This is a genomic window from Sphingomonas vulcanisoli (assembly GCF_011761305.1).
GTDB lineage: Bacteria > Pseudomonadota > Alphaproteobacteria > Sphingomonadales > Sphingomonadaceae > Sphingomonas_I > Sphingomonas_I vulcanisoli.
Genome location: NZ_JAAOZC010000011.1, coordinates 1 through 57,671, shown reverse-complemented (window position 1 = coordinate 57,671; position 57,671 = coordinate 1). Strand labels below are relative to the sequence as shown.

The 57,671-nt window shown below is 60.0% G+C and carries 39 protein-coding genes, 1 tRNA gene and 3 pseudogenes; 19 read left to right on the top strand and 24 right to left on the bottom strand.

All coding sequences use genetic code 11. The features are described from left to right. Positions 1-170: 170 nt before the first annotated feature. The 11 genes from FHS31_RS15235 to FHS31_RS15185 all read left to right on the top strand — a co-directional run bounded on the left by FHS31_RS15235 (position 171) and on the right by FHS31_RS15185 (position 14,122). Positions 171-968, top strand: coding sequence for an aldolase (locus FHS31_RS15235; protein WP_167075090.1), 798 nt, complete (start codon positions 171-173; stop codon positions 966-968). Positions 969-999: 31 nt separating this feature from the next. Then, complete coding sequence (locus tag FHS31_RS15230) at positions 1,000-1,977, top strand: NAD-dependent epimerase/dehydratase family protein (protein ID WP_167075088.1); 978 nt, start codon at positions 1,000-1,002, stop codon at positions 1,975-1,977. Between the two features lie 21 nt (positions 1,978-1,998). Beyond that, complete coding sequence (rfbF, locus tag FHS31_RS15225; RefSeq protein WP_167075086.1) at positions 1,999-2,763, top strand: glucose-1-phosphate cytidylyltransferase; 765 nt, start codon at positions 1,999-2,001, stop codon at positions 2,761-2,763. Next, positions 2,738-3,841, top strand: coding sequence for a CDP-glucose 4,6-dehydratase (rfbG, locus tag FHS31_RS15220; protein WP_208408763.1), 1,104 nt, complete (start codon positions 2,738-2,740; stop codon positions 3,839-3,841). Before rfbF ends, rfbG begins: the two co-directional genes overlap by 26 nt. Continuing rightward, positions 3,841-5,193, top strand: coding sequence for a lipopolysaccharide biosynthesis protein RfbH (gene rfbH, locus FHS31_RS15215; RefSeq protein WP_243843496.1), 1,353 nt, complete (start codon positions 3,841-3,843; stop codon positions 5,191-5,193). Before rfbG ends, rfbH begins: the two co-directional genes overlap by 1 nt. A 3-nt stretch (positions 5,194-5,196) precedes the next feature. Then, complete coding sequence (locus tag FHS31_RS15210) at positions 5,197-6,990, top strand: thiamine pyrophosphate-binding protein (protein ID WP_208408762.1); 1,794 nt, start codon at positions 5,197-5,199, stop codon at positions 6,988-6,990. Between the two features lie 97 nt (positions 6,991-7,087). Beyond that, entirely contained in the window at positions 7,088-7,558 is a 471-nt protein-coding gene (locus FHS31_RS15205) for an NUDIX hydrolase (RefSeq protein WP_167075084.1), read from the top strand. Positions 7,559-7,571: 13 nt separating this feature from the next. Further along, a complete protein-coding gene (locus tag FHS31_RS15200) occupies positions 7,572-10,115 on the top strand; it encodes a glycosyltransferase family 2 protein (protein ID WP_167075082.1) in 2,544 nt (847 codons plus the stop codon). Positions 10,116-10,189: 74 nt separating this feature from the next. After that, positions 10,190-12,304 carry a glycosyltransferase family 2 protein gene (locus tag FHS31_RS15195; protein ID WP_167075080.1) on the top strand — a complete coding sequence of 705 codons (2,115 nt, stop codon included), beginning with the start codon at positions 10,190-10,192 and terminating at the stop codon, positions 12,302-12,304. Further along, positions 12,301-13,029, top strand: coding sequence for an SDR family oxidoreductase (locus tag FHS31_RS15190; protein WP_208408761.1), 729 nt, complete (start codon positions 12,301-12,303; stop codon positions 13,027-13,029). The genes FHS31_RS15195 and FHS31_RS15190 overlap by 4 nt, the downstream gene beginning before the upstream one ends. Then, a complete protein-coding gene (locus tag FHS31_RS15185) occupies positions 13,013-14,122 on the top strand; it encodes a 3-dehydroquinate synthase (protein ID WP_167075078.1) in 1,110 nt (369 codons plus the stop codon). The genes FHS31_RS15190 and FHS31_RS15185 overlap by 17 nt, the downstream gene beginning before the upstream one ends. A 66-nt stretch (positions 14,123-14,188) precedes the next feature. On the opposite strand, the gene FHS31_RS15180 is transcribed toward FHS31_RS15185, so the two are convergent. The 9 genes from FHS31_RS15180 to FHS31_RS15140 all read right to left on the bottom strand — a co-directional run bounded on the left by FHS31_RS15180 (position 14,189) and on the right by FHS31_RS15140 (position 31,386). Next, positions 14,189-16,549, bottom strand: coding sequence for a glycosyltransferase (locus tag FHS31_RS15180; protein WP_167075076.1), 2,361 nt, complete (start codon positions 16,547-16,549; stop codon positions 14,189-14,191). Next, positions 16,546-17,067: a hypothetical protein gene (locus FHS31_RS15175; protein WP_167075074.1), complete on the bottom strand. Its 522-nt coding sequence runs from the start codon at positions 17,065-17,067 to the stop codon at positions 16,546-16,548. Before FHS31_RS15175 ends, FHS31_RS15180 begins: the two co-directional genes overlap by 4 nt. Positions 17,068-17,281: 214 nt before the next feature. Next, positions 17,282-18,178 (bottom strand): phytanoyl-CoA dioxygenase family protein, encoded by an 897-nt coding sequence (locus FHS31_RS15170; RefSeq protein ID WP_167075072.1) that lies wholly within the window; start codon positions 18,176-18,178, stop codon positions 17,282-17,284. Positions 18,179-18,257: 79 nt separating this feature from the next. Continuing rightward, positions 18,258-19,379: a glycosyltransferase family 61 protein gene (locus FHS31_RS15165; protein ID WP_167075070.1), complete on the bottom strand. Its 1,122-nt coding sequence runs from the start codon at positions 19,377-19,379 to the stop codon at positions 18,258-18,260. A gap of 66 nt (positions 19,380-19,445) precedes the next feature. Continuing rightward, positions 19,446-20,618: a KpsE/RkpR family capsule polysaccharide export protein gene (locus FHS31_RS15160; protein WP_167075068.1), complete on the bottom strand. Its 1,173-nt coding sequence runs from the start codon at positions 20,616-20,618 to the stop codon at positions 19,446-19,448. Positions 20,619-20,664: 46 nt separating this feature from the next. Then, the gene (locus FHS31_RS15155; RefSeq protein WP_167075066.1) at positions 20,665-21,480 is read right to left on the bottom strand and encodes an ABC transporter permease; all 816 of its coding nucleotides are present in this window, start codon (positions 21,478-21,480) and stop codon (positions 20,665-20,667) included. Further along, the gene (locus FHS31_RS15150) at positions 21,477-22,691 is read right to left on the bottom strand and encodes a glycosyltransferase family 4 protein (protein ID WP_167075064.1); all 1,215 of its coding nucleotides are present in this window, start codon (positions 22,689-22,691) and stop codon (positions 21,477-21,479) included. Before FHS31_RS15150 ends, FHS31_RS15155 begins: the two co-directional genes overlap by 4 nt. Before the next feature lie 37 nt (positions 22,692-22,728). Continuing rightward, complete coding sequence (locus FHS31_RS15145) at positions 22,729-24,078, bottom strand: aminotransferase class I/II-fold pyridoxal phosphate-dependent enzyme (RefSeq protein WP_167075062.1); 1,350 nt, start codon at positions 24,076-24,078, stop codon at positions 22,729-22,731. 33 nt (positions 24,079-24,111) lie between these two features. Beyond that, positions 24,112-31,386 (bottom strand): SDR family NAD(P)-dependent oxidoreductase, encoded by a 7,275-nt coding sequence (locus FHS31_RS15140; protein WP_167075060.1) that lies wholly within the window; start codon positions 31,384-31,386, stop codon positions 24,112-24,114. A gap of 231 nt (positions 31,387-31,617) precedes the next feature. On the opposite strand from FHS31_RS15140, the pseudogene FHS31_RS16815 reads away from it, so the two are divergent. Then, positions 31,618-32,429, top strand: a pseudogene (locus FHS31_RS16815) (IS5 family transposase). 26 nt (positions 32,430-32,455) lie between these two features. Here FHS31_RS16815 and FHS31_RS16530 read toward each other — a convergent pair. Continuing rightward, a pseudogene (locus FHS31_RS16530) lies at positions 32,456-33,209 on the bottom strand (IS5 family transposase). 77 nt (positions 33,210-33,286) lie between these two features. Beyond that, the gene (locus tag FHS31_RS15125; RefSeq protein WP_167075058.1) at positions 33,287-34,258 is read right to left on the bottom strand and encodes a methyltransferase domain-containing protein; all 972 of its coding nucleotides are present in this window, start codon (positions 34,256-34,258) and stop codon (positions 33,287-33,289) included. Between the two features lie 372 nt (positions 34,259-34,630). On the opposite strand from FHS31_RS15125, the pseudogene FHS31_RS15120 reads away from it, so the two are divergent. Both FHS31_RS15120 and FHS31_RS15115 read left to right on the top strand, forming a co-directional pair. Next, a pseudogene (locus FHS31_RS15120) lies at positions 34,631-35,395 on the top strand (IS3 family transposase). Between the two features lie 540 nt (positions 35,396-35,935). After that, complete coding sequence (locus FHS31_RS15115; protein WP_167075056.1) at positions 35,936-37,459, top strand: sulfotransferase family protein; 1,524 nt, start codon at positions 35,936-35,938, stop codon at positions 37,457-37,459. 100 nt (positions 37,460-37,559) lie between these two features. Here the strand turns inward: FHS31_RS15115 and FHS31_RS16285 are convergent, their stop codons facing one another. The 5 genes from FHS31_RS16285 to FHS31_RS15085 all read right to left on the bottom strand — a co-directional run bounded on the left by FHS31_RS16285 (position 37,560) and on the right by FHS31_RS15085 (position 41,793). Continuing rightward, entirely contained in the window at positions 37,560-38,807 is a 1,248-nt protein-coding gene (locus FHS31_RS16285) for an ERF family protein (protein WP_208408759.1), read from the bottom strand. Further along, on the bottom strand, positions 38,804-39,124 hold the full coding sequence (locus FHS31_RS15100) for a DUF3489 domain-containing protein (RefSeq protein ID WP_167075054.1): 321 nt from the start codon (positions 39,122-39,124) through the stop codon (positions 38,804-38,806). The genes FHS31_RS16285 and FHS31_RS15100 overlap by 4 nt, the downstream gene beginning before the upstream one ends. Before the next feature lie 14 nt (positions 39,125-39,138). Continuing rightward, positions 39,139-39,288: a hypothetical protein gene (locus FHS31_RS15095; protein WP_167075052.1), complete on the bottom strand. Its 150-nt coding sequence runs from the start codon at positions 39,286-39,288 to the stop codon at positions 39,139-39,141. 397 nt (positions 39,289-39,685) lie between these two features. Beyond that, a complete protein-coding gene (locus FHS31_RS15090) occupies positions 39,686-40,762 on the bottom strand; it encodes a capsular polysaccharide export protein, LipB/KpsS family (protein WP_167075050.1) in 1,077 nt (358 codons plus the stop codon). After that, a complete protein-coding gene (locus FHS31_RS15085) occupies positions 40,759-41,793 on the bottom strand; it encodes a phytanoyl-CoA dioxygenase family protein (protein WP_167075048.1) in 1,035 nt (344 codons plus the stop codon). The genes FHS31_RS15090 and FHS31_RS15085 overlap by 4 nt, the downstream gene beginning before the upstream one ends. Positions 41,794-41,993: 200 nt before the next feature. On the opposite strand from FHS31_RS15085, the gene FHS31_RS15080 reads away from it, so the two are divergent. Genes FHS31_RS15080 through FHS31_RS15070 form a run of 3 tightly spaced genes read left to right on the top strand, consistent with a single transcriptional unit; the run spans position 41,994 to position 47,874 of the window. After that, positions 41,994-43,136, top strand: a complete 1,143-nt coding sequence (locus FHS31_RS15080) for an efflux RND transporter periplasmic adaptor subunit (RefSeq protein ID WP_167075151.1) — start codon at positions 41,994-41,996, stop codon at positions 43,134-43,136. Positions 43,137-43,147: 11 nt separating this feature from the next. After that, the gene (locus FHS31_RS15075; RefSeq protein WP_167075046.1) at positions 43,148-46,372 is read left to right on the top strand and encodes an efflux RND transporter permease subunit; all 3,225 of its coding nucleotides are present in this window, start codon (positions 43,148-43,150) and stop codon (positions 46,370-46,372) included. Then, a complete protein-coding gene (locus FHS31_RS15070; protein WP_167075044.1) occupies positions 46,369-47,874 on the top strand; it encodes an efflux transporter outer membrane subunit in 1,506 nt (501 codons plus the stop codon). Before FHS31_RS15075 ends, FHS31_RS15070 begins: the two co-directional genes overlap by 4 nt. A gap of 35 nt (positions 47,875-47,909) precedes the next feature. Here FHS31_RS15070 and FHS31_RS15065 read toward each other — a convergent pair. From FHS31_RS15065 to FHS31_RS15030, 8 genes are all read right to left on the bottom strand, one after another. Continuing rightward, positions 47,910-47,985, bottom strand: a tRNA-Ala gene (locus FHS31_RS15065). A 106-nt stretch (positions 47,986-48,091) separates the two neighbouring features. After that, positions 48,092-50,599 carry a translation initiation factor IF-2 gene (infB, locus tag FHS31_RS15060; RefSeq protein ID WP_167075042.1) on the bottom strand — a complete coding sequence of 836 codons (2,508 nt, stop codon included), beginning with the start codon at positions 50,597-50,599 and terminating at the stop codon, positions 48,092-48,094. A gap of 64 nt (positions 50,600-50,663) precedes the next feature. Then, entirely contained in the window at positions 50,664-51,428 is a 765-nt protein-coding gene (locus FHS31_RS15055; protein ID WP_167075040.1) for a DUF448 domain-containing protein, read from the bottom strand. Continuing rightward, positions 51,415-51,645, bottom strand: coding sequence for a tautomerase family protein (locus FHS31_RS15050; protein WP_167075038.1), 231 nt, complete (start codon positions 51,643-51,645; stop codon positions 51,415-51,417). Before FHS31_RS15050 ends, FHS31_RS15055 begins: the two co-directional genes overlap by 14 nt. After that, positions 51,645-53,270: a transcription termination factor NusA gene (gene nusA, locus FHS31_RS15045; protein WP_167075036.1), complete on the bottom strand. Its 1,626-nt coding sequence runs from the start codon at positions 53,268-53,270 to the stop codon at positions 51,645-51,647. Before nusA ends, FHS31_RS15050 begins: the two co-directional genes overlap by 1 nt. After that, positions 53,267-53,782, bottom strand: coding sequence for a ribosome maturation protein RimP (rimP, locus tag FHS31_RS15040; protein WP_167075149.1), 516 nt, complete (start codon positions 53,780-53,782; stop codon positions 53,267-53,269). The genes nusA and rimP overlap by 4 nt, the downstream gene beginning before the upstream one ends. A gap of 131 nt (positions 53,783-53,913) precedes the next feature. Beyond that, positions 53,914-54,294 (bottom strand): type II toxin-antitoxin system VapC family toxin, encoded by a 381-nt coding sequence (locus FHS31_RS15035; protein WP_167075034.1) that lies wholly within the window; start codon positions 54,292-54,294, stop codon positions 53,914-53,916. Further along, positions 54,291-54,530, bottom strand: a complete 240-nt coding sequence (locus tag FHS31_RS15030) for a type II toxin-antitoxin system Phd/YefM family antitoxin (protein WP_167075032.1) — start codon at positions 54,528-54,530, stop codon at positions 54,291-54,293. Before FHS31_RS15030 ends, FHS31_RS15035 begins: the two co-directional genes overlap by 4 nt. Positions 54,531-54,663: 133 nt before the next feature. On the opposite strand from FHS31_RS15030, the gene FHS31_RS15025 reads away from it, so the two are divergent. Together FHS31_RS15025 and FHS31_RS15020 are read left to right on the top strand one after the other, a co-directional pair. Continuing rightward, positions 54,664-56,301, top strand: a complete 1,638-nt coding sequence (locus FHS31_RS15025; protein WP_167075030.1) for a helicase HerA-like domain-containing protein — start codon at positions 54,664-54,666, stop codon at positions 56,299-56,301. Between the two features lie 40 nt (positions 56,302-56,341). Continuing rightward, positions 56,342-57,553, top strand: coding sequence for a PQQ-dependent sugar dehydrogenase (locus FHS31_RS15020; RefSeq protein ID WP_208408757.1), 1,212 nt, complete (start codon positions 56,342-56,344; stop codon positions 57,551-57,553). The last annotated feature ends 118 nt before the right edge of the window (positions 57,554-57,671 follow it).

Sequence of the window (57,671 nt, the reverse complement as noted above, 5' to 3'; positions counted from 1 at the left end):
CGGGGGGGGTATGATGCAATAACTTTGGTAGCCTATGCGCCTGGATGAATGGTCAAGCATCATGCCAGGCATTCATGGTTCTACCTTTGTACTCGCCGACCCGACCTCGTGCTTCGCCAAGCAGTTATGCCAAGAGGCGCTAAATTTTTTGCTCGTTTAAGGAGTTTTTGATGAATAGCCGTGAACGCCAGATGCTCGAAATTCTAAAGCGCGGTCGTGACGAATTTGGCTATGTGGCGGTTAAAGCCGAATTCGAGGCCGAGGGTACGCGTGTCGATGAATTGCTTCGCCTCCTGGAAATCTGTCGTCGCGCGGATTTGAAGTTTGGCCTGAAGATTGGCGGCTGTGAAGCGATGCGCGATCTGATCGAGGCAAAGCAGATCGGCGTTGATTATATCATCGCGCCGATGGTGGAGACTCCTTACGCGCTATCCAAGTTCATTGAAGCGAAGAACAAGGTTTACAGCTGGGAAGAGCAGCCGGATACCGACTTCCTGTTCAATCTCGAGACGATCACCGCGTTCGAGCATCGCGAGGCTATGGCTGAAATCGCCAAGCAGCCCCGCGGGGCTCAGGGTTTCGTGTTCGGCCGGGTCGACTTTTCGTTGTCAGCTTCGCTGGGCCGTGACGGCATTAACGGTAAGGACGTGACGGATTACGTTCTGAAGACGGCTGAGCTGTGCGAGGAGCAGAATCTCGATCTGGTAGTTGGTGGCGGCGTGTCTTCGGATGCCATCGACTGCCTCAAACAGATCCATGAGATTAAGTTGACGCGCTTCGAGACGCGCAAGGTGATCTTCGATGGCGCCGCCGCAGACAAGGATCATCTGGCGGACGGCCTGCTGAACGCGGTTCATTTTGAACTGCTGTGGCTTCTCAACAAGCGTGATTATTATGGCGTGATCCAGGCCGAAGATGCAAAGCGTATCGAGATGCTGGAATCGCGTTGGCACGTTCTGTCGAACTGAGTTTGACGTTAACGCCGGTCGCGTGCCGAGCATGATAAAACTTTCGGCAAACCATGGGCTGGCGATCGAGCGTAAGCTTGCCGACGAATTGGCTGAAGGCGGCCGGACTGTCGTCATAACCGGCGCATCCGGCTGGCTGGGTTCGGCAACGCTGGCCATGCTCGATGCGAGCATGCCGGCGTCCTTCGTGATGGAAAAGCTGGCTGTTTTTGGATCGAGCCGGCGCGAGATTGTGCTGCCTTCCGGACGGATAATCCAGTGCAGGCCGATGATCGAAATGGTTGAAACGGCTCTGGAGCACCCTTTACTGTTTCATTACGCCTACCTCACGAAAGACAAGGTGGCAGAGATGAGCGACGAGGCGTTTATAGCCTTGAACAGCTTAATTTCTCAAACCGTCCGCACGGCGGTCGAAGTTTGGCGTGCTGATGTCTTTCTCCCATCGTCGGGAGGAGTTTATCGGCGGGACGGAGCGCTCGTCTCCAGCTACGAGGCGAGTCCTTATGGCTATCTTAAACTGGCCGACGAAGCATCCTTTCGCCAGGTCGCAGCACAAGCCGGTTCGAATTTGTATATAGGCCGCATCTTCAGTCTGGCCGGAGAATTTATTAACAAGACGTCGGTTTACGCGCTCGGTTCGATCATTGCAGCGATAGGTGATCGTGAACCGATCCGTATTCGAGCATCGCAGGGTGTGTGGCGTTCCTATTTTTACATTGGCGATGTGGTCAATCTCGCGCTTGGCTTGCTGCTGTCGGGCAAGAAAATGGGAGAGCCGTTCGATATCGCTGGCGATGAGGCGATCGAGATCGGTGATCTCGCCCGCCTGTGCAGTGAGGCGTGTGGGGACCGAGGTCATCCAATCGAGCGACCCGAGGGTGACTTTTCCGAAGGAGATCGCATGTTGGGCGATCCGGCAGCATCTTTACGTTTGATGGCAAGTTTGGGGCTGAAACCCGTGGCGTTGCGCGATCAGGTAATCGCGACGGCGCGGTACCTAATGAATTAGTCGAAGAGTGAAAGGGCTAAGATGCGCGTTGTAATCCTTGCTGGCGGTCTTGGAACCCGTCTCGGTGAAGAAACATCGGTGCGCCCAAAACCGATGGTAGAGATCGGCGGTAAGCCTATTCTGTGGCATATCATGAAGTATTATTCAACGTTTGGCCTTACTGAATTTGTCATTTGTCTCGGTTACAAGGGATATATGATCAAGGAATACTTCCTTAATTATTATGTGCATAATTCTGACATCACGATAGATGTAGCAAACAACTCCCACACCGTCCATAATAACATGGCTGAGCCGTGGAAGATCACGCTTGTCGATACAGGTGAGGACTCGCAGACGGGCGGAAGACTACGGCGCGTAAAGCCCTATTTGACCGAAGACTTCTGCATGACTTACGGCGACGGCCTGTCGACGATCGATATCGGCGCGCTGATCAATTTCCACAAATCGCACGGGAAGCTGGCGACGGTTTCGGCGGTGATCCCGCAGGCTCGTTTTGGCGCGCTCGTAGTGGAAGGGGACCAGGTGACGCGCTTCGAGGAAAAGCCTCAAGGCGGTGGCGACCATATCAATGGCGGCTTCTTCGTACTTTCACCGCAGGTGCTCGATTTGATCGACAACGACAAGACCATCTGGGAACGGGAGCCGATGGAAACGCTGGCCGCTCGCGGCGAATTGATGGCCTTTCAACACGATGGCTTCTGGCAGCCGATGGACATGCTGCGCGACAAGCTGATGTTGGAAGAATTGTGGAAGAACAATGCTGCGCCGTGGAAGCGTTTCTAAAATGACCTGCGCAATAGATCCCAACTTCTGGCGAGGTAAGAAGGTTCTCCTAACCGGCCACACCGGTTTTAAGGGGGCATGGCTGTCCTTCTGGTTGCACCAACTCGGAGCCGAAGTCACCGGCTTCTCGATTGATGTTCCGACAAGTCCGAGCTTGTTCGACAAGCTTGGTATCGCAGGCATGGTTCGGGATATCCGAGGTGATGTCCGCGACTTGGCTGCCGTCGAGGGGGCTGTGAAAGCGTCGGGCGCCGAAATCGTGCTTCATTTGGCGGCGCAATCGCTTGTGCGCCTTTCTTACGTTAAGCCGGTCGAAACCTTTGCGACAAATGTCATGGGCACGGTGCATGTGCTTGAGGCGGCCCGCCAAGCCGGCGTCGCGGAGGTCCTGATTGTCACCAGCGACAAATGCTATGAGAATCGCGAGTGGCTCTGGAGCTACCGCGAGACCGATGCGATGGGCGGCTATGATCCTTATTCGAGCAGTAAGGGCTGCGCCGAACTCGTCGCCTCGGCCTACGCGCGGGCTTATCCGGCATTTGCTGGCGCCCCCCTCATCGTATCCGCACGCGCTGGCAATGTCATCGGTGGTGGTGACTGGGCACTGGATCGTCTGATCCCCGATCTGGTCCGCGGCTTTGCGAGCGGAGCGTCAGTCGAAATCCGCAGCCCCGGGGCGGTTCGGCCTTGGCAACATGTTCTTGAACCCATCGGCGGATATCTGATGCTCGTCCAAAAGTGCGCCGAGGATCCGAGCTTTGCCGCGCAAGGTTGGAATTTCGGACCGAATTCGGAAAGCGAGCGCACCGTAAGGGATATCGCGATGCGGATGTGCGCGATTTGGAGCAAGCCCGAGGGCTGGAAGGACGTGTCTGCGTCGGGCGCGGTGCATGAGGCGCACCTGCTTAAGCTCGACAGCACCAAGGCGCGTAGCTTGCTCGGTTGGGCTCCGCGTTGGAGCCTAGAGGAGGCGCTCGACGTGACGAGCGATTATTATAAGATCGAACTTGCCGGCGGCGACTGCGCGGATTGCGCGACCCGCCAGATCGCCGACTATTGCGCTTCCGTTAGGAGTTAATGATGACCGATGTCACAAAGGCGGCTTCCGCCTGGGCCGATGCTGCTCCCCAAGAGCTGCATGACCATATTCTGGAGTTGGTCGAGGTCTATGCGGAGAAAGCGCATCGGCCCAAGCCTTTCGAGGCGGGCGTGTCCAGCGTCCCGGTCGCTGGTCGCGTTTACGGCGCTAAAGAATTGCGCCTGCTTGCCGAATCCTCGCTGGAATTCTGGCTGACGACCGGACGTTTCAACGATGCGTTTGAGAAAGGCCTGCGCGAGTACATCGGCGTCCGCCACTTGCTGACCTGCAATTCGGGCTCGTCGGCGAACCTGCTTGCTGTATCGTCATTGACGTCGCACCTTTTGAAGAAGCGTCGCCCGCTTAAGCCTGGTGACGAGGTAGTTACGTGCGCGACCGGTTTCCCAACGACGGTCAACCCACTGCTGCAGCAGGGTTTGGTTCCGGTATTCGTCGACGTCGATATCCCGACGTACAATATTAAGTCCGACCGAATCGAAGCGGCGATCACCGATAAAACGCGCGCGATCGTGATCGCCCATACCCTGGGCAATCCTTACGATCTCGGTACGGTGATGGAGATTGCCAAGAAGCACGACCTCTTCGTTATGGAAGATTGCTGTGATGCGCTCGGCGCGACGTATAATGGTCAAAAGGTCGGCACGTTCGGTGACGTCGGCACGGTGAGCTTCTATCCCGCGCATCATATCACCATGGGCGAGGGAGGTGCCGTTTTCGCCAACAACCTTCTTATCAAGCGTGCCTTCGAATCGATCCGCGATTGGGGACGTGATTGTTATTGCGCGCCAGGCATGGATAATACGTGCGGCAATCGCTTCCGTTGGAAATTGGGCGAATTGCCCGAAGGCTATGATCACAAATATACCTACTCCCATCTCGGTTATAATCTGAAGATCACCGATATGCAGGCGGCGGTGGGTCTCGCGCAGCTTGACCGCATTGATGATTTTGTCGCGGCGCGCCGCGACAACTTCAAGGCGCTCTGGTCGGCGCTCGAGCCCTATCAAAACGAGCTCATCCTGCCGGAGGCAACGCCCAATTCCGATCCGTCGTGGTTCGGCTTCCCAATCACGGTACGCAATCCAAATAAGGTGAAGCGCAATGAACTTGTGCAGTTCCTGAACGAAAAGAAGATCGGAACCAGACTTCTGTTCGGCGGTAATTTAATTAAGCAACCGTATATGCTCGAACGCAATTTCCGCGTGCATGGCGATCTTACGCAGAGCGATCGAGTGATGAACGACTGCTTCTGGATCGGCGTTTATCCGGGTATCAACGAAGAGATGGTCGACTATATGGTTTCGGCGATCGGCGAATTCCTGGGCCGGTAAGCGATGGGGATCAAATATAGCGACGTCATTTGTGATTGGCTGAAAGAGGCGGGCTATCGCAAATGCTTTTTCGTTGCCGGCGGCAACATCATGCACTCGCTGGAATCGGCCCGCCATCGGTTCGATTGCCACCCGGTTGCCCATGAAGTTGCCGCGGTCATTGCAACCGAATATTATAATGCCGTTGCTCCGTACGGCCAGAAGGCGTTCGCGTTGGTAACAGCCGGCCCCGGGCTGACCAATACGGTGACCGGCCTTGCCGGCGCATTTCTGGAAAGCCGCGAGGTGTTGTTGCTGGGCGGTCAGGTGAAGTCGGCGGATCTGGCGCGTGGAGAATTGCGCCAGCGCGGCATTCAGGAGATTGACGGCGTCACGCTCGTTTCTTCGATAACCAAGCGTTCCGTGCTGATCGATAATCCAGTCAGCCGCGCCGAATTCATGGCGCCGATCCTGGAGGGTGGCTCGGGTCGGCCGGGGCCGGTGTTTTTGGAACTCTGCCTCGATGCCCAGGGTGCACCGATCAGCGATGAGATGCGCCAGAAGCTGGAGGCCGATCCCATACCGGTCCGAGAGCCGCTACGCGGCCCTTCAGCGACTGAAATCGGTGCGCTGGAAGCGCTGGTCGCCGCCGCTGAACGACCGATCCTGCTGATCGGGGGAGGCCTTGGCTTTGATGCCCTGCGGAGCCGGATGCCGGCGCTGGAGCGCGCGGGTATTCCCATTGCCACGACGTGGAATGGCGCGGATCGTATCGATGCGTCCCATCCGCTTTACTTTGGCCGCGTCAACACTTGGGGGCAGCGCTACGCCAACATCCTGGTACAACAATCCGATCTGGTAATCGCGCTCGGGACACGCCTTGGGCTGCAGCAGACCGGCTTCAACTGGCAGCAGTTCGCGCCAGTGGGCAAGGTTGTTCAGGTCGATATCGATCCCGCTGAACTTTCCAAGGGGCATCCCCGTGTCGACTTGCCGATTGAGGCTGATGCGGCTGCTGTGTTGGACGTAGTGCTTGCTGCCGAGCCGCGCGATCACAGCGATTGGCTCGATTTCTGTCGGATGGTGAAAGCGCAACTGCCCCTTGTCGAGGCATGCAACAATACGCGCAAGGGCTTCGTCTCGCCTTTCGCGTTCGTAAGCGCGTTGAGCGAAATGACCAACGATGAAGACGTGATCGTCCCGTGCAGCAGCGGCGGAGCTTTTACTGTCGTTGAACAGGTGTTCGCCCAAAAGGGACGCCAGCACATGCCAACGAACAAAGGCTTGGCGTCCATGGGTTATGGCTTGTCTGCGGCTATCGGGGCAGCGCTTGCCTATCCCGAGCGTCGCACGATCCTGTTTGAGGGCGATGGAGGGTTTTTGCAGAACGTGCAGGAAGTCGGCACCGCTGCGGTTAACAAGTTGAATCTGAAGATTTTCATTTTCGACGATAATGGCTATGCCAGTATCCGCATGACCCAGAAAAACTACTTCGGGGGCGGTGCGTATGTCGGTTGCGATACGTCGACCGGGCTTGGCATGCCGGATTGGGAGAAATTATTCCCAGCCTATGGAGTACCGGTAATGCGCCTGCAGGCGGATTACGCGACAAGCGCGGATTTCAAGGCGCTGTTCGACGCGCCTGGCGTCGCCGCATTCTTGATCCCGATCGATTCCGAGCAGACCTATTTCCCGAAGATCATGAGCCGAGTTACAGACACGGGTGCGATGGAATCCAATCCGATCCACGCGATGAGCCCGCCGCCTGCGGAGGATGTGATCGCTCGGGTATATCGCTACATCCCCAGCCCGTATTGAGATGCGCGCCGAACTGGCATCTACCTTGGCAGACATACCAGATCCCGGACGGGGGTTGCCAGACGATGTTTTCGAATTCGCTTGTGCGATAACGCCCATGATCAATGTCGATCTGCTGATCCAACAGGATGGCAAGACGCTGATGATCTGGCGCGAGGATCCTTGGGGTGAAGGGTGGCATGTGCCGGGCGGGATCATCCGTTATGGCGAGGCTGCCGAACGACGCTTGGCCAAGGTGTCTGAGGCAGAACTGGGCGTTCCCGTGAACCCCGCCGCCGCGCCTTGCGCGTTGCTGCAACTTCACAATTCAGGCCGCGGTCATTTCATCTCGTTGGTCTATCGTTGCGAACTGAACGTCGATTCAGCGCATTTTGCAGCGATCTCTTCATCGGCACGAGGAATGAGCGGTCAGGCCCGATGGCTTAAGGGCATGCCTGAGTTCATCTACCCGGCGCATGATATCTACCGGCCTCTGATCGAGCCTGCGAACGAAGAGACATCCAGTTTCGGTCTAAACTCGGTTCTGGTTTTCTCAGACAAGATAGTTGGATACGAGAATGCCGCCTAGAAAGTCCAAAGCTTTGCCCGCAGCCGCCACATCGAACGCTGCTCTTTTGCCGAAGCTGACCATCCTTATCCCGACCTATCACCGGGCTGAATTCGCGGCCCATCTGGTTCGCCGATTGTTGGCTGAGGGCCGCGGTTATGAAGGTGAATATGAGATTCTTGTATCCGATAACTGCTCGCCAGATCTGACACGACAGGCGATCGAAACCATCGTGAACGAAGGTGGTCCGGTTCGTTATCATCGGCACGAAGAGCATATGGCGAGCGGCGAGGAAAACCTCCTCGAGGCTATTCCGTACGCCAGAGGTGATTTCATCTGGACGATGTCCGATGATGACGAACCTGTCGAAGGTGCGCTAGCAAACGTGCTGGAACTTGTTTCGACGGATAAATTCGACTTTCTTGTTCTGAATCTCGTGATGATGAAAACGGACGGATCCGTACTCAACGAACGTCTCGTCCATCCCACTGGCTTTCCGGAAGTCATGACATATACCGATATGGTACGCAATTTCGGTTATGTGACGATGTGTGCTTGTTTTTCTGCTGCCGTGTTTCGTCGATCCATGATCCCTGATCATTCATGGCGGCGATTCACATCGATCGCGCCAATCTATAGCCATACTGCCTTTTATCTGTCTTGCTTTGGTGATGCCCGCGCACATTTTGTCGAGACGCCCCTGGTTCGCTATAGATTCGAGGGAACGCCCATTTCGGCTTGGGGGACGGTCGCTAAGAGCAAGCGACAACAATTCTATTTCCCGTGGGGCAACGGTCTAGCACGTCTTTTCAAAATCTTGCGTGCCGAGAGTTGCATAGATGCCAGCTTCCTGCCGACTATCGTTGAATTGGGGGGGCATAATCAATTCAATCTTTCGATGTCGTTGCTGCAGACTTTTTGCGACCAACTGACCCGCTGGATCGAAAAGACTGATGACATCGAACAAATATCTGTCGAGGAGTTCGATGAATTTGCGGATGAGTTCGTGTCTTGTCCGCAGTATATGATAAGCTGGCTTACAGAGATGCGGTCTGTCGTTATTTTTCTTAATGCCATCTTCGAGTCGGTCGCCGGCAACCGGCTTCGCAATCACGGCGCCAAGGTCACGGTCGCCTCGATGTTGGATGCGTTTCCACGCGATATACGTTTGAAGCTTCGTCAACACTGGCTCGGCGCGATCAAAAGCAAAATCGAATCGATGAAGTTTCGATTGTCGATTGGGACCGATCGCATCGAATCCGTCGGCGGATATGAAATCTTCCGGGTGGCCGATAGTTATTATGCAGTGCCGCCGACTTCGACGCTTCGAAATGCCCGAGTTTCGCAATTCTTCGAAGCCTTGGCTCGAACGGATCCGCAAGCTGCCCGGTCTGATAGCATTGTCGGCCTAAAGGCCATTTTACGTGAGCGGGAGTTGCTGGCCCAGAGGTCAATAAGATTCTTGAATGGTATGCCCATCTCAGCCACGGTGACGACGCGGAAGATTGGAAACCGCGTGCCGAACGAAGCCTCGCGATCACTTCTCGACGATGTTCGGAGCAAAATGGTGGTCAGGAAAATCGTTGACCATCACACCGGAATATCCATCGGCGGCCATGGCGGTGAAAATCTGCTACGGTGGTCCGACGATCTTCTCAATGCAGCTTGGCAGCCGCACGGACTTATCGCGAGCGCACTCGGCGATGGGCGCGCAGCGATAGCTTTTGCTCTGTTCGAGACGGGATCGGGCGATCATATCCTAGATCAGGCCTTCCGCCACTCCGGGGACACTGTCGTGGTGAGTGTTAAAGTGAAGGCGGGGGTTCGGCATCTGATCTGGGTGCGGTTGGTCGAGATTAACGCGGACATCGGTGTGGTCTTCGATCTCGCGTCCAGGTCAGTGGTGCGAACCGTAGCGAACAACAGCCACTCGTTGTGGACGAAGGTGGAAGAGTTGGACTTGGGCTGGATCCAGGTGTCGTTCGCTGCTCGCTTTGAGACAGTGGCAGGCGATCTCACCCTTCAATTGATCCCTCTCGATTATGCAACGCGAACGAACTTTGTCGCCGAAAGCAGCCCAGCGCTGTTTGTCAAAGATCCGCAGGTATCGCGCGGTGAATTGCCGACCACTTACCGTAAGTCCAACGACGCACCAGCCGAAACCACCACCGAAACAATAAGATGGCAATTGCCCGAAGAAACATCACATAAGCGCCTGTTTCAACTTGTGATGAGCATCCCGACGATCGACAGCGGTCCGCACGAGATCGCGGTGTTCGAAACCAAGGGTGAACGTGCCGTCGTGCGCTTGCTGGCAGACGGTCCGCGCTTACTGCTGACGGGCTCATCACGAGCCGGGGCGGCAGTGTCGTCCGGCGCGAAAGGTGCAGATGTTGTTGAGCTTTTTATCCAGATCGACGATGAAAGCGCGACGCTCGCCTCTCGTGATGGATTGCTTTTCGCTTCCATTCCACGCGACGTCATAGGCCCGCTGTTGAGCTTCCGCTTAGGGGGCGCAAAGGTGGCGATGAAGACAGCGGTCGGCTTGTATTCGCTTTTTGAGATGGTGGATGCGTAAGTGCTGATCCCTTCACCGAATAAATGCGGCGCGCGTTCAATGGTAGTCAGCGGCGATACGACCAAGGAATAGAAATGCCCAGTTCGCAGCCTTTTCTTTCTATTCTGATCCCGAGCTACAATCGGGCGCGATTTGTCAAATCGCTTGTCACCAGTCTTGCACATCAAATTGAGCGCGATGATTTGGAAGGCGTAGAGATTGTTATTGCCGACAACGCATCGAATGATGATACCGCTGAAACTGTTACTAATTTGGCGGCTCGTTGGCCGTTCGTGCGTCTTTATACGCAGCCAACTCACTTCGGCTCCGCTGAAAAGAATATATTTACGGCGGTCGGCGTATGTCGCGGCAAGTATGCTTGGACTATATCCGACGATGATCACGTATCAGACAGCGGCATCAAGTTTATTATAAACTTATTGAAAACCAGAGCACCGGCTTTCGCATTGCTCAACGTATCTCTGTTTGATACGCTTGGAAACATGCGCCATTATTATTATATTCCGCAAGAAACCGGTCGACAGCTGAGTGATAATGACGATCTAACTCTGCGAGATCTCATCGAAACTATAGGCTTTCTTGGGCTGCTTACAAGTATTTCATCTGCGATATTTGAGATAGAGCCAGTCCGTGCTATTGATTTGTTATCGATAATTGAAAAGTCTGAGATATACTCACACTCAGCTGTTTATATGCAGGCGTTTGGAAGCAAAAAGACAATCTTTGTTCCACAGCCAATTGTAAACGTCTATGACGACGAGGGTCTTGCGCTAGATAAGATATCGTTTGTTAGTGCTTCCTCTGGAAAGCAGAGAATGTACTCGTGGACTATCGGACTTGCGCGCTTGATTGAGGCTTGCGACTTGGACGTCGGTAAAATCTGGGAGGTGACACCAACAAATCGGATTCTTTTGGGCGATCTTATTACATCCTATATGTGCGATCAGATAACTCTATGGCTGGACAGTCGTTTAAATGATCAAGTCTTTACTGATCGCGAAGTCGACATAGTACTTAACGCGCTAGCAGCAACAAGCTCGACAAGACTAGTTTTAACGTGGAATCGACTGCGACAAATCGGTTTATTGCTCCGCCCATTGGCGCTGCCCGCAGACAAGAGCAACGAAACCTTCTTTTCCACTATGGCAGCTCTTCCGACCGAAACGTATACCGAGTTCATTGAAACCTTGAATAACTATGCGCGCGAGACGATCGTTCAATTACGAGGTGCATTGTCGCCGGATCTCATTGGCACGATCGAAGAGGGTGAGCTCGACGGATATCGGATATCGCGGCGAGGCACGCAGTGGATAGCTGAACACGCTGCCACCGCAACCTCAGTGTCCGAACCGCTGCAGACAGGTGAACATTATCCAGATCGGCTGGTCGCAGGATCGCGGCAGGTTCTTGAGGCGCGTATCCTGGGGCTGGTAGGAAATTCCGACGCAAAGAAGCGGACGGCGAAACGCCTGCAAAAATTCGACAAGTCGGTCATGCCCCCTGCTATAGTGGCTGCTGCGGATTGGATCATCGCGCCGGAATATCTAATGCGCGCAAGCCCGGAAGCGCGTGCCGCGCGCACGGCTAATGGCGCCGAGGGGCTTATTGATTTCTGGATCGGGAACGTTCGCAACAATATCGTTCCTTCACCGCTGATTAGCCTTCCCTGGTTCAGGCATAACAACGGTCAACTCGAAAGCCGGCCCGGGCCGCCGACACTCGAAAAGGTTGTCACCATCGCGATTCCCAGCGGCCTGCCCTTCTGCCCAGTTTTCGACGAGCATTGGTATCTAGCGACCTATACCGACGCGACACATGCGCTTTCAAGCGGGGAGGTAGAAACCGGTTTCGAACATTACATGCGGTTCGGAGGTCAACGTGGTTATGACCCTTGCGCCGAATTCGATGAGGAATTCTATCTCGCCAGCCATCCCGACGCGAGGCGGGCTTGTGGCAATGGCCTGTATCGCAGTGGCGCCGAACATTATATGGCCGAAGGAGCGATGCTGGGTTATAATCCGAGCCGACAATTCAGTGAGGCGGAATACCTCGTGGTCAACGCCGATGTCGGGAACGCCGTACGCGTGGGCGTTTGGGCGAACGGCTTTCTCCACTGGCTGGCAATGGGCAAGAAGGAAGGGCGCGCGATAGCGCACGACGGGCGTACGTTTGCTCGCTCCCTCGGGTGACGGCCGACGCCATGTGCAATGTATCGAGGAATGTTTATGATTCAGTTTCGCTCGTGTTTGGGGCGAGCGGCCAGATCGGCGCTGCCTGCGCGGCGGTTCTTGAAAATGCCGCCGAGCCCGTGCTGCGTATCTCGCGATCGGGTGGAGAAGGCTGCACCAGCTATGACCCCTTTGGTCCGAATTCCCGCCCGCTGAACGCTATTGTGTCCGCCCCACTCAAAACCGTCGTCTGGGCGCAGGGCGCGAATGCTAACGACAGCTTGGAGGATTTTGACGCAGATCGTTCGCTCGAGCTGTACAAGGCGAATTGCCATTATATCGCGGTAACGCTCCACGAGCTTCTGGCCGCGGATCTGATCGCCGATGGCGCGCGGCTGTGCATCGTTAGTTCGGTGTGGCAGACCGTCGGCCGCCGTAACAAGCTATCTTACATGATGAGTAAGGCGGCGGTGCAGGGGCTAGTGCTGTCCGCCTCGCTGGATCTGGCCGAGCGGGACATAATGGTCAACGCCGTTTTGCCTGGGGCGCTCGATACGCCGATGACGCACAAGAATCTTAGCTCGGCGCAAATCGCTCAGGTTAAGGGATCAACGCCCTTTAACCGTTTGCCGCGTGTCGAGGATGTAGCGGCGACGGTGGCTTTTCTTTGTTCGCCCGCCAATACGAGCATCACAGGGCAATTCGTTGCCGTCGATCTGGGGTTTAGACATGCGCGACTTGTTTGACATCATTTCGTCCACGGGCTCGCATCCTGTCCAGATCGCAGATGGCGGGCTGCGTGAGATCATCAGCCACGTGAAGCCATCGATCATTTTGGCGGATGCGTTCTTCGCTGAAAGGTTGCGAGACGCTCCTTGTCCGACCTTATTTTTGCAAGCGCTGGAAACGACAAAAGAATTCGCGCAGCTCGGTCCGGTGATCGAGAAATGCCGCCAAGCCGGTTTGACGCGTTCAGGCATGATCCTGGCGATCGGTGGAGGGATCATCCAGGATATTTCCTGCTTCATCGCGTCTGTCTATATGCGGGGCGCACGATGGACTTATGCTCCCACCACATTGTTGGGGATGGTCGACAGCTGCATTGGCGGCAAAAGCTCGATCAACGTCGGCGATTTCAAAAACCTTATTGGCACTTTCTATCCGCCCCAGGCTGTGATCATTCCGACGGACGTGCTGGGCACGTTGCCGACTGAGCATATCGCCGCCGGTCGTTCCGAAGCCGCGAAGATCTGTTTCGCAAAAGGCAATCGTGAATTCGATCAATATCTTGCCCTGGATGGAGGTCCTATGCTGGGAGATGCTACGGCAATAACCGAGCTGAGCCTGGGATCGAAGAAATGGTTTGTTGAAACGGATGAGTTCGATCGCGGCGAGCGTCTGTTGCTGAACTTCGGTCACAGTTTCGGGCACGCGCTGGAAAGCTGCAGCGATTATGGGCTGCCCCATGGCGTGGCGGTCGGTATCGGTTGCCTCGCGGCTATCGAAATGAGCCTGCGGTTGCATGATATGAGTGCCGCCCAGGTTCGTGTCGATGCGATGACGCGTCAGCTACTCGCAATTCTTGGCAGTCTGGACGGGCTCGATGCCGAGATCGCGACGGTCAAACAGGACCGATTCTTTGCCTATTTTGATTCCGACAAAAAGCATAGTCCAACCCATTATCAGATGATCTTGGTTGGTCCCAACGGCCAGCTTCGACGGGAAAAACTTAACCGGACGAACGAGACGCGGGAAAAAATCTGGGCTGCCTTTCAAGAGGCAGGCGCACAGTTCACCGCGTCGCGTGGCTCGGAAGGAAGTCCTGCGTTTATCGCTTGATCACCGGACTACACCATCTTTCGGGGTTCCGCGGCCGATATCGATTGGCTGGGCCTCGCGATGCCTTCAGCTGATGAGCCCCTCATAATAAGATTGCGCTGATATCCAGCGCCGTTGTGGCTCCTCCTTGGGGCTTGCTCTTGTGTCTAGGTCAATGTTCATGATGAAGTCATTGATGGCTGAGGGGTTGAACATGGCATCAAGCGGCAGAACCGCGCCAAAACCCACATCCCTCACTCGCGTGGCTTGGGCGCCCATATCGAAAACGATCGGGAAAATCCTGTGGTCGAATGCGTAGTCCAGCGCATAACAGAAAGTTTCGGGCCAAAGCGACGGTAACAGCGCAAGATCCACCGGCGTTTTTTCGATGAGGTAGGGCAACTCCCGTTCCCGATATCGACCGGTTACCGTCAAATTTCGGTACAGTTGGGCGTTAAAATCGACATAGCCAAACACAGTGTATCGGATTGGTAGCCCGCGCTGGATCGCGTCCGTGCAAAGGTGTTGGACGATCGCCGAACCTTTGTGGGGGCCTATGGCGCCGATAATGCCGACCGATCGATCAAGCGATCCGGTCCTTTTTATGACCACCGGCTGCGCGTCTTTCGGTGATGCGTGCTGCTTTACGCGGAAAGGATATGGCAGATCGAACCGATCGCGGAGTCTGTTCGCCACGTCCTGATGCGGAACCATCAAGAGTTGGGCGCTCTCCATCAGTAAACGGTATGTTTCCAGCCAGTCGTCGATATCCACCACGCCGAATAGCGAGGAAGTTCTGTCCAAACATACTCTGCAATAGTCAATATCGCTATTGTTACAGAACGATCCTGACCAATCGATCAGGTTCAATCTTGGACAAACCGGGGCGTAATCATGGATCGTAAAGACACAGGCGATGTTGGCAGACTGCAGAACTCGGAGCATTTGGCGAATTTCCGGCAAGGCGCTGCCGACGAGCGAATGGATGTGCACTATGCCGATGCCGAGTGCCTCGAGAAGTTCTACCGACCGCGCTTCATCGAACCATGATATGGAAGGGAGGTTCGGGTAATCATCGCTCGTCCCGTGACAGATAGGATGCGTATTGCTGGTCTTGTCCATTGTGGACACCAGAGCGGGAACGCCGTCCGACGCGATCAAATTAGCAAGATCTTGGACATGCCGATCGACGCCGCCACCCCAGCTGTGTTGGACCATCAAAACGCCTCGGCGACCGACAGCAGTGCGAGCGAAGCGGGCAATGTCGATCGCTTCCCGTCCTGGTCTGAGCGGATCACGTCGTAAGCATTCACCCACCAGCGTTTCGTATCGGGGGTGTGCGGCAGTAAGGCGTTCGTAAGCCTTTTTCTTTCCAGCGCCGGCATCCCCACCGAAGGAGACTTCTCCCGTGTGCCTTACGAAGATGTCGAGAGCTGCCAGATTAATCCAGCCTGCATCTGCCGCACGCATGCAATAGTCGTTCTCCTCACCATATCCTTTTTTAAAAAGATCCTGGTTAAATACACCGATATCGTCGACGGCGGCCCTTCTCATATAGAAGCAAAAGCCGACACCAGTCGGTACGACTGTGCTTAGGCCATGATTGACGGTACAGGCTAATGTATCGACCGTCTCAAAGTCTATCTCAAGTTTCTGATTGTTTGATTCGCAGAAATATGGATAGCTGCAGATCGTTGCATTGTTCGACAGCGGTGTAACCGTCGCGACGGGCCCTTTTGCGTAAGCGTGGCGGCGCAGGCGATCGATCCAGTTGCCATACACGACAGTATCGGAATTCAGCAGGATGACGTCACGGTTTCCGCTCAATGCGATTCCCAAATTCGCGGTGCCGACGAACCCGAGATTGGTCGCGTTGCGAATGAGCATGATGATACCCGAGGTCGCGAGCTTTTCGAGTGCGTCTGAAAGAGCAGGATCAGGCCCGCAGTCGTCGATCACGATCAGGCGATATGGCGTGACGTTGGTACTTTGGCATACGGACTCTATGCAGGCGAGCGTATCATCAAAGCCGCGGTAGGCGGGGATAACAACGTCCACGGAGCGATCGTCATCTTGCGCGGCCAGAGGTGAACTAAGGCCTCGGACGAACCGCCCTTTCGTGGCTTCCCACTGCGACGCGGCGGGGGCAGTCGGTCGTACCGCGCGAGGGGAGCGTGACAGAATCGCACGTCGCCCCTCCCCCAGTCCATGTAGCAGAAAGTGCTGAAACGGGTTCAAGCCGGCAGCGACTATGTCGGGGTTAGCTCCCTTGTAATATCCGCTGTCGAAATGTGGCGATGGCTCGATGTCGATCTGCTGGCCCACGTCCAAATAGTGACGAGCAGCTTCCGCCCGCGTCGAGAAAACGCGCCCAACGGCCTCCTGGTAAAATTCTTGTTCGAACAGTTCGCTAGAAAGTAAAGCCTCAAAAAGGCGTTCGGCGTTCATTCCCGCGAACCGCGCTTCAGCAGCCGATACCGGAAGAAACCTGCCTTTTCTCGCAAGCGGCGGAATGAATTTTCGCACGTTTCAAGTGTTTGGCCTTGCCGCAAAATTTCCGTTTCGAGTGCTGCGACGCGCGTCTCCATCAAATGATGAATGCGCGCGATCTCAGCTTCCGTGGCTACCGAGCGCTCGCGAAACTCACGGGTTGCTTCGCCTACGGCGGTCGCCAACCGCTCACCTTGAGCGACGGACTGCTCGATCTGAATCTGGCATTGCGCCAAAGCGCGTTCTGTACCGATCATGGCATTTTTAAGCGTATCTTGGTCGAGCGCCACTTGATCGAAAAAGGCGGCAACTTTGCCTTTCAAAGCTTCCATATGCAAAACTGTGCGCGAGCGATCTTCCGAACGCCCCATTAGGGCCTGACGGATGACCGCCACATCCTCACGAAGCGCATTGATTTCGCGCTGAACCTTTGGATCACCTTCAGGCCTATCGGACGCCGAGGATTCTTCCACCATTTGGGTTCTGTCCCGGTTCAACTCAGGTCTCCACCATGGGGTGTTCACGCCGTTTCGGCATAAGGCCGATCACTTGCAGGTGGAAAGCCTGATATTGAGGTGCAGGTCGGCGCGCCGTCGAATTATCTCGACGAGTTGACATGAAAGAGGGCGATAGCCCTGGTGCGGTCGGTCCGAAACATGAAATCGCCGTCCGACGTCCCTTCAAGAATCGTCAGAAGTCGTAGTACATTGATGAAATATATCCGTCATGTACCGCCACCTTCTTCCTTCGCTCAGCCGGAATGTGGTTAAAATAGTGCGGTGTCGCTACAGAAGGCGTATAATGAACTACGAGACTCCGGCGCGTCGCGGACATATCCAGGATTTCGCTGCCGCCATGCGCGAGATCTGCGTGCCAGATTAGCACATCACCCTTTTTGGGAAGAAACGAAGCTAATGCGACGTCTTTAGCCTTAGCTGTTTCGTGCAACCATCGCAGATGGTCATTGTGGACATCCTCGCCATCCGTCGCAGGATTCCAATGCTTTTTGTTTCCAGGATAAAGGAACTCCCCGAGACGATGGCTTCCCGGATAGTAAATCAATTCTCCCGTTCCTGGCTTAATATCTTCCAGCGCAATCCACGCTGCGGCAATTCTTCGGGGCCTATCGACGACCACATATGCGGTATCCTGATGAATCGCTTGCGTCGATCCTACTTCGAAATGCAGGCTTTGAAAGGCAAGCGGGGTGCCCTCGAAAAGGATGCGTAGCACCTCAACGATGTCAGGGGCCAATGCCAGATCTAGGGCCGAGGGAATCTTAACATGTGTGTCGAGCACCTTGAGCAATGGTTTGCGTAGATCCTGCCCTGCAATCGGGAACACATCCCGACCGTAGGATACCATTATGCTATGCTCGGATTGCGCGGCGCGATCGAAGTCACCTAAATAGGCTTCGATCGCAGCCTCGCTGACAGCGTTCTCAAGAACGAGGAAGCCGTCTCGATAAAAATCGGTCAAATGCCGTGCGAGCTTTTCGCATCCCGGAAGCTTGCCGAGCTCTTCGATACGCGCCTCAGCCGCTGGGAGGTCGATCCAAAGGGTATCGTCCAGTAAACTTGTCATCATTCACCCGTCGAAAACACACCTCGAAACGGTGGTTCACCACAGCCGCAAATGCCGGGCAAACTTTTTGACGCCATTGCGGCTATCCGCGGGAGTCGCTGCGAAGTAGCGACATGCAATGAAGGGCGCCACCCAATGCACCGTCCGAAATCTCAAAGGATTGGTCGATCGCACCGATATCGGTCGGGCCGAGAACATAGCCTATAGATTGATCGCAGATATCAGCGATAGAGGATTGGATAAATCCGGGGTGGATCGAGCTTCCCCGCATGGCGCAGATCGAGGTTCCGGGCCCCGCAAACAACGCATTGTGCAGACCGGACCCATATTCGCCCACGACAGAGTCGGCGCCCTGAAACAGCTGTATTTGTTCGACGATCGACAGGCTTTCGGGGGCAACGATCTTATATCCAGCGTGCTGAGCCAATTCTTCGATGCGTGACCGATTGATCAGCGTACGTGAAGGATCGGCGTTTTGGCGGGAGATGAATACCCGTGGACAGTCCTCGACCGGACTTGCCTGATTCAATGCACTCTCCGCGCTTTCGAGGAAAAACTGGCGGACCTGCCGCATGAGCGGGTCCAGTCGGCTGCCACGCCGCAGATTGGTAGGCAGAATGAGCTCCGCCACCTCCAGTATTTCGCGCTTATCATCATAAGGGATGAGCTGAGCCTCATTGATCCCAAACAACTCCAAAAGTCGGACAGCAAAATCAGGCCGATCGAAAGGTACGATGAAATTCATTTGCTTCAGGTCGAAACCCGCAGCCCTTAAAACCCAAAGTCGAGGTAGGATATCGATCAACCAGTGACCGTAAACCGTATAGCCTGGTCCAGAGAGCATGACCGCGCGGGTTTCGATGCGCCGCACTGGCAGGCTCAGCGCTCCGCCAAGATGGCGATGAACAACATCGCGGACATGGTAATCTGGATGGTTGAACTGCCAGCTGAAAAGCACGGTTTCGCCGTGAATGATGATGCCATCAGCCGTCATCCGGCCGTCCTTAAGCGTATACAGGCGGATCGGCCCGGTATGCGTTTCTGCGTAAAGGGAATAGCTGATCTCGAGCGGTAAGGTGCCAATGACAAAGGCCGGCGGACGCTGGATTGTCTCGCGCTCAGGTCCCAGATCCAAGCTCGATGCTGTTCCCGACAGCAACTGCGGCAGGTAGTCGTCAAAACTGGCCAGCGATAACGAAGTCATTCAGTTTTCCGGTGAACGGTGTTGCGGCGGAGAGGAGCGTTCCCTTCCAAGGGCAAGCGGGATGAATCAGGCAGCGTGTTCCCGCACACCGGCAATCAGCAGCCAGATGATAGCATAGAGCAGCAAAAGCGCCACCAACGCCGTACCCAACCAACGCAGGCGCTTTGGATATGTGGATTTCACCGGTTCATTGGCCGCGACCACGCGCACCAGATAAAGCTGCTGTCGGCGGGCTTGCTCGCGGGCGTCCTGAAGGCTGGCGGCCGCCGACTCGTAGCGCTTTGCGGCGAACTGCTGACGCAATTTGAGATCCTCATAGCCGCTAACATCGCTTGCGATGGTCTGGCCACTGCCGGCCAGCTTGTTGTTTTGAAGAGCAACCTGAGTGGAAAGGGCCGCGACATGAGCTGCCGTGGCCCGGTATTGCGGGCTTGCGGGGTTGATGAGCCCGCCCATGGCCGTCAATTGCGCGCGTGCAGCAGCAAGTTGCTGTGACAGACTTGCGACCATCGTGATCTGAGCCTGACCAGAGGCAGTTGGATCGATGTCAGCCTTAGCGGCGCGAAAGTTGCTAATGCGTTCCTGAGAAACCGCTAAAGCGACTTCCGCCTCAGCGAGCTGCCGCTGCGCTGTCAGAACCGAGTCATTATAACTGCGCTGGTTAAGCATATTGACGTGCTGCTCCCCAAGCGTCAGCAGTTTTTGAATGAGTTCGTACGAGTCCTGGGGTGAAAAGCTTCGGACCTTGAGCTCTGTAATACCAGTATCGGTATCGAACTGCACCGACACATATTTACGATAAAAGCTAAGAAGCTTTTCCGGCGTAGGATTGTCTGACGACAATCTATCGAACAGGTCGATATCCGAGCGGCGGAAACGCTCGACGAGTTGATCTTCCGAGCGCAGTGTTTTTACCACGTCGTGCGACGTGAGAAAATCAGCGACGCTCATGGTCTCCGATTGCGCGGATGAAGAGCCGGTGGCCATACTGAGAATTTGGCCTAACCCGCCGCTCGCAGGAGCGGATTTCGTCTCAACCGTGCGTACCAAGAAATGCGCTTCAGACTCATACTGGTCGGAAGCAATAGCGTAGAGATAGAATGCGGCGACCAACAGCGGCGCCACGACTACGATAAGAAACAAGCGGTAGCGGACCAGCCGGTCTTTGATCTTCGCCCAACGCGACTCGTCTGGTTTCGTCGAATCGCCTATCGTCGTGAAAGCGCCGTGCATGTTCATCGCGTCGTTGCTCCGAAGGATAGCTGGGGTTGTTCAGGAGTCCCGATCACGACAAATGTATCCTATTTCGAAGAAGCTTCACGGCCGTAAGTCCAACCCATGTGCCGACAAGACAGACCGCGGTTAGATAGCCGATATTCACATACTTGAGGTTGGCAGAGTGAAACTGGCCATATCGAGCCATTTCCAGAATATGAGTGAGCGGGAACCATCCAAGCCAACTTCGATATGGTTCGGATATCCACGACATCTGAAAAAAAGCTCCCGAGAGCGGAATCATAAAATACGTATAAGGGTGAACTAGGCGTCCAACTGTTCGATTCTCGTGAGAGATGGCAGCAATGATCAGGGAGTGGATCAGCGAAACCCAAAACATGAACAAGAGGGCGAGCATGTAATATATCGGGCGAGCCGGGAAATTGGCCAATCCTATGCCGATCAAGAACGTCATTAATAGAAGATAAGCGATCAGACATCCCGCTGCTTCGATCAAGGCGCGAGACATCACGATATCGAAGATCGAAACCATTCGATGGTACAGCAGCGGCGCATTTGCTTCGACCGCGCCTTCGCTGCGGTTCACGATGCCGCGAAACTGAATAAAGGTCGTGTAGCCGACGATGGTGAACGGCAATGGGTGAATGTCGCTGCCATATTCGGTGTGCCCGGTCATATGGAGTGATCCGATAACGCTGGCCAACAGCATCGGCTCGGCGACCAGCCAGAGGTATCCGATATTCTCGCGACCGTATCGGGTATGCAATTCGCGCAAGATCAGCGCGCCAATCACACGACACTGGACGACGAAGCCCGTCCATAGATTGTTTCTGGAGGGCACCTGGGTCGGAGTGAACGCCGTCATGGATGGAGCCTATGGATCAAATTAAGAAGAATGGCGATATGTTCGTCCCATGCTGGGGGCGACCACGATAGCCGCGCCTGCGCCTGGATAGCCGCGAGACTGGACCTTTCCGAGCACAGATCGTCGATTGCTTGTAACCACGCCGCCCCATCGAGCGGATCCAGATATTGCGGAATGCTGCTGCCCGCCTCGTGCAAGGCGGGCAGGTCGCTGCACACGACCGGCACGTTCAACGCCATCGCCTCGCTGACGGGCATGCCGTAGCCTTCCGCAAAAGAAGGCATAAGCAAAGCCCTTGCGCCCGCCAGTAACGATTGGAGCTCTTGGTCGCCCGCTCGACCATATTCTTCGACACACCCCTTCAGGATCACGCAACGTTCCAGCATATCGACCACTTGTTCATTTTCCCAACCACGCCTTCCGACAATGATCAGCTTGGGAATATTTTCAGGCCCCCGCATTTCCGACATCTTGCGCCACAGGTGGAGAAGCAAGAGGTGATTCTTGCGAGGTTCGATGGTGCCGATGCAGATGAAATAGGGCCTGCCATTCCGATCTGCAGCAGCCGAAAGACTTGGAACATGCGTGCCTAAATTGGCGACGACCGCAGTTGGGCTGCGATTAAGCCGGTCGAACCATGGCTGCAGAGCGCCAAGGGTCGCGTGAGAGTTGCAAACCAGGCCTTCAGCATGCCGCACGATCGTACGTACGCGAATTTCATGATCTTCCGCTCCGCCTTCCCGGGCATACTCGGGAAATTGCAATGGTATAAGATCATGTACGAGACAAACGAAACGCGCATCCTCTTGGCGGAGTATGCGTGCGACGAGGTTTGGGCGGGTAAGGTTATTTGGCGACGCCTGAACGTAAATCGGTCTAGATCGTGAGTTGTCGCGCGCGATTTTACGAGGGAACAATGCCACCAGATTCTTCGCCGCAAATTTCCGCGCTTCTGTTTTCGATCTGACGTCTCGATTGTGCCACCGTTCCTCCGTCGCATCAAGAAAGCGCCGAACAGCATTTCCTTCCAAGCGGCCGTAGAGACCGGTCGGGTGGACAGCAGCGAAACTCAGCCGTTCGGCGCTCTGGTTCAACAGCCCACGCGCATAGGCCATTTCGCAACGGTCTACGCCAGTGGGTGTCGCATGGAGAACGCGTGAAAGCAGCCGCGAGAGATCCAAGACGATTTCAGACTCGTTGGTGCTGGCCATAATTCGAGGCGAGCTTCCGAAAAAGCGCGGACCTTTCCTAGTTTGCCGCCAGCCGGCTCGCCAGCGAAGCAAGATCTATAGCCGTCTCTCTGCTAAATGCGATGCAGGAAGCGACTACCGCTGCAACGCGATCTGTCTGCTGTCTGTCGTGGAGATTCGAGAGGAAAAACCTTAGCCGCGCTCCATTTTCCGGCACTGCCGGGTAGATGATGGGCTGTACGTTCACGCCTTCGCCAAACAAGACATCGGCTACTCGTGCGGCCACGATCGAACTGCCTGTCATCACTGGCACGATCGCGCTACCAATCGAGGCGCCTGTATCAAGGCCATGGCCCTTTAGTGCAGCGAGAAATGCCTGGCTGTTGACCTGAAGCTTCGCCACCCGCTCCGGCTCCGCTAGCAGGATGGAGAGGCTTTCCAGTGCGGCGGCTGCAATCGGCGGCGGCAGACCGACCGAATAGACGAAACCCGGCGCTGAACACTTTAGATAGTCGATCAGTGCCGCCGGGCCGGCGATATAGCCGCCACATCCAGAGAGCGTCTTGCTCAGTGTTCCCATCCAAACATCGACCTCGCGCGGGTCGACCCTCCAATGTTCGGCGATGCCGAGACCACGCGGGCCGAGAACGCCCAGAGAGTGCGCTTCGTCGACCATCAGATGCGCGCGATGGCGATTAGCAATTTCGATCAGGCGCGGCAGATCCGGAACATCGCCGTCCATGCTGTAATGCCCTTCGACGACGATCAGCGCCCGCTCCGCTGTGGAGCGTATTTGTGCGAGCATGCGATCGAGTTCTGCCAGATCATTGTGTGGAAAAACGACGCGGCGGGCGCCGCTCATCAAGGCACCTTGGACGATGCTATTATGGCTCAAAGCATCGTGAACCACGAGATCGTTGCGGTCGACGAGGTGGCCGATTACCGTGACATTGGTCGCATGGCCTGAGACCATCGTGACACAGTCTTCTGCTTCATAGACATCAGCCAGAGCACGTTCGAGTTCGCGGTGGATCAGTCGTTCACCAGAGACGATACGGCTGGCCGAGACCGAGGTGCCGTAACGGTCGATCGCGTCCTTGGCGGCCTGATTGACTCGCGGATCGCCGTTGAGGCCCAGGTAATTGTAGGAAACGAAATTGTCGTAAGTGCGCCCATCAATGACCGTAGTGGCGCCAGCGATGCCTTCGTGTGCACGAAAATAGGGGTTGTCGATCTGGAGCGCCTCGCCCGCGCGGCGAACCATCGCAAGATCGTCGATCACTTCGCTGCGACCGAGCGCAGCCTTGGGCTCAGGAACTCTGGCTTCCAAGGCACCGGGCGCACGCGCGGCCATGCGGGCCAGCAGCTTGGCCTTGGCTTCGCAGGAAAGTCCGAAAGAGTCGCTCATTCCCTACCGCGATGCATTTTTGTCGAGGCGTAATTAAGGCGAAGCCGCGGCGGCTGCCGCGAAAGCGCGCTGATCTGGAGCATTCTGAGAATCGCCCGCGCCGTCGAGGGAGGATGACTTGGACAGAGTGACGCCTTCATGTTTAGCCAAACGTTCGATCATCTGATCGGTCGCACTGAATGGCGCGTCTTCCTCGCTGCCCAGGCTGCGAAGGATGCGCCCGGCCATTGCCGAAAGGGTCGCACCTTCGGACAGTGCAAGCACGGGCACAGTCACGCCGAAGCGCTGCTCGACCGCGAGACGAAGCTCCACCGCCATCAGACTGTCCATGCCGAGTTCGGTCAGCGGGCGCTGCACATCGATCCGATCGGGGGCGAGCTTCATGATCCGCGCAACCTCGTCGATTAACATGGCGGTCGTCCGTTGGCGCGCTTCGTCGGGCGTGCAATGGGCGAGCAGTTCCCGTAGATCGACTTCGGTAGCCTCTCCGCCGGCGGCGAACTTCATGTCGGCGAAGAGCGGGCTGGCGAGCAGCGGCAGGCTGCGCGCGATCGTCGCCCAGCGGACCGTGGCATAGCCCGCAACAGGCAGGCCGGAGGCGAGCAGCGTTGGAAGTGCGTCGAGCGCCTGCTTGGCGGTGAGATGCGCGCTGCCGAGCTGGCGGCTTAGCAGATCGCGCACGCCTGTCTCGCGTGCCAGATAGCCGGCATCACTGATTGGGCCCCATTGCACGGCGAGCGCGGGAAGGCCCTCCGTATGGCGCCGTACCGCCAACGCCTCGATCGCGGCATTGGCAGCGACATAATTGCCCTGGCCGGGGTTGCCGATCGGCGTGGTGACCGAGGAGAAGAGCAGGAAAAGGTCGATCGGATCGGCCCTAGTAAGTCGATCGAGCGCTTCGGCACCCTGCAGCTTAGGGGCGAGGGCGCTTGCGAAACGATCGGCGTCGAGTTGGGCAAGCAGCGCATCGTCCATTGCCACGGCGGCATGGACCACGCCCCGGATAGCGCCTTGAGCGGCGCGGATCGCGTCCAGCGCGTCGGCAAGCGCGGTTTCGTCGGCGACGTCGACGGCATAGGCGCGGGCTTCGGCACCGAGCGCCTTGAGCTCCTCGATCGCCTCCGCTGCACCGGGCGTTGACTGGCCCCGGCGACCGAGCAGCGCAAGCTGGCCTCCGCCACGGCCGGCGAGCCAGCGCGCCGCCTCGAGGCCGAAGCCATTGAGTCCACCGATCACGATATAGGCGCCGTCCGACGCCAGCTTGAGATCGGGCGCCGCGCTTTGGTTGGCCGGCAGCGCCTTGCCGGGCGCCAGCACGATCTTGCCGATATGGCCCGAGACCTGCATCAGGCGGAAGGCATCTCCGACATCGGCATAATCGAACTGGCGATAGGGCAGGGGCCGCAACACGCCCGCCCCCATCAGCCCGCTGATCTCCGCGAACAGTTCGGCGGCGAGCGCGGGACGCTTCAGCGGCAGCTGATCGGCGTCGATCCCGAAATAAGTGACGTTGTGGCGGAAAGGACGAAGGCCGATCGGCGTATTTTCGTAGAAATCACGCTTACCAAGCTCCAAGAAACGCCCGAAAGGCTTCACCAGCGCCAGGCTGCGCTGCATGGCTTCGCCGGCAAGGCTGTTGAGCACGATGTCAACGCCTTCGCCTTCGGTAAGCTGCATCACCTCGTCGGCAAATGCGAGACTGCGGCTGTCGAGCACGGCATCGACGCCCAGGCTTTCGAGCAAGGCGCGCTTGGCGGGCGAGCCGGCGGTGGCGAAGACGCGCGCGCCGCGGTGATTGGCATATTGGATCGCCGCGAGGCCGACGCCGCCCGCGCCGCCGTGGATCAAGATGGTCTCGTCACGCGACAGACGACCGAGATGGCCGACGGCATAAGCGACGGTCAGGAAGGCCACCGGCACCGTGGCGGCCGCAGCGAATTCCATGCCGCGGGGTATCCGCATTACCGCGTGCGCGGCGGTGACGGTATGGGTGGAGAGTGAGGCTGGCGCGAACGCCATGACGCGATCGCCGGGCGTGAAGCCCGCCACATCCTTGCCCACCGCCGTCACGACGCCCGCGCATTCGAGGCCGAGGGTCGCGCCCGCAAAGCCGTCCAGAAGAGCCTCGTCCGGCAAGAGCCCCATCGCCCACATCACGTCGCGGAAGTTAAGGCCGGAAGCCTCCACCCGGATCGCAAGCTCCCCAGCACCCGGCTCGCGCGGCGTCGCCTCGCCCCATTCCAGGGAGTCGAGCAGCCCCGGGCGGCTGATCGCGAGCCGCAGCGTCTCTCTGCTCCGGCGCTGCCTTCGAGGTAGGCCGCGGCGGACGCGCGCAACGGCACGGCACGAAGCAGAAAGCGCAATCTCCTGCTCTGCATCCGAGCGGAGCAGCTCGGCGGCGAGCCGCTCGGGAGAGATCTTCCCTGCAATTTCTATTAGTCGGCAGTGCAGATTCGGCGCCTCGTTCGCCATCGCCCGGCGTACACCCATGATGGCAGCGGCTTCGACGCCGGCGCTGACGACGAGCGTGACATCGGCGAACATATCGTCTTCCAGCCGTTCGGGCAGGCGGGCTACTAGTGCGAGCTGTTCGGGCAGCGATAGCCCCAGGCTATCCAGCGCGATCAGAACGGGGGTTTCTGGATCGAGCGGCGATGCATCGAATTCCTGCCGCGTAGAATGGAGGATGGCGATCCCTGTCGCCTCCAGCGCGGCGGCGATATCGGGGGAGTTGCCTACGAGTTGGATCCGCGTGATCGTGGCTGCTGCGGCAATCGGCGTACCCTTGGCCGTGGCCGCGACGATTTCCATCGGCAGCAGCCCGATGTGCTGTGCGTGTCGGAGCGGATGAGAGAACGCCGAGAGCAGCGGGTCAGTTGGAGCGCCGCCGACGTCGGGTTTCACAAGGAACGAGAAACGGCTCGGGCACGCCTCGGCCAGCAACAGCATCGCGCCTTGGGCGAGGCTTTGAGGAAGGGCTTCGGCCACGGCGGGCGGCGCTTCGGGCAGCAGGCCGATCACCAGATCGAATAGCCCGGCCTCCGCCAGATCCCGCGCTACGATCGCGCTAGTGCCCGGCTCATTTGCCAGCATGGCTTCCAAGACCGGTTGATCATCGGCATTAGTGAGGGCGGCGATCGAGAAAGCGCGGCCGTCGAGCGCCCGCAACAGGCGGCGCGTGAATGCACCGCGCGCCGCATCGAGTTCCAGAATACGGAGCGGACGCTCTTGCGGCCATGCGTCCAGCAGCCGATCGAGCGCGGCGAGCAATGCATCGGATGCGGCGCGGGCGCTCGGCGCATCGTATCGCAGTTGATCGAGTAGCGCCGCGGCGCGCGTGCCGCGCGCCTCAGGCCCCTGGCGCAACAGCGCGGGAAGCTCGGCAGCCGCCTGCGCCAGCAAAGTGACCTCGGCGATGGCGGCGGGCTGCTCCGCCAGGATGGTCTGGAGAATGGCACTTGCAGACGGCAGATCCTCGTCGCTGAGACGATTTCCCTCCGCCATGCCGTCGGCCTGCAGCCAGCCGAGCAGCGTTTCGACCAACGGGCGGGCCGCCGCTTTCGTGTTTCGCGGTTCGACTGTGCGGTCGTCCGTGGTGGTGCGTAGTGCTTCCAGGGCAGCGATCGCCGCAAATCCATCGGCGAGCAGTGCGGCTTCACTGGGTTTTGCGTCCAAATCTTTCGGGCCGAGCAAATCCTCCGACGAAATCACGATAACTGCATCGGTGGCCGACGCGGTCAGCGCTTTTGCCGGGTAGAAGAAGAGATCGTCCGGGGAGGTGCCGCCCGCAAGTGTAACCCGGACGAACCAGCAATCGCTGAGTTCGGCAATCGGTGTGTCGGAAACGTCGAGCAGCAGCACATCGGCGCGCACCGAGCGCGGGCCAATCCGCGTAAGCCGCAATCTAGCCAGCGCCGGCGTACCTCCCTCTGGATTCAACAGGCGAATGCGGCCAAAACGCCACGGCATCACGCCGCTTCCCGATCCGAGCCGCTCGGCCGCGAGGCTCAGTAGGCCCTGCAGCGCGCCGTCGAGCAGATCGGGGGGAAGCAGGAAACCGCTGGAAATGAGGCCGGGGCTCTGGAGATGCGCCGTGGCCTGATCGTCGCCAAACAGATCGATATCAGTGACGCCGCGGAAGGCGGGGCCGTAATCGAGGCCCATCGCGCTGGCGAGATCATATAGCGTTTTGCTGGCGAAGCGACCGATCGGCGCCTGCGGCACGTCGAACGGACGCGCGGGCATGGTGCTTTCGCCAGCGGCGATCCGGCCTTTGACGTGAACGGTCCAGCCATCGTCGCTGAGGCGCGGGCGCGACCGGATTTCGAAATCGCCCTGCGGCGACCCGATCCTCAGCATGGTTTCACGGATTACTCCCGGCTCCAGCACCAGAGCCCGACCAATCTCGACATCGAACATCTCAAGCGCGGAGGCGCCCGGAAATTTGACGCGGGTGGCGGCGAGGCCCATATCGATTAGCGCCGCGGCCGGGACGACCGCCGTGCCGCCTACGACATGATCCGCGAGCCAAGGCTGAAGCGCAAGCCCGATATGCTGTAGCCACTCGTCGCTGCCCTCATGGCTGCGGAGGCCGAGCAGCGGATGATCATAAGGCCTGATGAAATAGTCCGAAGCTTCGGTAGTGCGCGGCAGCCAGAAAACCTCGCGCTGCCAGGGATAGCGAGGCAGACCGAGCGGGCTCGTCGGCCCGGCAAAATCGGCCGATCCGCGAATATCGCCGCCTGCCGCATGCCAGCGCGCGGCGATCAACTTGATCGGATCGGAAGGGGCCGGACGGCGCTGAAGCGTCGGTACCACGCGGCCATCGGCATCGGCACCGCGCAGCGCCTCGGCCAGATAGGAGCGCACTACGGGATGCGGGCCGACCTCGATGAAAATGCGGACGCCGTTGGCGACGAGTTTTTCCGCCGCTTCGGCGAAGAGGACGGGCTCGCGGATATTGCGCCACCAATACTGTGCATCTAGCTTGGCGCCGTTGAGTGCATCGCCCGTAACGGTCGAGACGAAGCCTTTGCCGTCTTGCGGCTCAAGTCCTTCAAGATCCTGTGCCAGCTGACTGGCGATCGGATCCATCAGCGGGCTATGAAAGGCATAATCGAGATCGAGCCGGGTGAAGCGCCAGCCGTGCTCCTTGGCCTCGGTCTCCAGCAGATCCACCGCTTCCGCAGAGCCCGCGACCGTGACGCCCTGCGCGCTATTATGGGCGGCTACCGCGAGCAACGCGTTATTGAGCGGAGGTTGCGTAAGCACTGCCGCCGCTTGCTTAGCCCCCAGACCCAGCACCGCCATGCGGCCGGAGCCATGCTGGGTCTGTTGATTGCGGCTGCGCGCTGCGATCACGCGAGTGGCGCTCTGCAGATCGAGTGCGCCGGAAGCCCAGGCCGCAGCGACCTCGCCAACGCTATGCCCCATGCAATAGTCGGCGGCGACGCCCTGCGCGCGTAAGGCCATCACCATCGCGACCTGAGTGGCGAAGAGCAGGGGCTGTGCGACGGCCGTATTGCGGAGCTGTTCGGCGTCGGGTTCTAGCAAGGCTTGCGTGACGGACCAGCCGAGTTCGGGCGTCAGCACCGCCTCAACTTCGGCCAGCGCCTCGGCGAAACTGGGGCTCAGCGTCAGGGCATCCTGCGCCATGCCGGCCCACTGGCCGCCGTTACCGGAAAAGATGAAGGCGGTCTTGCCCGTGACCGCCGTATCGGTGATGGCCAGCGCATCCCTGCCCTCAACCACGAAGGTGCCGAGTGTGTTGCTCAGAGCGGCAGCGTCGCTGGCCGGAATAGTTAGGCGGCGTTCGAACTGCTGACGGCGCAGCGCGGCCGACCGGATACGACCGGCCAGATCATCCTGTTCGTGCTCTACGATCGCCTGCCATTGGGCAGCTAGCGTCCTTAACGCAGCGTCGGACCGCGCCGAAAGCAGGAGGGGCGGCAGTTTACCCGTATACTCCCTATCCGCCGGATAAAGCGGAGATGGAGGCGATTCCAGCACGGCATGCGCGTTGGTGCCGCCGAAGCCGAAGCTGTTGAGTCCGATCAGCGGCCCGCTGCCGGGCGCCACCGCCCGCATAGTGCGGACTACTTCCAGATTGAGTGCGTTGAAGGGAATGTCAGGGTTGTGATTCTGTAGATGAAGCGAAGCGGGTATAACGCCGCCCTGTGCCACCAAGAGCGCCTTCATCAGGCCGGCCATGCCGCTGGCGGCCTCCAGATGCCCGACGTTGGTCTTGACCGATCCGATCAGCAGTTTGGCCTCACGCCTCTGCCCTAAGGCCGCGCCCAGTGCACCCGTTTCGATCGGATCACCGGCGGGGGTGCCCGTGCCGTGCGCCTCCAGATAGCAGAGATCGGCGGGATCCAATCCGAACCGATCGTAGACCTCTTCAAGCAGCGCAATCTGCGCTTCCTTATTCGGGAGCGAAAGACCGGTCGTGTGACCGTCTGAATTCACGCCCGTACCGCGGATCACCGCACGGATCGAATCCCCGTCCGTGAGCGCCTGGCCAAGGGGCTTGAGGACAATGAAGCCGCCACCCTCGGCTCGAACGTAGCCATCCGCCCGCGCATCGAAGGCATGACATCGCCCGCGCGGGCTGAGCATCGAGGCAGCCGAGAAGCCGACGAAGCTCTGTGGCGACAGCAACAGGCTGATGCCGCCCACCATCGCCATCGGCATCTGCCCCGCGCGAATCCCTTCACACGCCTGATGCAGCGCGACGACCGAGGAAGAGCAGGCGGTATCAACCGTGAAACTCGGCCCGCGGAAATCGAAGATGTAGGAAACACGGTTGGCAAGGCTGCACAGCGTAGCGCCGATCATCGAATAAGCGTCAATCACTGACGGATCGCCGACGTGGAGATTGAGATAATCCCAAGACGATCCGCCGACGAAAACGCCAACCTTCTCGCCCGCCAGACTGGCGGCATCCAAACCCGCATCTTCAAGCGCTTCATACGCCAGTTCGAGCGCCAAACGCTGCTGCGGGTCGGTCTGTACCGCTTCGCGCGGACTCATTCCGAAAAAACCCGCGTCGAAGCTCTTCACGTCATCAATGATACCCGCGGCGAAAGTGTAGGACTTGCCCTTTTGCCCCCGCTCTGGATGATAAAGCTGCGCCTTGTTCCAGCGCGCATCGGGGATTTCGGTAACGGCATCGACGCCATCGAGCAGCAACCGCCAAAAGCTTTCAAGATCGGGAGCGCCAGGCAGGCGGCAGGCGGCGCCAATAATGGCGATCGGCTCATATTCACCACCAGCAGAACCACGAAACTTATGGTGCGATTGATTCACCCGATACTCCACCCCTTACTCCCGCTTAGGCGATAGTCGTTGAGAGCTATCGGAACCTCGTAAATAGGGCAAGGCGGGAGAATGCGATCGCCCGGACTTCTTCGCTAGATTCGTTTCGAAGGAGACCGGTAGGCGACGACGATCGCGGAACAAGAATAAGATTTATGTTGTAGCTGATGAGCACCGTAGTCTAGGCGGCGTGGACAAATTGGTTGACGCGAGATTCGGTGGTTGATTCAAGGCTTCCTTTTGGAGGCGGGTTTGAGCCGGGGCGATCTGAGCGAAGCTGAATGGCGTGTTTTGAGGGGGTTGCTGCCGATTGATGCAGCGAACCGTGGGCCTGGGCGACCGCCCGAAGAGAATCGTTCGATCATCAACGGTATCCTCTGGCGGCTGCGCTGCGGCACGCCGTGGCGCGACGTGCCGCCCAAATACGGCAACTGGAACACGGTCTACCGGCGGTTTCGGCGCTGGAGCGAAACCGGGGTCTGGGAGGCCGTATCGGTCACGCTGGCCGAGATGATGGCGGACAGCGACCATTACAGTATCGATAGCACCACCGTTCGCGCCCACGTCTCGGCAGCGGGCGGAAAAGGGGGGCTCATCGACGCGCTCTTGGCCGCTCGCGGGGCGGGTTCACCAGTAAACTTCACTGTCTGGCTGATGCCAGAGGACGACCGCTCGCCTTCCACCTGACAGTCGGCGAAGCGGCCGATTGCAAGGCCTATGACACGCTGATCGCCCTGCCGGAGAAGGCGCCAAAGGCGCTCCTGGCGGACAAGGGATATGACGCCGACGCCATCCGAGCCGACCTTGACCGCCGCAACATCCTGGCCGTCATTCCGGGCCGTTCAAACCGCCGGATCAAGATCGAACACGACCGGGCGCTCTATAAGGAACGCAATCATATCGAACGCTTCTTCGGCCGCCTTAAAATCAACCGCGCCATCGCAACCCGCTACGACCAGCTCGCCGAAAGCTTCCTCAGCATGATCCATATCGCCGCCGCCAGATACTGGCTCAAATTTGTCCACGCCGCCTAGGGGTATTTAGGGGTACGACTAATTGGTCATAGCCAGAAGATGGCAGGGGCGGCGAGGGCGACTGGCGCCGCGCTGCCACCCGCTACGATCGGGCCCAACCGTCTTCTTCTCCGCCATCCTTTAATCGGCCGAACATGATCTCGATGCGGTTGCGCCGCCTGTATCGGCGTTCGTCATATCTGATAGTCTCCAGGCGAGATTTCCGCCCGGGAATGCAGGATTTGATATCCTTCTCCTGAAGCGCATCCCTGAACCAGTCAGCATCATATCTGCGATCGGCGAGCATCCATTGCGCTTTGGGTAGATTCTCCAGCAGCGCTGCGGAGCCGATATAGTCGCTGACCTGGCCTGCGGTCATTAGGAAGCTGAGCGGGTGGCCGTTTGCATCGGTGACGGCGTGAAGCTTGGTGTCGTGCCGCCGTTCATCCGGCCATCAGCCGTCCAAGACCGCCTCTTTTACCCGAAGGCTTTATGCCGTGCGGTGCGCCGTCAGGCACGTTGCTCGATCATGACCATCTTGCGCTCGGCATCAACAGCGGACAACTCTTCCAGCATCTGCTCGAAAACGCCCATCTCGCCGCCCCCGGCTTCCACCGGCTGTAAAGCGTCTTGTGCGGCACATTCTTTGACGCATCGCGCCAGCGCAGCCCATTGCGATTGACGAAAAACGATGCCGCTCAACACCCGTCGATCGGCGACCCGATGCTTGCCATGTCTCTTGGGAAAGTACGGTTTAAGCCGCGCCATTCGCTCGTCCGTCAGCAAATATAGGTCGCTCACGTCTAGTCTCATCAAGGAGCCTGAGTCAGATCGCGCCTCTCATTTCAATGGGTCCTGACCCTACGCCTGTTGAAACATCAAGTGCCTCTCAGACGGTTAGCTGCCTTCGCCAAACGAAGTATTTCTTTCCATAATATGCTACCGAGGCCCCTCGATTTTTCAAGGCGCAGTTCTTCTCTAAGCTTAACAAGTGTTTCCTCACATTCCTCCCTACGCGCCCGTTCGGTTTGCAGCTCGACTCCGGCAATATTGGCACGATGGTGCTGCGCTTCAGCTTCTCTCTGAGAGTTACCTAGTTCAGCCTCGGCAATATTGGCACGGTGGTGCTGTGCCTCGGCCTCCTTACGAGCTCTACCCAGTTCAGCCTCGGCAATATTAGTCTTGTGATGCCACTCAATCGATGTGGCGTGCCAATGATCCGACATTCGCATGTCTTCCGGCAGTACTTCCAAGGAAAGCACATCATGCCTTGCGTTGGTATATAGGTTACGATAATTCACAAATTTGTGAATTCGCTCGACAGGCGGCTCCGCGCCGCCGTCTCTCTGAAAAACGGCCACGAAGTCATTCCACTGATCGGCGATCCGCTCGGTGGTGAATGATTCTACAAGGCACACCGGATATGCTGTGCCAGCAGACAATTGTTCTAGCGCCAACCCCGCATCTGGATAGAATCGCCAGCAGTCATAAGGAAAGCGATGCAGCGCCCCCCCGGCTGGCACGTTCAGATAAACAAAGCCGCCCGGTGAGGTAACACGGCACATCTCTTCGAAAGTATACCAGAACTTAGGATCATGCTCGAAAACTGAGCTCGCTAGGATCGCATCGCAATACCCAGTTTCCATTGGCAGCGGCTCGCCAGGACGAACAACGATGTCCACGCCGTGTCCCTCTGCTATATCGAGACCAATATAGACTATGTCGGGTGGTGCCACTGACCGGAAGCCACCGTTAACATCATAAGATCCAATTTCTACAACTTTGCCGCCGCGCGAGGCAGCATAAAGCTGAAGAAAAAGCTGTCCCGTTTTGAACGCGCTGTCGTGCATCTTAACCCCAGGATATGCTCGCGCCGACCTCCGCAAGAGCAGTCAGCCGATACATCGTTCCACGACTGCGCAGAGATTAGAGAAACGTCAAGATGCAGGGATGCTCGACGACGTCGACCAAAGGGAGGCTTCATGAGGTCATCTACTGCGTCGATAGAAACCTTCCCCAGTGCGGCTTGCCCCCCGTTGACGTGCGCCCCTGGAATGTGACCGATTTTTGAGTAGAGTCCGACACAAGGAGTCGGACGGAATGAAGCGCAGCAGGTTCAGCGAAGAGCAGATCATCGCGATTTGACGTCCTCCCTGTTTTTTTCATCCGTGGTGAGTGAGAGTTTTCCGGCCCTTTGAAGCCTGCGGGCAAGGAGCTGGGACGTGAAGAAGACGCGCTACACGGAAGAGCAGATTGCGTTCGCGCTGAAGCAGGCGGAGACGGGCACGCCGGTCGCCGAGGTCATCCGCCGGATGGGCGTTTCGGAGCAGACCTTCTATCGTTGGAAGAAGGTGTACGGTGGGCTTGGCGTGGGTGAGTTGCGCCGGGTGAAGCAGCTCGAGGACGAGAACCGCAAGCTCAAGCAGCTGGTCGCGGAACCGCGAGCGCCAGCCGGCAACGTCAGCGCCCAACGAGATGTGGTCGATGGACTTTGTCTCGGACGCGCTGTTCGATGGTCGCCGTCTGCGGGCGCTGACGGTGGTCGACGCCTTGACGCGCGAGGCTCTGGCAATCGACGTCGACCAGGGCATCAAGGGTGGGCAGGTGGTTGCCGCGATGGCGCGGATCACGGCGGTCCGCGGTGCGCCGAAGACCATCCGAGTGGACAACGGGCCGGAACTTATCTCGAAAGCGCTCGACCGGTGGGCTATGAGAACGGCGTCACGCTCGACTTCTCGCGGCCGGGCAAGCCGACTGACAACGCCTTCGTGGAGTCGTTCAATGGCCGCCTGCGCGACGAGTGCCTGAACAGCCACTGGTTCCTCTCGCTGGCAGATGCACGGGTCAAGATCGAGGCCTGGCGACGGGACTATAACGAGAGCCGACCTCACACGGCTCTTGGCTGGCTGACGCCAGCCGAATATGCTGTATCCGCCGGGATTAATCCCGGCGGATACAGGCCGAAAGCTCGCATCGCGCCCGGATGAGAAACCGGGGGACCGTCAACGCCTCTGGCCTGACGGTCTTTCGGCGCTGTTCGCACCTAACCAAAACAGGGAACGCGTAGGGCTTGCCTCAACGACTTTCGGAATCTTCTATTAAGTATCGACGGTATAGCCGAAGATAACTTGTGCCAGAAGAGTATCAACCCTTAGCGCTCCACGAGGAAAAAGCTTCTCGGGCGCGGTCGAAACCACCTATTCTCAGACGCGACGGCCTGAGCGGCAATTGCATTACGTGTCGGCGCTGTTATTCCCTTTCGCGGACGGGAGGGCAATCCACTCCTGCATTGATAGGTCGGTATGCAGTCAACTAATATAATCGGTTATCATCACATCACACGCACTGGAGGCGCGGCGCTGCTACGTCGCATGGGCGAGGTAGGACCGGCGGCTCACTGGAACCTTGCGTGTATAGACGTAAATAGTCAAAATGTTGTCGGGGAAGTTGATAGTATAATTTCGCATTCTAATTTGTTGTTCCACTCCCATTCTGCACTTGGCCTCCATACTCTTGTCGATGAGCCGGTGGCGTATTTCACGATTTTGCGAGAGCCCGTGGCGCACATCATTTCCGAGTTCTACTGGACGCGCGGATTAAACGCACATCAAATTAAAGAGGAGGAACTTCTTGAATCCCTCAGGGATTATGTAGAGGTTTTTGATCATCTAAATCATCAGACTTATGAGCTGGCAACGCTGGCTATGAACCGGTCTAATATGAACGCGCACGCCGACCCGGAGCAGTTAGTCGGTAGTCCTGAGGCACTGCTTCCTCAAGCATTGCGCAATCTCGAAAAGCTTTTTTTGTTTGTAGGCCAAACAGAAAATGTCGAGGAAACACATCATTTCTTAGAAGAGCGCTTCGGCTTTATTGATCTCAATAACGCTGCCCATGGCTTTACTAATGCTTCGGTAGCACCCCTTCGACACGGCGTCGATCGTAGAAGTGGTATTCCGAGAGATATAATTGAGCTTATCGAAAAGAAAACAGAGATCGATCGAATACTTTATGAAGCCAAGGGTTTTGTTAATAGGAAAGATCGGTCGAGTATAAGATCGGAGGATAAGTCACTAATAGAGCAGTATGTTTGCAAGATTAACGTGCCATGGAATTATTTTCTTCAAGGCTTGATTGCCGTTGGAGCAAAGTTTTCCGCTGGCGAGCAAACCAATGTCTATGGCGGAACTAGCTGGAGGATATCATTTAATCTTCCAGTTGACGTACCGCCGGGTATGACACTCATCTGCAAAATCAACCTTACTCCTTATCTGCACGATGCCGGAGTAAGTAATGGTGTCCTAGTTAAAGTTAAAGTAGGAGACTCTGGAAAATCATTTTCATATCAAATTGGACGAGGCTTTAGGGAATCAACAATCGCATTACCTATCCGTTCCGAAGATCGTCGTAGCGGGATTATACCTTTTGATATTGAGATTCAGTCCGTTAGTGAAATCATTGAAGAGCAGGGTCGCTCTTTTAATCCCAATCCAATTCCCTTTATGATTCAAAGTATACTCCTTACCGAGATGCCTTCTCTTGACATTGAATCTAGAGTGGAATTTGGGCTAGGCGGAACGGGTGTTAATGCTTTGGCATCTGGATTTGGGGAACCTCAGGCTGAGGGTCTATCGTGGTCTATTTCAAGAACTTCCAGGCTGATGTTCCAGATAAGTCAGCGTTCTCTTATTGCTCTCCGAGCCGACGCATATGCTGGTGGTAATTCGAATATTGGGGTTGAAATGCTCATTGATCCTCTTCGGGTACCAGAGAGCGGTGTCCTGGGTCAGAGGGTAACCATAAGCGTCCCAAATCACCAGTCGAGATCAACGCTCTTGCCAGAGTCAAAACTTGTTACGATTGTAGTGCCGGTTGAAGCTCTGCCAAACTACCCAGGGATTATCTGTTTAGACTTCGTATTTCCGGATGCCATTCCTCTGAGTGAGGTTATTGAACATCCGGATCGGGTAAATCCCCATTCGTGCATGTTTTATAATCTTCGGCTCGTTAGACTCCTAGACTTGGGACAGCGGTCATCAGTTGATATCTAGCTGCGTATAAAGCCGCAGAGTTGAATTCACACTTTTACAAGCCTTGAACGGCGGCAGCGCCGCCGATCGATCCGCTTGGGCAGAGTAGGTGAGGCAGCCATTAGGCTGCCTCCCCACACTGGAGAAGCATTCCGGATATTTCGTTGATCCGACCAAGAGTGCCCTCGATCTCGGCCAAAAAGACCGCGACCTTGGCAGTCAGCTCGGCGATGCGTGGTTCGTCACGATGGACACGGACCACGAAGAGGCGGGCGCCCTCGGGCAGCTTGGGATCGTAGGACACAAAGTCACACCAGGCTCGACCGGTGCAGGCAAGCTGCCACTGGATCTGTGCCACATATTTGCCGGGCAGCGACTGACCCAGCAACGTCGCGATATGTGTGGCGGTGTTGGGACATTTGATCTCGACCAGCCCGTCATCACCAACAAGGCCATCGGGTGAGGCGCCGGAGAAGGGCAGGGAAGGGTGATCGACGAAGCCAACCTCCCTCAGCCTCGACACCGCGATAGGAGCGATAGGCATCCCGAGCCTCGGCCTTGGTTTCGTTGCCCCATCGCATGGCGGGCGATTGAAAGCTCTCCTCAACAATGCCCGTGAGCCGTCGGCGACAAGCTGGCGGCATAATTGACTCGGGATGCGCCCCAGCCGGTCTTGGTGCGGGCGGTGATGTCGGCGACGCGAGATGCCGTCGCCTTGCCGCAGCGCTGGGCAAACCATTCGGGCGAGCGCTGTTCGATCTGCTTTGCCATCACGTGGCGCTCCGGACCTGAAGAGCGGAGCGAGCACGGCGAACCGGGCGGCGGGAAGCGCATCGAGCGATGCTACTTTAGTATAGCGGCAGAGCCGCTCCAGCTCGGCGGGCGATTCCACCAAAGCTTCGAGCTCTTGCACCTGCTGCTCGGTAATCAGGCCGTGGATCTGATTGAAGAGCTGCGCGTCATCATCATCCTCGGCGACTAATTCAAAGGCAGCGCAAAGCGCGTAACGCTTGAAGTAGCTGATAAGCGACCCCGCCTCGTGGGGATTGCTGGGCAGATCAGGCATCGCCACCGGGCAGAGCCTGATCTCGCCGCTGGTGTGGATGATCTCCGTCACCATAGCGTGACCACCATCGCCATGCTGGGTGTACTGAAGAAACCAGAGCCCGTGCGCCGGCAGCACGGGTCGCAGCACCTGCTCAATGATCGAATTCAGGGAGGCATAGGCAAAGTCGTAATTTTCGCGACCGCTGCGGACGCTGACGCTGCGGTTCTTGGTGGGTGCCCTCAGCTCAAGTTGGGCTGCGATCAGGGATGTTGCGAGGCGCGCACCCTTTGGTGCTGCGGAGAAAGTAGGGGCGCGGCTCATCGGGCGGCCTCCTCAGCGATCCAGTAGCGCGAACCGTTGCCGCCATCATCGGGCGCCCGGTCGATGCAGAAGCCCGTCTTGCGCAGCGTCGTCAGCGCGGCGCGCGCGCTGTGCGGTTGCCATCCGGTCGCAATGCTGATCTCGGCAAGGCTGATGCCCTCCGGCGAGCGTAGCCGCTTGATGACATGGCCGATCTTGCTGGCCGCCGGGCCCACGTCCCCGATCTCGGTTTCGATTGTATCGAGAGCAGCGCGCCCCAGATCGGTGATAACTAGCCCGACCGCCTGACCACTCTTCTCCTCCAGCCGAGGCTGCAATCAATAACGTCGATCTACTGGGCGAGCTTCTTCTTTGAGCTGCGTGGCAGCGACATCGCTGTTGCGAAGCTGCTGGGCGAGATCGGTGACGATCGCGGGATCGCGTCATCGAGGCCCACCGCCCCAGGGGCAAGCAGCGCAAGCTGCTTGGGCTGAAAGCTCATCAAGGGCGGCTCGCATTGTGGGTGCGACGAAACTGTCGCTGCTAACATCCTGAGGCTCACCGACCCCACCGCTGAGGCTGAACCCCGAAGGCCTCGCCGTGGCCCAATGAGCAGCGATTCGCTCCGGTGCTAGCTGAAGTTCAGCGGCTTATCGCAATCGCCGATTCTGATCGTCGCGAGCACGATCGAATTGTCTGCTGCTGCCACAAAGCAATCTGGCTGCGCTGCCGTCAAACGCCAGTAGCAGGGGCTTAATACCTCTTCGTAGATTGCTCGGCCGCCTATGTCGGAAGCCGGGTGGCACGCACACCGGGCTGCCCGCTGTGGTAAGCCTTCCTCGCGACCTCCGAACCCTCATGGGCGCAAAAATGGGCTGGGAGGCCCGGAGGCATGGCTCTCAATCTGTCGTCGTGCCGATCAATTTCGCAATGCGGCCCTGCCACTTCCGCACCCGCGTCAGCCAGGTTTCGCGCGGGTATCTTCGTTGGGCGAAGCGCTGAAGTAGCTGTTCGGGGGTGCATAGCTGCTCAACTTCCGGATCGAGATACCGCGGATAAAGAATCAGTGCTGCGGCCACCAGCTCCGGCAACGCCACCCGCCGCGTCCGCCGCGCGACCGGCCCGGCCAGATCGGCGGTGAGCCCCCAGCCCGCATAGAAGGGCCGTCCGTGCGTCGTCACTTCCAATCCGCGTAGCAGCGCTTCGAAGCCCGTGAGCGAGGTCAGCACATGTACCGCATCCACGCGGGCCAGCAGCGACGCCATGCTTTCATTGCGCACCACCTCATCGGCAACCTTCAAAATCTCCGCATCGGGCACGCGGCCGACGCGGTGGCCGGCATCGACGTCCGGATGGGGCTTGAAGATGATGTGCGCGTCCGGTTCGGCGGCGCGGGCGCGGATCAGGAGATCCTGGTTGCCGCGCACGTCGCCGCCGCCCGCCAACACCGATTTGTCATCCTCTACCTGGCCGGTGACCAGCACGGTGCGCTTGGTACGAGGCGGTGCAGGCGCGGTCGGTGCGGCGCTCTCATATTTGCTGATGCCCTGCGCCACGATCGTTTCTCGCAAAGCCTCTGCCCGAGCCAGCAACTCGGGCGGAAAGTCGTAGGTCTGCAGGATCGTCTCAAGATCACTGGGCGAGCGGGGATCGTAATAGATACCGCTCGCATCGAGAATGATCGAGGAGGGCGGGTGCAGCCCGCTGCCGAGACCGACCGATCGGATGAAGCCGTCTTCGATATTGACCAGCGGCACGCCGGCGGCAGCCGCCTTGTCGTGCAGACCGTCCGGTGCCCGCGATGGCCACACCGCGATCGCCCCGCCCGCCTGCGCTGCCGCCGCGACCGCCTTTTCGGGATGATCTTCGAACAGCAGCGGCCGACCCGTGGCGAGCAGGCGTTCGATCGCATCCTTCTTCCACCACGAGATGCCGGTGGCGACAGCGATGGGCGGGATGACGGGGAGCTCGTTCATGGATCCGCTGGCCGTTTGAGCCCGGCTGGCACCCAGGCGCGCCGCAGCAGCTTCGGGAAACGATCGCTGATCCACCAGAAGAAGGGCAGCCGCCGCTCGGCGATCCCGGGGAGGCTCAGCAGATTGAGACCGGTCCAGGGCAGGAAGGGACTGCGCCGCCCGTAGGCGAAGATCTCGACCCGGACCGAAGGCCGCACCGATGGCCCGCGCGCATGGAAGCCATGGGTATCGGCGACGACCAGCGTATTGCCTGGCACCGCAAAGGCACTGGGCGCGGGCAAGCCCAGCGTCGCCAATTCGCTTTCCTCGATCCGCAGCGATCCGCGTGCGGAAAGCCGCTCGAGATCGGGGCCGACGATGCTCTTCTGCTTCTCCCAAGCGATTCGCGCGGGCGTGGCGCGGTGCGATCCGGGAACATAGGTGAAGGGCCCTTGGTCCTCCGCGACATCGGTGAGGAAGAACCACGCCTTCATCGTCGGATGAAAGGTGTCCGCGTGCAGCTTCGTCTGCGGATCGGGATCGGCGTCAAAGCGGTGCGAGAGGATGGTCTGAATATAGAGCAACGGCTGGGATCGATCGCTGGCGATGAAGTGCAGAAGCCCCTGCCATCGCCGATCGTCCAACAAATCGCGCAGGGTGGGTATCGCTTCCAGGGCCGCATTGTCGATCGCATAGCGGCGGGTGATGGTATCGCCCTGCCAAGTCTCGCGCGCTGGCCCTTCATAGGCCATCACTTGATCGCGCAGCCCGGCAAAGACCTGTGCTGGCAGGAAATCGCGTACGCACACGAAGCCGTCCCGCGCGAAGGCTGCGGCATCCTTCGCGCTGACCAGCGTAGTAAGCCGTTTGCGGCGCTCATCGGCCATCCCTTCCGCCAGCCGCACGCGAAAAGCGTGCAGCCCCCAGCGATTGAGGCGCCGCGATCCGATGATGGGATTGTCGCTGAAGGCCTTGGCGCCGGTAAACAGCTGCAGCACCCACAGGGGGCCGAGGAGCAGGCGCAACGGGTTCACGCGCGCGCTATTGGACATTGCGCGACCGATCGCAACGGCGGAGCGTTCCGGCTGTTGCTGCGACGCGGCGCATCTGGGGACGGCAAAATCTTATTTGAGATGTTTCAACGCTGAAAAAACTTGGATTGCGGTGCGATATAAGCTTGGGGATCAAGCACACCCGAAATCGGCCTTCGGAGGAAAATCGGTTGAACGTTGCACGTCCGTTGATCCTGCTGATGGCCTGTATGCTTGCCGCGTGTGCCAAAAAGGAAACCCCCACGCCACCGCCGCCCGAGGCTGGCTATGTCGTGGTCAAGGCGGAATCGGTGCCGCTCATCATCGAACTGCCGGGCAGGACAAACGCCTACGAGACGTCCGACGTCAGGCCGCAGGTGGCCGGCGTGATCAAGGCGCGGTTGTTTAAGGAAGGCGCGATCGTCCACAAGGGGCAGACGCTCTATCAGATCGACCCCAGCCTCTATCGCGCGGCGGTGAACCAGGCGCAGGCCAATGTCCAATCGGCCGAGGCCAGCCGCGATACGGCGGTGATCAAGGCCCAGCGCTACAAGCCGCTGGCCGCGATGCAGGCGGTGGCCGCGCAGGATTATTCGGATGCCGCCGCCGCCGCCAAGCAGGCCGTCGCCGCAGTCGCGCAGAATAAGGCGGCGCTCGATACGGCGCGGATCAATCTCAGGTTTACGACCGTGCCCGCGCCGATCACCGGCCGGATCGGCCGATCCTTGTTCACCACCGGCGCACTCGTCACCAACGCTCAGACCGATCCACTGGCGCAGATCCAGCGCCTCGATCCGATCTACGTCGATATCCAGCAATCGAGCTCGGATCTGCTCGCGCTGCGGCAGGAGCTCAGAAAAGGCGGAGTCGTGCCCTCGGCCGCCACGGTGAAGCTCAAGCTGGAAGACGGCAGCGAGTATGGCCCGACCGGTACGCTGGAATTTGCCGAAGCCGTGGTCGATACCAACACCGGCGCGGTGACGCTGCGCGCGCGCTTCCCCAATCCGCAAGGCCTGCTGCTGCCCGGCATGTTCGTGCGCGCGGTGCTTTCGCAAGCGACCACTGATAACGGCATCCTCGTGCCGCAGCAGGCGGTGACGCGCGATCCGCAGGGCAATGCCAGCGTGATGCTGGTCGGCTCCGATAACAAGCCGGTCAGCCGCACGGTCACGACGTCGCAGACCGTCGGCGCGAACTGGCTGGTCACCAGCGGGCTCAAACCGGGCGACAAGGTGATCACCGAGGGACTGAGCAAGCTCAAGCCCGGCCAGGCGATCAAGCCGGTGCCCGCCGGGTCCAAGCCTGCTCCCGAATCGAAAAACGCGGCCAAGGCGGATAAAAGCGCCGGTCACTCGGGCGGCTGAGACACAAGAAAATGCTCAGCCGTATCTTTATCGATCGTCCGATCTTTGCGTGGGTGATCGCGATCATCATCATGCTGCTGGGCATCGGCGGCATCGTCTCGCTGCCCATCGAGCAATACCCCGATATCGCGCCGCCGCAGGTCAACATCCGCGCGACCTACCCCGGCGCCTCCGCCTCGATCCTCGAATCCTCGGTCACCCAGGTGATCGAGCAGCAGCTGACCGGCATCGATGGCCTGATCTATTTCCAGGCGACGTCCAACTCTTCGGGCCAGGTGACGATCACCATTACCTTCAAGAAGGGCACCAACCCGGACATCGCCCAGGTGCAGGTGCAGAACAAGGTGCAGCAGGCGCTGCCGCGCATGCCGCAGCAGGTGCAGCAGCAGGGGCTGGTCGTTACCAAGGCGAATCCCGACTTCCTGATGGTGATCGCGGTCTATGACGAGACCGATAAATCGACGAGTAACGACGTTTCGGATTATCTCGTCTCGAACCTGCAGGACGGCATCGGCCGCCTGCCGGGCGTCGGCGATTTCCAGGTGTTCGGCACGCAATATGCGATGCGGATCTGGCTCGATCCCTATAAATTGCGCGCCTATAATCTGCAGCCCGGCGACGTCAGCTCGGCGCTGACCGCGCAGAACACGCAGATTTCGCCCGGGCAGATCGGGCAGCAGCCGCAGCCGCCGGGGCAGATGCTCAACGCCATCGTCAGCTCGCGGTCGCGCCTCACCTCGATCGCCGACTTCAAGAAGGTCGTCATCAAGTCGCAGCCCGATGGATCGAAAGTCCTGCTCCAGGACGTCGCAAGGATGGAGCTGGGGTCGGAGAATTACGCGAGCACCGGTCTGGTCAACGGCCATCCGGGCACCGGCATCGCCGTCCAGCTCGCGCCCGGCGCCGATGCGCTCAAGACCTCCGAACTCGTCCGAAATTATGTCATCCAGCGTGCGGCGAACTTCCCGCAGGGCTATAAATATGTCTTCCCGCAGGACAGCACGGCCTTCATCAAGCTGTCGGTCGAGGAAGTCGTCAAGACGCTGATCGAGGCGATCATCCTCGTCGTCATCGTCATGTTCGTCTTCCTGCAGAGCTGGCGCGCGGTGCTGATCCCGACGATCGCGGTGCCCGTCGTGCTGCTCGGCACATTCGGCGTGCTCGCCGCCTGCGGCTTTTCGATCAACGTGCTGACCCTGTTCGGTCTGGTGCTGGCGATCGGCCTGCTCGTGGATGATGCGATCGTCGTGGTCGAAAATGTCGAGCGCGTGATGGAGGAGGATGAAAGCCTTTCCCCGCGCGAAGCGACGATCCAATCGATGCAGGAGATCAACGTCGCGCTGATCGCGATCGCGCTCGTGCTCTCGGCCGTTTTCCTGCCGATGGCCTTCTTCGGCGGATCGACCGGGGTGATCTACCGCCAGTTCTCGATCACGATCGTCTCGGCGATGGCGCTATCGGTGCTGGTGGCGTTGGTCCTGTCTCCCGCGCTTGCGGCCGCCTTGCTGAAGCGGCCCGATAAGGAGAAGCGCGCGGAGGGCAATAGCTTCGCGCGCAAGGCGCACGATTATGGCGAGCGCTTCAATGCGTGGTTCGGGCGCATGTCGGAGAAATATCGCAACGCCGTTTCCTGGATCATCGAGCGGATGGTCGGCGCGATGGTGGTGTTCGCGGTGCTGGTCGTCCTGTTGGCCTTCCTGTTTACCCGCTTGCCGACGAGCTTCCTGCCGGTTGAGGATCAGGGCATCGCCCAGCTGCAGTTCACCTTGCCCGCGGGTGCGACCCAGCAGCGCACGATCGATGCCGCGCAGGCCGCGACCCGCTATTTCCTCGGCAACAAGGATCATACCGTTGAGACCGTTTATGCGGTTATCGGATCCAACAACGCCGGCAGCGGCCAGAATACCGGCCGCGGCTTCATATCCTTCTCGCCGTGGGACAAGCGCACCAAGACGGAGGACAGCGCGCAGGTGCAGACCCAGAAGGCGACGCGCGAAGTCGGCCACAATCTGCGCGATGTCGAATTTTACGCTTTGAACCCGCCGCCGGTCCGCGGTCTCGGCCAATCGAGCGGCTTTACGCTGGAACTGATGAACACCGGCGGCCTGAGCCGTGATGATTTTGCCAAAGAGATGAATCAGCTGCTGAGCGATGCGCGCGGCAATCCGGAACTCGCCGCGGTCCGCCTCAACAACGTGCCCGATACGCCGACCTTCAACATCAGTATCGATTCGGAGAAGGTGGGCGCGCTCGGGGTCAGCCAGAGCGATGTCGATACCACGCTTTCCACCGCCTGGGGCGGCACTTACGTCAACGATTGGGTCGATCGCGGCCGCGTCAAGCGCGTCTACCTGCAGGGGGATGCGCCCTATCGCGCCCGCCCGGAAGATATCGGCGACTGGTTCGTCCGCAACTCGGCGGGGACGATGACGCCTTTCTCCGCTTTCTCGAGCCAGACCTGGAGCAAGACGCCGAACACGCTGACGCGCTTCAACGGCAATTCCTCCTACGAATTCCAGGGCCAGGCGGCGCCAGGTAAAAGCTCGGGCGACGCGATGAATGTGATCGCGCAACTCGCCGCTAAACTGCCCGGCACGTCGGTCGCCTGGTCCGGCATTTCCTATCAGGAGAAGGTCTCGGGCGGACAGGCGCCGATCCTGTACGGCATGTCGCTGATCGTGATCTTCCTGTGTCTGGCCGCGCTCTATGAAAGCTGGTCTATTCCGTTCGCGGTGATGCTGGTGATCCCGCTCGGCCTGCTCGGCACGGTGCTGGCGGTCGGGCTGCGGGGGCTGACCAACGATGTCTATTTCCAGGTCGGTCTGCTCACCACGATGGGGCTCTCGGCCAAGAATGCGATCCTGATCGTCGAGTTCGCCGAGCAGGCCGAACAGAAAGGCATGACGCCGATCGAAGCCGCACTGGAGGCCGCCAAAATCCGCCTACGGCCTATCATCATGACCAGCCTCGCCTTCATGTTTGGCGTCTTCCCGCTCTGCATCGCGACAGGCGCCGGCGCGCAAAGCCGCGTCGAGATCGGCACGGCGGTGATCGGCGGCATGCTGACCGCGACCGCGCTGGCGATCTTCTATATCCCGATGTTCTTCGTGCTCGTCCGCAAGCTTTTCAAGGGCAAGCATATGACGCCCGCCGAACGCGCTCGCGCCGATGAGGAGCGGCACAAGAACGAGCATCATGACGGTGGTGAAGACGGCGCGGAGCCGCAGCCGGCATGAAGCGCATCGCCACACTCCTCGCGCTGACCGCGCTATCGGGCTGCACGCTCGAGCCGCATTTCGCGCGGCCTCAGCCCGCCGTGCCGCCGGCGTGGCCAGCCGGCGATGCGTATCGGACGCCGACCGAAGCCGCGCTGCCGAGTGTTGGTTATCGGGATATCTTCAAGGATCCCAATCTCCAGGCGATCATCGCGCAGGCGCTGGTCAACAATCAGGACTTGCGCGAGGCCGTTGCCAACGTCGCCTCCGCCCGCGCCCAATTCCATGTCCAACGCGCCGCTTTGTTTCCCGAGGTCGATGCCGAGGCGGCGCTGACCCGGCGCCGTTCCTCCGGTGTCAGCGGTGCCACGACCGGCGGCGCAACGGGCACCACCGGAACGACGACCACCACCGCCGTGTCGGGCAACCGCGACAGCACGACCTATCAGGTCGATGCCGCCGTTTCCGCCTGGGAGGTCGATCTGTTCGGCCGGCTGCGTAGTGAGACGCATTCGGCGTTCGATCTCTATCTTGGGCAGGAGGCGGCGGCACGCGCCGCGCGGCTGCTGCTCGTGTCCGAAATCGCCCAAGCCTATTTCCAGCTCGCCGCCGATCGCAGCCTGCTCGGCGTCGCGCTCGATACGGAGAAGAGCGCCGAGGTCACCGTCAAATTGACGCAGGCGCGGCTCGACGGTGGCATCGCGCCGCGCACCGATCTGCGGCAGGCGCAGACCGTGCTTGCCACCGCCCGCGCGGACGAGGCGAACCAGCGCACGCTTGTCGCGCAGGATCGCAACGCGCTGGAGCTGCTGGTCGGCGCGCACGTGGCCGATGGACTGCTGCCGGCCTCGATCGAGGCGGTCGACCCGCTGATCGGAGAGCTTCCGGCGGGATTGGACAGCGGCATCCTGCTGCGCCGGCCCGATGTGGTGCAGGCCGAATATAATCTTCGCGCGGCCAATGCCCGGATCGGTGCCGCCCGCGCCGCTTTCTTCCCGCGCGTCTCGCTGACCGGCCTCGCCGGTCTCGCCAGCACATCGCTGTCGAGCCTGTTCACCGGCGGCGCTTTCACCTGGACGGTGGCGCCATCGGTGACCTTGCCAATCTTCGACGCGGGCGCCAACGCGGGCAATCTCCGCTACGCCAAGGCGCAGCGCGATCTCTATCTGGCGACCTATCAGAAGGCGATCCAGACTGCTTTCCGCGAAGTGGCCGATGCGCTTGCCCGGCGCGGTACGATCGATGCGCAATTTGCCGCCGACCAACTCAATTTCGATGCCGCGCAGGATACGCTCACCCTCGATATCGCCCGCTACAAGCAGGGCATCGATCCGTATCTGAACACGCTGGACGCGCAGCGCACCTTTTATGCTGCGCGCCAGACCATCGCCAACGCGCGCCTGACCAAGGCACTGAATCTCGTGACTTTGTATCAGACGCTCGGCGGCGACCAGACCCTCTCGGACCTTCCCGGCACGCCCGAGGCGAAGGCGGCGCTGACCCAGTCGCAGGGCGCACCGTAGGCCACGTCAGCAGGCATGTTTCTCGAGGAATGAGCTGGTGGAGCTGAGGGGAATCGAACCCCTGACCTCTGCAGTGCGATTGCAGCGCTCTCCCATCTGAGCTACAGCCCCGTCACCAGCGGAGCGCCGCCTTAGCGGGCGCTTTGGGGCGATGCAACGGGCGGTTTTTGCCTGTTTGATTCGCTTACGCGGCCCGGTCCGGCGGAGCCGGACCGAACTAAAGCGTCCGCTCGCGCTCCTCGACCTCGAAGGTCTCGAGATAATCGCCCGCCTTGATGTCGGTCGATCCTTCGAAGGTGACGCCGCATTCGAGGCCCGCGCGGACTTCGGGCACATCGTCCTTGAAGCGGCGCAGCGAGGCGATCTTGCCGTTGTAGATGATGACGTCGTCGCGGGTGAGACGCGCGCGCAGATCCTTCTTGATGAAGCCCTCGGTGACGAGCAGACCTGCCGCCTTGCCATGCTTGCCCGCCGAGAAGACCTCGCGGACTTCGGCGCGGCCGACGACCGTTTCGAAGAACTCGGGACCGAGCTGGCCCGCCATCGCGGCGCGGATATCGTCGAGCAGATCGTAGATCACGTCATAATATTTGAGCGCGACCCCGTCCCGCGTGGCGATCTCGCGCGCCTTGGCATTGGCGCGGACGTTGAAGCCGATGATCGGCGCCTTGCTGGCGGCGGCCAGGCTGACGTCGCTTTCGGTGATGCCACCGGCACCGGACGAAAGGATGCGCACCTGGATATCGTCGTTGCCGATCTTCTGCAGCGAGCTGACGATCGCCTCGACCGAGCCCTGCGCATCGGCCTTGACCACCACCGGGAACTGCTGGGACTGTTTGTCGCGCAGCGCCGAGAACATCGATTCCAGGCTGGCGGGCGCGCTGGTGGTGCGCTTCTGCTGGATAACGCTGGCACGATAGGCGGCGACCTCGCGGGCGCGCGCCTCATTCTCGACCACGGTCAGCTGATCGGCGGCCGAAGGCACGCCGGAGATGCCGAGGATCTCGACCGGCACGGACGGGCCGGCCGACTTGATCTGCTTGCCCTTGTCATCGACCAATGCGCGCACCTTGCCGCTCTCCGGCCCGACGACGAAGATATCGCCGGTCTTGAGCGTGCCGCGGCGGACGAGGACAGTGGCGACGGGGCCGCGGCCTTTGTCGAGCTGTGCTTCCACCACCACGCCCTCGGCGGGGCGATCGGGGTTGGCGGTGAGTTCCAGGATCTCGGCCTGCAGCTGGATCTTCTCGATCAGTTCATCGAGGTTCAGCTTGGACGTGGCCGAAACTTCCACATCCTGCACTTCGCCGCCCATGGCTTCCACCTGGACGTCATATTGCAGCAGCGCCTCGCGCACCTTTTGCGCGTTGGAGCCCGGCTTATCCATCTTGTTGATCGCCACGATCATCGGCTTGTTGGCCGCCTTGGTGTGGTTGATCGCCTCGATCGTCTGGGGGCGGATGCCGTCATCGCCGGCGACGACGATCACGACGATGTCGGTCACGTCGGCGCCGCGCGCGCGCATCGCCGAGAAGGCCTCGTGGCCCGGCGTATCGAGGAAGGTGATCTGCGATCCGTCCTTCTGCGTCACCATATAGGCGCCGATATGCTGGGTGATGCCGCCGGCTTCGCCCGCGACGACATCGGTGCCGCGCAGCGCATCCAGCAGGCTGGTCTTGCCGTGATCGACATGGCCCATGATCGTGACGACGGGGGCGCGCGGCTGCAGCGTCTCGTCCTCATCGACATCGACTTCGGTAACGATATCCACATCGCTTTCGCTGACGCGACGGATGTTGTGGCCGAATTCGCTGACCAGCAGCTCGGCGGTGTCCTGATCGATCACCTGGTTCGATGTGACGGGCGTGCCCATCTTGAACAGGGATTTGACCAGATCGGCGGTGCGCTCGGCCATGCGGTTGGCGAGTTCGGCGACGGTGATCGCTTCCGGCACGACGACATCGCGCACCTGCTTGATCGAGGGGCCGGCCTGGCCGCGCTTGCCCTTTTCGCGCGAACGCTTGAGCGCGGCGAGGCTGCGGGTGCGGGCGCTGGAGGCGTCGTCATCCAGCGCGCGGGTGACGGTGAGCTTGCCCGATTGGCGGCGATCCTCGCCCTGGCGCGCGCGCGTCAGTTCGGGCCGCTTGGGCGCGATCACCGGCGTGAAGCGGCGCGGCGGCGGTGCCGAAGTTGAGGAAGTTGAGGCTTGCGGCGCCTCTTCGGCGGCAGGAGCAGCGGTCTCGGCGGCGGCAGCGGCAACCTCGGGTTCCGGCACAGGCGCGGGGGCGGCTTCTTCGGCCGGACGGCTCTTCTCTTCGGCGCGGCGGCGTTCTTCCTCGGTCAGCTCGATCTTCTCGCGCTCTTCGCGGCGGCGGGCTTCCTCCAGCGCGGTCATGCGCGCTTCTTCGGCCTCGCGGAGCAGGCGCTCCTGCTGCTCGCGGCGCTCCAGCGGAGACATCGGGCGGGCCTGCTGCGGGGCAGGTGCCGGGCGCGGCGCAGGCGCGGGCGCTACAACCTCGGGGGCGGCGGCAACGGGCTCGGGTGCAGCCACGGGCTCGGGCGCGGGATCGCCCGGCTTGCGCAGCACGCGCGCCTTTTTGACCTCGACCACCACGGTGTTCGAGCGGCCGTGGCTGAAGCTCTGCTTGACCTTGCCGGTCTCCACCGTGCGGCGGACGCCCAGCGGCGCGCGCATACCCAGCTTCGGCTTGTTATCGTCGCTCATTTAGTACCCAAAACCCTTCAAAACGTCTTCGTGCGTGCCTGTGCCCCTGCGAATGCTCGCATGGTCAGGGGCCATCATCCCGTCCAATAAACTCGCGCCACCGGCCCAGGGCCTGAGAGACGCGCGCGGCGGCTGCCGGCGCAACGAGCGCGAGATGTACCACATTCTCGCGGCCCAAGGCCATCGACAATATGGCGCGCGAGGCGGGGATTACGAGTCCGCGCAGGTCTTCACCTTCGGCGCCGAGGCCGACGCGCAGCGCCTGATCCAGCTTGCGCGTGCCATCGGCGGCGGCATCGCGGGCGTGGACGAGCAGCTCGACCGTGCCCTTGCGCGCGGCATCGATGATCCGTTCGGATCCCGTGAGCAGATCGCCGGCGCGCGCTTCGAGGCCGAGGCGATCGAGCGCGGCTCGCTCCAGCGCCTTCTCGATCTGATCGGCGAGATCGGCGGGCACCTGCACGGCATGTTTGAACGTGCGGCTCAGCGCCTTGGCGAGCTTGCCCTTGGTGATCGCCTCTTCCAGCGTCGCCCGATCCACCCCGATCCATGCGCCGCGCCCCGGCGCCTTGGCGCGGACGTCGGGATGGACAGTGCCGTCGGGCGCGAGCGCGAGACGGATCAGATTATCGCGCGAAGCCTTGCGCCCCGAAACGACGCAGGTGCGCTCGCTGTCTCCCCTCCCGCTTGCGGGAGGGGTCGGGGGAGGGGAGTCACCCTCTGAAGACGCGGCATCGGAGACGGACGCAGTACGCCCTCCCCTAGCCCCTCCCGCAGGCGGGAGGGGGATTTGGCCGCTTATGCCTTGGGGTTGCTCATTGTCCGACATTCGCGTGTGCGACCTCCTGTTTGGGAGTCGCGGTGCGATCGGCGAGGAGTTGGCCGGCGGCGGCGTAATTCTCAGTGCCATGCTCCGCAATCACGATCTGCACGGCGCTGGGCGACTTGCCGAGACGCTCGACCAGCGAGCGGGTCACGTCCTCGACGATCCCCGCTTTCTGGTCGCGCGTGGCGCTTCCCGCCAGTTCGATGCGGACGAAGGGCATCAGGCTTCGGTGCCCTCCGCTTCGGCGGCAACGGGCTCGTCGTCGAACCAGCCGGCAGCCTGGCGCGCGGTCATGATGATCTCGTTGCCCTGTTCGGTGGAGAGGCCATATTCCGAAAGGATGCCGCCCTTGTCGGGCTTGGGCGCGGGCGCGCCTTCCTTGCGGCGGCGGGGCTCAATGCGCTTCTTCTCGACCAGCTCATCGGTGGCGAGATCGGCGAGATCATCGAGCGTCTTGATGCCCGCCTTGCCTAGCGTGACCATCATCGCTTCGGTGATGTACGGCATTTCGCCGATCGCATCCTCGACGCCAAGCTCGGTGCGCGCATCGCGATTGGCCTGCTCCTGGCGCTCCAGCGCTTCGGTGGCGCGGCTCTGCAGCTCGCCCGCGACCTCCTCATCGAGGCCTTCGATCCCGGCAAGCTCTTCGATCTCGACGTAAGCGACTTCCTCGAGGCTCGAGAAGCCCTCGGCCACCAGCAGCTGCGCCAGCGTCTCGTCGACGTCGAGCTCGTTCTGGAACAGTTCGCTGTTCTGGACGAACTCCTTCTGGCGCTTCTCGCTGGCGTCGGCCTCGGTCAGGATGTCGATTGCCTTGCCGGTGAGCTGGCTGGCGAGGCGGACGTTCTGGCCGCGGCGGCCGATCGCGAGGCTGAGCTGATCATCGGGCACGACGACCTCGATGCGATCCTCATCCTCGTCGATCATCACGCGGGCGACCTGGGCGGGCTGCAGCGCGTTGACCACGAAGGTGGCGTTGTCGGGTGACCAGGGGATGATGTCGATCTTCTCGCCCTGCAATTCCTGGACCACCGCCTGAACGCGGCTGCCCTTCATGCCGACGCAGGCGCCGACGGGATCGATCGACGAATCGCGGCTGATCACGCCGATCTTGGCGCGGCTGCCGGGATCGCGCGCGGCGGCCTTGATCTCGATGATGCCGTCGTAAATCTCGGGCACTTCCTGCGCGAACAATTTCTTCATGAAATCGGGGTGCGCGCGGCTGAGGAAGATCTGCGGCCCGCGGTTTTCGCGGACCACCTTGAGGATGATCGCGCGGACGCGATCGTCCTTGCGCAGCACTTCACGCGGGATCTGCTGATCGCGGCGGATCACGCCCTCGGCGCGGCCGAGATTGACGACGATGTGGCCGAACTCGACCGACTTGACGGTGCCGACGATGATCTCGCCCGCGCGATCCTTGAATTCCTCATGCTGGCGCTCGCGCTCGGCATCGCGGACCTTCTGGAAGATCACCTGCTTGGCGGCCTGCGCGGCGATGCGGCCGAATTCGATGTTGGGCAGCGGATCGACGATATAATCGCCGACCACGGCGCCGGCCTGCAGCTTCTGCGCCTCGCCGACATTCACCTGCGTGAAGTAATTGTCGACCTCTTCGACGACCTCGACGACGCGCCACAGGCGGACGTCACCGGCGGAGGTATCGATCTTGGCGCGGATGTCATTCTCGGCGCCGTAGCGGGCCTTGGCGGCGCGCTGAATCGCATCCTCCATCGCCTCGATGACGATGGCGCGGTCGATCAATTTCTCTTTCGCGACGGCGTCGGCGATCGCGAGCAGCTCGGCCTTGTTGGCGGAAACGGCGGAGGTAGCCACGGGTGTCATCCTTCTTCTGAAATTCTGTCCGCGCCCTCTGTAGAGAGCGGCGCGGTGGCCTTGATCAATGCGTCCGTCAGCACGAGTTTGGCGCTGGCGATCTGCGTATAGGGAATCGCGAGTTCACCGACGCGCTCAGCATAGACCTTCACGGTCTCGCCTTCCACGCCTTCGATCCGCGAATCGAAATGTTTGCGGCCCTCGATCGGCGTGACCATCTTGATACGGACGTCGAACCCCGCCCAATCGGCATAATCCTGCAGCCGGGTCAGCGGCCGATCGATGCCGGGCGAGGAGACTTCGAGCCGATAGGCCTCCTCGATCGGATCCGCCGCATCCAGCACTTCGGACACGCGGCGGCTCAGCGCCTCGCAATCTTCGATATTCAGCTGCCGCGTATCGGGGCGCTCGGCCATGATCTGCAGCGTCGGATCGCTTTTGCCGCCGAACATCGCGACGCGCACGAGAGCGAAACCCAGGGCCTTGGCCTCGGGCTCGATCAGATCGGCGATCGCCTTCATGTCGGTCAAAAAATGCTCCTGACGCAGATATAGAGGTCCGCCGCCGGAACCTTCAGGCCCCGGCCTCGTCAGTGTTTCCAATGTCGAGGGACGAAAGTCATATAGTGGAGGCGCGCTCCCCCGGCAAGGGACTACCAGATCCGCTGTACGCCGAACTGATCGAGGGCCGTATCGGAGGAAACGAGCGTCAGCCCTTCCAGGATCGCCTGCGCGGCCAGCATACGATCGAACGGGTCGCCATGGGTGCCCGGCAGACTTCCCGCAAGACGACCGTGGGTTGGCGTCAGGAACAAATCGATGAAGCCCTGGCTCGCCGTAGCCGCTTCGAAACTGGTCGCCAGCAATGCCCCTTCGGATAATTTGCCAAGACGAAATTTGGTCGCGATTTCCATTGCCGAAACGGCGCTGACCAACTTGTCATTGGCCGGATCCATAATTAATTCACGGCACCGCATCCGCTCGTCGCCGGCAATCCACCAGATTAGCGCATGCGTATCCAGCAGCAGCCTCAATCGCCTTCCCCGTTCCACAGGCGCAACTCATCTTCGGGCAAGGGATCCCAAAAGGATTCGTCGAACTTGACGATGCCCTTGAGTGCACCAAACACTGGCTTGCCCTTTAGCACCGGCACCAGCCGCACTGCGGGCTTGCTGCCGCGCGCGATCACGACGTCGCCGCCGGCTTCGGCCTCGGCAATCAGGCGGGACAGGTGGGTCTTGGCTTCGGCGACGGTCATCACGGTGGCCATGGGCGATCTCCTTGGACCAACCATATAGACCAAGGCAAAGCAGCGAGCAACCGGCGACAGGCTCGGCTGTCCTTCCGTCCCGCCATCGGAGGCGATAGGAGCAAGCATCGGCAGACAGGACGAAAGCAGCAGCATGGCGGACGCGAACGGCATCTTCATCGGCGCGACCGCAGACGGCGAGCAGCAGACCCTGAATCTCAAGCGCGCCAACCGCCACGGGCTGATCGCGGGCGCCACCGGCACCGGCAAGACGGTAACGCTGCAGGGCATCGTCGAAGGGTTCAGCAGGGTGGGCGTGCCGGTTTTCGTGGCCGATGTGAAGGGCGATCTCGCCGGGCTCGCCATGCCGGGATCACCCGCCGCGCCGACTCACGCCGCCTTCGCCGCACGCGCTGCCGAGATCGGCATGAGCGATTGGGCCTATGCCGATACGCCGGTGATCTTCTGGGATTTGTACGGTCAGGCCGGCCACCCCATCCGCACCACCATCTCCGAAATGGGGCCATTGCTGCTCGCGCGGCTGATGGGGCTGAACGATACGCAGGAAGGCGTTCTGCAAGTCGTCTTCAAGGCCGCCGATGAGCAGGGGCTGCTGCTGCTCGACATGAGCGATCTGCAGGCGATGCTCGCCTGGGCGGCGGAGAATGCCGCCGATCTTTCGGCGCATTACGGCAACGTCACGCGCGCCACGGTCGGCACGATCCAGCGCCAGTTGCTCCAGCTCGAGGCCCAAGGCGGCGACAATTTCTTCGGCGAGCCCGCGCTCGATATCCACGACATGATGCTGACGGATGACCAGGGGCGCGGCATGGTCAGCATCCTCGCCGCCGACAAATTGATGGCGGCGCCGAAGCTCTACGCCACCTTCCTGCTCTGGCTGCTGTCCGAACTGTTCGAGGTGATGCCCGAGGTCGGCGATCCCGATAAGTCCAGGCTCGTCTTCTTCTTCGATGAGGCGCATCTGCTGTTCGACGATCCCGCGCCGGCGTTGCTCGACAAGATCGAGCAGGTCGTGCGGCTGATCCGATCGAAGGGCGTGGGCGTCTATTTCATCACGCAGAACCCGATCGACGTCCCCGATGACGTCGCGGGGCAGCTCGGCAACCGCGTCCAGCACAAGCTCAACGCCTTCACGCCGCGCGAACAGAAAGCGGTCCAGTCCGCCGCGCAGACCTTTCGCGCCTCGCCGGGCGTCGATGTCGCCACTGCGATCACCGAGCTGAAGGTGGGCGAGGCATTGGTGTCCCTGCTCCAGCCCGACGGCAGCCCCAGCCCGGTCGCGCGCACCCTGATCCGCCCGCCAAGTTCGCGCGTCGGCCCGCTGACCGACAAGGAGCGGGCGATCATGATCTCCACATCGCCGGTGGCGGGCAAGTACGACACGCTCGTCAACCGCGAGTCGGCATCGGAGATGCTCGCGGCCAAGGCGGGCGACGCCAAGGCGGCGACCGCGCAGGCCCAGGCGCAAGCCGAAGCCGCCAAGGCGCAGGCGGAGCAGGCCAAGGCCGCCGCGCAGCAAGCCAAGCTCGATGCCGCCGAACAGGCGCGCCGCGATCGCGAGGCGGCGCGCACCGCCGATCTCCAGGCCAAGGCCGAAGCCCGCGCGCAGGCCGCCGCCGCCCGCGAATCGGCCCGGCCGACGCTGACCGACAAGATGCTCCAGTCCGCCGCGCGCTCCGTCGCCTCCTCGCTGGGTCGTCAGGTGGCGGGGCAGCTTGGCGGGCAGCTGGTGCGCGGCCTGCTCGGCGGCTTGTTCAAGGGCGGGCGCTAAGTCGCCTTCCCCGCGTTTAACCGTTTCACGATAAGGACAGATGATGCGCCATTTGCTGCCATTGGCTCTGCTGATTGCCTCCCCGCTCTGTGCCCAGACCAATTACGGCGCGAGCAAGCCCAACCCGGTCAAGCCGTTCGCGGCGACGACGGTGGCGACCTTCGATTTCCCCTGGGCGATGACCTTCCTCACCGATGGCTGGATGCTGGTGAACGAAAAGCCGGGGCATATCTGGCTGGTCGATGGCAAGGGCACGAAGCTGCCCGTCGCGAACGTGCCCGCGGTGCAATATCAGGGGCAGGGCGGGCTGCTGTTCGTCACCACCGCACCGACCTATGCGGCCGATCATCTCGTCTACATCACCTATTCCGAGCCCGGCGACGGGGGCTCCAGCCTGGCGATGGCGCGGGCGAAGCTTACGATCGGCAAGAGCGGCGCGAGTCTCGACGGGCTCAAGGTGTTGTTCCGCCAGCTGCCCAAGGGCGAGGGGGGACAGTTCGGCGGCTATATCGCCTTCGCGCCGGACAAGAAGAGCCTGTTCCTGACGGTCGGCGAGCGCCAGCGCTTCACCCCCGCGCAGGATCCCGATACCGAGCTCGGCAAGATCCTGCACCTGACGCTCGACGGCAAACCCGCGCCGGGCAATCCGATGGCGGGCAAGATCGGCGCCGCCTCGCTGCCCCTGTTCTCGCCGCCGGCCGATACCGAAGCCGCCAAGACCGTTCAGCCGACGATCGTGAAGCTCACCGCGCCCAATCTCGCCCCGGCCGAAACCTGGGCCTCCGGCATCCGCACGCCCTACGGCCTCGCCTTCGATGGCGCGGGACGGCTGTGGGAAGTGGAGCATGGCCCGCGCGGCGGTGACGAGCTCAACCTGATCGAGAAGGGCAAAAATTACGGCTGGCCACTGGTCTCCTACGGCAAGAATTATGACGGCGTGCCGATCCCCAGCCCCGACACCCGCCCCGATCTGCAAAAGCCGGTGCTCTACTGGAACCCGGTGATCGCGCCGGCGGGGCTGACCTTCTACCAGGGCAAACTCTTCCCCACCTGGAACGGATCGGCTTTGATCGGCGGACTGGCGAGCAAGACGCTGGTGCGTGTGGCGTTCGACGGGGTGCAGGCGCGTGAGGCCGAACGCTGGGACATGGGCGCGCGGATCAGGTTCACGATCGAGGGGCCGGATGGGGCGGTGTATCTGCTGGAGGATGCCAAGCAGGGGCGGCTGCTGCGGCTGACGCCGAAAGGATAGCGAGACGCCGATCCTCCCCTGCAAGGGGCATTGTTCACTTTGTATTGACGTGCGATGATGCGGCGTTCTGATGGGAGGCGTTGATGCGGTGTCATCATTGTGGTTCGGAGGAGTCGCG

What these genes read in the sequence shown, in the direction of transcription:
- FHS31_RS15025 (WP_167075030.1), top strand. Translation starts at nt 54,664, where the DNA reads ATGGCGGACGCGAACGGCATCTTCATCGGCGCGACCGCAGACGGCGAG.
- FHS31_RS15180 (WP_167075076.1), bottom strand. Translation starts at nt 16,549, where the DNA reads ATGAACGCCGAACGCCTTTTTGAGGCTTTACTTTCTAGCGAACTGTTC.
- FHS31_RS15210 (WP_208408762.1), top strand. Translation starts at nt 5,197, where the DNA reads ATGGGGATCAAATATAGCGACGTCATTTGTGATTGGCTGAAAGAGGCG.
- FHS31_RS15170 (WP_167075072.1), bottom strand. Translation starts at nt 18,178, where the DNA reads ATGATGACAAGTTTACTGGACGATACCCTTTGGATCGACCTCCCAGCG.
- FHS31_RS15205 (WP_167075084.1), top strand. Translation starts at nt 7,088, where the DNA reads ATGATCAATGTCGATCTGCTGATCCAACAGGATGGCAAGACGCTGATG.
- FHS31_RS15195 (WP_167075080.1), top strand. Translation starts at nt 10,190, where the DNA reads ATGCCCAGTTCGCAGCCTTTTCTTTCTATTCTGATCCCGAGCTACAAT.
- FHS31_RS15125 (WP_167075058.1), bottom strand. Translation starts at nt 34,258, where the DNA reads ATGCACGACAGCGCGTTCAAAACGGGACAGCTTTTTCTTCAGCTTTAT.
- FHS31_RS15230 (WP_167075088.1), top strand. Translation starts at nt 1,000, where the DNA reads ATGATAAAACTTTCGGCAAACCATGGGCTGGCGATCGAGCGTAAGCTT.
- FHS31_RS15160 (WP_167075068.1), bottom strand. Translation starts at nt 20,618, where the DNA reads ATGAACATGCACGGCGCTTTCACGACGATAGGCGATTCGACGAAACCA.
- FHS31_RS15070 (WP_167075044.1), top strand. Translation starts at nt 46,369, where the DNA reads ATGAAGCGCATCGCCACACTCCTCGCGCTGACCGCGCTATCGGGCTGC.
- FHS31_RS15080 (WP_167075151.1), top strand. Translation starts at nt 41,994, where the DNA reads ATGGCCTGTATGCTTGCCGCGTGTGCCAAAAAGGAAACCCCCACGCCA.
- rfbH (WP_243843496.1), top strand. Translation starts at nt 3,841, where the DNA reads ATGATGACCGATGTCACAAAGGCGGCTTCCGCCTGGGCCGATGCTGCT.
- nusA (WP_167075036.1), bottom strand. Translation starts at nt 53,270, where the DNA reads ATGACACCCGTGGCTACCTCCGCCGTTTCCGCCAACAAGGCCGAGCTG.
- FHS31_RS15050 (WP_167075038.1), bottom strand. Translation starts at nt 51,645, where the DNA reads ATGCCCTTCGTCCGCATCGAACTGGCGGGAAGCGCCACGCGCGACCAG.
- FHS31_RS15075 (WP_167075046.1), top strand. Translation starts at nt 43,148, where the DNA reads ATGCTCAGCCGTATCTTTATCGATCGTCCGATCTTTGCGTGGGTGATC.
- FHS31_RS15175 (WP_167075074.1), bottom strand. Translation starts at nt 17,067, where the DNA reads ATGGTGGAAGAATCCTCGGCGTCCGATAGGCCTGAAGGTGATCCAAAG.
- FHS31_RS15090 (WP_167075050.1), bottom strand. Translation starts at nt 40,762, where the DNA reads ATGAACGAGCTCCCCGTCATCCCGCCCATCGCTGTCGCCACCGGCATC.
- FHS31_RS15055 (WP_167075040.1), bottom strand. Translation starts at nt 51,428, where the DNA reads ATGTCGGACAATGAGCAACCCCAAGGCATAAGCGGCCAAATCCCCCTC.
- FHS31_RS15165 (WP_167075070.1), bottom strand. Translation starts at nt 19,379, where the DNA reads ATGACTTCGTTATCGCTGGCCAGTTTTGACGACTACCTGCCGCAGTTG.
- FHS31_RS15145 (WP_167075062.1), bottom strand. Translation starts at nt 24,078, where the DNA reads ATGAGCGACTCTTTCGGACTTTCCTGCGAAGCCAAGGCCAAGCTGCTG.
- FHS31_RS15150 (WP_167075064.1), bottom strand. Translation starts at nt 22,691, where the DNA reads ATGGCCAGCACCAACGAGTCTGAAATCGTCTTGGATCTCTCGCGGCTG.
- rimP (WP_167075149.1), bottom strand. Translation starts at nt 53,782, where the DNA reads ATGAAGGCGATCGCCGATCTGATCGAGCCCGAGGCCAAGGCCCTGGGT.
- FHS31_RS15030 (WP_167075032.1), bottom strand. Translation starts at nt 54,530, where the DNA reads ATGGCCACCGTGATGACCGTCGCCGAAGCCAAGACCCACCTGTCCCGC.
- FHS31_RS15095 (WP_167075052.1), bottom strand. Translation starts at nt 39,288, where the DNA reads ATGAGCTTTCAGCCCAAGCAGCTTGCGCTGCTTGCCCCTGGGGCGGTG.
- rfbF (WP_167075086.1), top strand. Translation starts at nt 1,999, where the DNA reads ATGCGCGTTGTAATCCTTGCTGGCGGTCTTGGAACCCGTCTCGGTGAA.
- FHS31_RS15235 (WP_167075090.1), top strand. Translation starts at nt 171, where the DNA reads ATGAATAGCCGTGAACGCCAGATGCTCGAAATTCTAAAGCGCGGTCGT.
- FHS31_RS16285 (WP_208408759.1), bottom strand. Translation starts at nt 38,807, where the DNA reads ATGAGCCGCGCCCCTACTTTCTCCGCAGCACCAAAGGGTGCGCGCCTC.
- FHS31_RS15020 (WP_208408757.1), top strand. Translation starts at nt 56,342, where the DNA reads ATGATGCGCCATTTGCTGCCATTGGCTCTGCTGATTGCCTCCCCGCTC.
- FHS31_RS15085 (WP_167075048.1), bottom strand. Translation starts at nt 41,793, where the DNA reads ATGTCCAATAGCGCGCGCGTGAACCCGTTGCGCCTGCTCCTCGGCCCC.
- rfbG (WP_208408763.1), top strand. Translation starts at nt 2,738, where the DNA reads ATGCTGCGCCGTGGAAGCGTTTCTAAAATGACCTGCGCAATAGATCCC.
- infB (WP_167075042.1), bottom strand. Translation starts at nt 50,599, where the DNA reads ATGAGCGACGATAACAAGCCGAAGCTGGGTATGCGCGCGCCGCTGGGC.
- FHS31_RS15155 (WP_167075066.1), bottom strand. Translation starts at nt 21,480, where the DNA reads ATGACGGCGTTCACTCCGACCCAGGTGCCCTCCAGAAACAATCTATGG.
- FHS31_RS15185 (WP_167075078.1), top strand. Translation starts at nt 13,013, where the DNA reads ATGCGCGACTTGTTTGACATCATTTCGTCCACGGGCTCGCATCCTGTC.